The 44,936-nt window shown below is 70.7% G+C and carries 28 protein-coding genes and 2 pseudogenes; 18 read left to right on the top strand and 12 right to left on the bottom strand.

Annotation, left to right across the window (positions count from 1 at the left end):
- Positions 1-720: 720 nt before the first annotated feature.
- From ltrA to ACWD5Q_RS29000, 3 genes are all read left to right on the top strand, one after another.
- Positions 721-2,148, top strand: coding sequence for a group II intron reverse transcriptase/maturase (gene ltrA / locus ACWD5Q_RS29010; RefSeq protein ID WP_451430022.1), 1,428 nt, complete (start codon positions 721-723; stop codon positions 2,146-2,148).
- 138 nt (positions 2,149-2,286) lie between these two features.
- Positions 2,287-3,219 (top strand): IS3 family transposase, encoded by a 933-nt coding sequence (locus tag ACWD5Q_RS29005; RefSeq protein WP_451430021.1) that lies wholly within the window; start codon positions 2,287-2,289, stop codon positions 3,217-3,219.
- 903 nt (positions 3,220-4,122) lie between these two features.
- Positions 4,123-5,160: a LacI family DNA-binding transcriptional regulator gene (locus tag ACWD5Q_RS29000; RefSeq protein ID WP_451430020.1), complete on the top strand. Its 1,038-nt coding sequence runs from the start codon at positions 4,123-4,125 to the stop codon at positions 5,158-5,160.
- Between the two features lie 431 nt (positions 5,161-5,591).
- On the opposite strand, the gene ACWD5Q_RS28995 is transcribed toward ACWD5Q_RS29000, so the two are convergent.
- The 7 genes from ACWD5Q_RS28995 to ACWD5Q_RS28965 form a co-directional block, all read right to left on the bottom strand.
- Entirely contained in the window at positions 5,592-6,074 is a 483-nt protein-coding gene (locus ACWD5Q_RS28995; RefSeq protein WP_451430019.1) for a hypothetical protein, read from the bottom strand.
- Positions 6,075-6,106: 32 nt separating this feature from the next.
- On the bottom strand, positions 6,107-8,863 hold the full coding sequence (locus tag ACWD5Q_RS28990; protein ID WP_451430018.1) for a CHAT domain-containing protein: 2,757 nt from the start codon (positions 8,861-8,863) through the stop codon (positions 6,107-6,109).
- Positions 8,860-9,291, bottom strand: coding sequence for a hypothetical protein (locus ACWD5Q_RS28985; RefSeq protein ID WP_451430017.1), 432 nt, complete (start codon positions 9,289-9,291; stop codon positions 8,860-8,862). The genes ACWD5Q_RS28990 and ACWD5Q_RS28985 overlap by 4 nt, the downstream gene beginning before the upstream one ends.
- A 443-nt stretch (positions 9,292-9,734) precedes the next feature.
- Positions 9,735-10,256: a hypothetical protein gene (locus tag ACWD5Q_RS28980; protein ID WP_451430016.1), complete on the bottom strand. Its 522-nt coding sequence runs from the start codon at positions 10,254-10,256 to the stop codon at positions 9,735-9,737.
- Positions 10,257-10,445: 189 nt separating this feature from the next.
- Positions 10,446-11,249, bottom strand: coding sequence for an ABC transporter permease (locus ACWD5Q_RS28975; RefSeq protein WP_451430015.1), 804 nt, complete (start codon positions 11,247-11,249; stop codon positions 10,446-10,448).
- The gene (locus tag ACWD5Q_RS28970; RefSeq protein WP_451430014.1) at positions 11,246-11,860 is read right to left on the bottom strand and encodes an ABC transporter ATP-binding protein; all 615 of its coding nucleotides are present in this window, start codon (positions 11,858-11,860) and stop codon (positions 11,246-11,248) included. The genes ACWD5Q_RS28975 and ACWD5Q_RS28970 overlap by 4 nt, the downstream gene beginning before the upstream one ends.
- A 191-nt stretch (positions 11,861-12,051) precedes the next feature.
- Complete coding sequence (locus tag ACWD5Q_RS28965; protein ID WP_451430013.1) at positions 12,052-13,368, bottom strand: wax ester/triacylglycerol synthase domain-containing protein; 1,317 nt, start codon at positions 13,366-13,368, stop codon at positions 12,052-12,054.
- A 760-nt stretch (positions 13,369-14,128) separates the two neighbouring features.
- Between ACWD5Q_RS28965 and ACWD5Q_RS28960 the strand changes: the two genes are divergently transcribed.
- The 6 genes from ACWD5Q_RS28960 to ACWD5Q_RS28935 all read left to right on the top strand — a co-directional run bounded on the left by ACWD5Q_RS28960 (position 14,129) and on the right by ACWD5Q_RS28935 (position 30,185).
- Positions 14,129-15,316: an SDR family oxidoreductase gene (locus tag ACWD5Q_RS28960; protein ID WP_451430012.1), complete on the top strand. Its 1,188-nt coding sequence runs from the start codon at positions 14,129-14,131 to the stop codon at positions 15,314-15,316.
- Between the two features lie 33 nt (positions 15,317-15,349).
- Positions 15,350-16,933 carry a PfaD family polyunsaturated fatty acid/polyketide biosynthesis protein gene (locus ACWD5Q_RS28955; protein ID WP_451430011.1) on the top strand — a complete coding sequence of 528 codons (1,584 nt, stop codon included), beginning with the start codon at positions 15,350-15,352 and terminating at the stop codon, positions 16,931-16,933.
- Between the two features lie 56 nt (positions 16,934-16,989).
- A complete protein-coding gene (locus tag ACWD5Q_RS28950) occupies positions 16,990-23,064 on the top strand; it encodes an SDR family NAD(P)-dependent oxidoreductase (RefSeq protein WP_451430010.1) in 6,075 nt (2,024 codons plus the stop codon).
- Between the two features lie 50 nt (positions 23,065-23,114).
- Positions 23,115-29,795 carry a beta-ketoacyl synthase N-terminal-like domain-containing protein gene (locus ACWD5Q_RS28945; RefSeq protein ID WP_451430009.1) on the top strand — a complete coding sequence of 2,227 codons (6,681 nt, stop codon included), beginning with the start codon at positions 23,115-23,117 and terminating at the stop codon, positions 29,793-29,795.
- A 64-nt stretch (positions 29,796-29,859) separates the two neighbouring features.
- Positions 29,860-30,075 carry an alpha-hydroxy-acid oxidizing protein gene (locus tag ACWD5Q_RS28940; RefSeq protein WP_451430008.1) on the top strand — a complete coding sequence of 72 codons (216 nt, stop codon included), beginning with the start codon at positions 29,860-29,862 and terminating at the stop codon, positions 30,073-30,075.
- The gene (locus ACWD5Q_RS28935; protein WP_451430007.1) at positions 30,060-30,185 is read left to right on the top strand and encodes a hypothetical protein; all 126 of its coding nucleotides are present in this window, start codon (positions 30,060-30,062) and stop codon (positions 30,183-30,185) included. The genes ACWD5Q_RS28940 and ACWD5Q_RS28935 overlap by 16 nt, the downstream gene beginning before the upstream one ends.
- 109 nt (positions 30,186-30,294) lie before the next feature.
- On the opposite strand, the gene ACWD5Q_RS28930 is transcribed toward ACWD5Q_RS28935, so the two are convergent.
- Positions 30,295-30,993 (bottom strand): SDR family oxidoreductase, encoded by a 699-nt coding sequence (locus ACWD5Q_RS28930; protein ID WP_451430006.1) that lies wholly within the window; start codon positions 30,991-30,993, stop codon positions 30,295-30,297.
- Positions 30,994-31,378: 385 nt separating this feature from the next.
- Between ACWD5Q_RS28930 and ACWD5Q_RS28925 the strand changes: the two are divergent.
- Positions 31,379-31,924 (top strand): annotated as a pseudogene (locus tag ACWD5Q_RS28925) (transposase family protein); the annotation flags it as partial.
- A gap of 283 nt (positions 31,925-32,207) precedes the next feature.
- Positions 32,208-32,915: a transposase gene (locus ACWD5Q_RS28920; protein ID WP_451430005.1), complete on the top strand. Its 708-nt coding sequence runs from the start codon at positions 32,208-32,210 to the stop codon at positions 32,913-32,915.
- A 135-nt stretch (positions 32,916-33,050) separates the two neighbouring features.
- On the opposite strand, the gene ACWD5Q_RS28915 is transcribed toward ACWD5Q_RS28920, so the two are convergent.
- Positions 33,051-33,254, bottom strand: coding sequence for a DUF5372 family protein (locus ACWD5Q_RS28915; protein WP_451430004.1), 204 nt, complete (start codon positions 33,252-33,254; stop codon positions 33,051-33,053).
- Between the two features lie 108 nt (positions 33,255-33,362).
- Entirely contained in the window at positions 33,363-33,833 is a 471-nt protein-coding gene (locus ACWD5Q_RS28910; protein ID WP_451430003.1) for a MarR family winged helix-turn-helix transcriptional regulator, read from the bottom strand.
- A 158-nt stretch (positions 33,834-33,991) separates the two neighbouring features.
- Between ACWD5Q_RS28910 and ACWD5Q_RS28905 the strand changes: the two genes are divergently transcribed.
- The 5 genes from ACWD5Q_RS28905 to ACWD5Q_RS28885 all read left to right on the top strand — a co-directional run bounded on the left by ACWD5Q_RS28905 (position 33,992) and on the right by ACWD5Q_RS28885 (position 38,596).
- Positions 33,992-35,206: an MFS transporter gene (locus ACWD5Q_RS28905; protein WP_451430002.1), complete on the top strand. Its 1,215-nt coding sequence runs from the start codon at positions 33,992-33,994 to the stop codon at positions 35,204-35,206.
- 57 nt (positions 35,207-35,263) lie between these two features.
- Positions 35,264-35,686 carry a GlcG/HbpS family heme-binding protein gene (locus ACWD5Q_RS28900; RefSeq protein WP_451430001.1) on the top strand — a complete coding sequence of 141 codons (423 nt, stop codon included), beginning with the start codon at positions 35,264-35,266 and terminating at the stop codon, positions 35,684-35,686.
- A gap of 72 nt (positions 35,687-35,758) precedes the next feature.
- Complete coding sequence (locus ACWD5Q_RS28895; RefSeq protein ID WP_451430000.1) at positions 35,759-36,586, top strand: aldo/keto reductase; 828 nt, start codon at positions 35,759-35,761, stop codon at positions 36,584-36,586.
- Positions 36,587-36,694: 108 nt separating this feature from the next.
- Positions 36,695-37,732: an LLM class oxidoreductase gene (locus ACWD5Q_RS28890; protein ID WP_451429999.1), complete on the top strand. Its 1,038-nt coding sequence runs from the start codon at positions 36,695-36,697 to the stop codon at positions 37,730-37,732.
- Between the two features lie 435 nt (positions 37,733-38,167).
- Positions 38,168-38,596 carry a universal stress protein gene (locus ACWD5Q_RS28885; RefSeq protein WP_451429998.1) on the top strand — a complete coding sequence of 143 codons (429 nt, stop codon included), beginning with the start codon at positions 38,168-38,170 and terminating at the stop codon, positions 38,594-38,596.
- A 316-nt stretch (positions 38,597-38,912) separates the two neighbouring features.
- Here ACWD5Q_RS28885 and ACWD5Q_RS28880 read toward each other — a convergent pair whose 3' ends face one another.
- Positions 38,913-40,220, bottom strand: coding sequence for a hypothetical protein (locus tag ACWD5Q_RS28880; protein ID WP_451429997.1), 1,308 nt, complete (start codon positions 40,218-40,220; stop codon positions 38,913-38,915).
- A gap of 293 nt (positions 40,221-40,513) precedes the next feature.
- Between ACWD5Q_RS28880 and ACWD5Q_RS28875 the strand changes: the two genes are divergently transcribed.
- Positions 40,514-41,554 carry a LacI family DNA-binding transcriptional regulator gene (locus ACWD5Q_RS28875; RefSeq protein ID WP_451429996.1) on the top strand — a complete coding sequence of 347 codons (1,041 nt, stop codon included), beginning with the start codon at positions 40,514-40,516 and terminating at the stop codon, positions 41,552-41,554.
- A 151-nt stretch (positions 41,555-41,705) separates the two neighbouring features.
- Positions 41,706-44,522: a protein kinase domain-containing protein gene (locus ACWD5Q_RS28870; RefSeq protein ID WP_451429995.1), complete on the top strand. Its 2,817-nt coding sequence runs from the start codon at positions 41,706-41,708 to the stop codon at positions 44,520-44,522.
- Between the two features lie 214 nt (positions 44,523-44,736).
- On the opposite strand, the pseudogene ACWD5Q_RS28865 reads toward ACWD5Q_RS28870, so the two are convergent.
- Positions 44,737-44,840, bottom strand: a pseudogene (locus tag ACWD5Q_RS28865) (M15 family metallopeptidase); the annotation flags it as partial.
- Positions 44,841-44,936 lie beyond the last annotated feature (96 nt).

Below are 44,936 nucleotides of genomic sequence, written 5' to 3'. Positions count from 1 at the left end.
ACCCGCTGGCTGCCCCAGGCCGACCACCCCCACACCGCAACCACCCGAAAGCCGCAGATCATCGAGCTACAGCGCGGTTCACCACCACGCTCTGATGTCCTCAAGCGATGCATGGGTGCGCCACGAAGCTCTGTGTGACCGAGTGGTGGTGCAAGACCGCCACCGCCGGGCCGTCGCAGCGGTCCGGTAGAAGCTGGGGGCAGTCCGATCCGGGGGACGCCGGGGAGGGCGGGAAGCAGCCCCGACAACGACGGGACGCGCCGGTACTGCCAGACGGTGCGGGTCCGGCAAGCGAGGCCAGAAGGTGTACGTGAGGAACCTGCGGTTAAAGCTCCGTAAGCGTTGTACCGGCTCCAACCTGGTGGATCTGGGCCGGGATGCAGTACGCGGCTGCCCTACATGCGGGCCGCCGACTCCGGACTCCGAGAAGTCTTCGGGTTCGGTGGCCGTGCCGAAGGACTGCGGCGTAGGCACGGCGAGGCTGTCGGGGCAAAGCAGGGCATCCATCCTGGCCGATCGGCACACAGGGAACGTGGGAACCATCCGAGACCGCCCCTTCACCGGCCTTCCAGGTCGGGAGTGGGGGCAGGCCCGTCGCCGGCCGGCGGTCTCGTGGTGGGGCGGAGGACCCGTAGTAGTCCGAGCGCGCGAGAGGCGCGTGCATGGCGAAGGGGTCCAGCAAGTCGGCAGTGCGGAAGCTGGAATGCCAGGAGGTCGTTGGTGAATACCGACGAGCTGGAGGAGGTCGCGTATGCGGCCGAACGCCGGGTACTGAAGATCCAGGCCAAGCTGCACCGTTGGGCGGCGGAGGATCCTCTCCGCCAGTTTGATGACCTGCACAATCTCGTCTGCGACCCGGCCTTCCTGCTTGCAGGGTGGATGCGGGTGCGGAGCAACAAGGGTGCGCGCACGGCCGGAGTGGACGGCGTGACCGCCCATTACATCGAGGACGTGCGCGGACTGGAGGGCTTCCTTGCGGAGTTGCGGGCCGAGTTGAAGACCCGCACCTTCCGGCCCTTGCCGGTGCGGCAGCGTGGGATCCCCAAGGCGGGCGGCAAGGTCCGCTACCTGGGCATCAACACGATCCGCGACCGGGTGGTCCAGGCTTCCTTGAAGCTGGTCCTGGAGCCGATCTTCGAGGCGGACTTCCTCCCGTGTTCCTACGGGTTCCGCCCCAAGCGCCGAGCTCATGACGCGATCGCCGAGAGTCACCATCTGGCCTCCCGCTCCTACGAGTGGGTGGTTGAGGGCGACATCGAGGCGTGTTTCGACAACATCGGGCATGCACCCGTTCTGCAACGGATGCGGGCCCGAGTCGGAGACAAACGCGTCATGGACTTGGTGAAGGCGTTCCTCAAGGCCGGGATCCTCACCGAGGACTCCGGGCTGAAGGAGTCGAGGGCCGGTGCACCGCAAGGCGGGATCTTGTCACCCGTGATCTCCAACATCGCCCTGTCCGTACTTGACGAGGCGATCGCGGCGGGACCGGGAGGACCAGCAGCCACCCGCAGTCGCAGGGCCCACCGGCGGGCAACGGGCAAGCCCAACTACCGGATCTGCCGGTACGCGGACGACTTTCTCGTGCTCGTCGCCGGGACCCGCGAGGATGCGATCAGCATCCGTGACTGGACGGCCGAGGTCCTCTCCCCGATGGGCCTGCACCTGTCACCGGAGAAGACGAAGATCACGCACATCGACGAGGGCCTGGACTTCCTCGGCTGGCGCCTCCAGCGCCACCGGAAGAAGGGCACCAATCGGCACTACGTCTACACCTACCCGTCCAAGAAGGCGCTCGCGTCGGTCAAGGACAAGGTGCGCAACGTGTGCCGACAGGACACCAATCTGCCGCTGGAAGTCCTGCTGCACCGCCTCAACCGGGTGCTGCGGGGCTGGACCGCCTACTTCCGTTTCGGCGTCTCGCACGCCACCTTCCGATACCTGCGCCATTTCGTCTGGCAGCGGGTCATCAAGTGGCTGCGAAGGAAGTTCCGCCGGAGCACCTGGAAGGAACTGCGCCGCCGCTACTGCGGCGGACGCTGGTGGCCCGTCACAGATGAGGTGCGGTTGTTCGACCCCGCGAGGGTGAAGACCGTCCGCTACCTCTACCGAGGGATGAAGATCCCCTCTCCGTGGCCCAGCACCGGCTGAAGAGCACCGTCCAACCGGGGCTTGTGGAGCGCCCGTTGCTCGGGAACGGGCACGGCGGGTGCGGAGGGCGGTCCGGGGAAACGGGCTGGCCGCAAGGTCAGCACCGCGCCTCGGGCCGACCCTACTCCTCTGGGTGAAGTGACCGAGAACGCTCCGGAGGCGCTGGTCGCCTTCATCGGTAACCAGAGGGCCGAGTACGGCGTCCCGCACCGGGTGGCCTGCCGGGTGGCCCGGGTGAGCGAGGCGTGGTTCTACAAATGGCGCCGTCGGCCGGACGAGCCGACGAACCGTGAGGTCAGACGCGCCAGGCTGGAGGAGAGGATCGTGTACTTCTTCCGGGAGTCGGGCGAAACCCACGGCTCGCCGCGGATCACGCTCGATCTGTGGGCGGAGGGCTGGCAGGTCTCGGAGAACACGGTCGCCAAGATCATGGCCGAGCTCGGGCTCCAGGGCCGCAAGCCCCCGCGCCGGCGGCGGTCGTTGACCCGGCAGGGCAAGCGGAAGGCCGCCCCTGACCTGGTGCACCGCCGGTTCGAAGCGGTGGCGCCGGATGTGCTGTGGTACGGCGATATGACGGAGATCGAGACCGGTGAGGGCAAGGTCTACCTGGCCACGGTCCTGGACGCGTTCTCGCGCCGCTGCCTCGGGTACGCGATGGGCGAGCACCACGATGCGGCCCTGGTCAGCGCATCCTTGCAGATGGCCGCAGCGACGCGGGGCGGTCGCAGGGACGGGACGATCTTCCACAGCGATCGCGGGGCGGAATATACGTCCGAGGCGTACAACGACCTGTGCGACCGGTTGGGCGTGGTGCAATCTATGGGGCGGGTGGGGTCGGCGCTGGACAACGCCGCCGCGGAGTCGTTCAACTCGCTGATCAAGGTGGAGTACATCCACCGGCATCGCTTCGCGACCCGCACCGAGGCGCGGCTGAGGATCGCGACCTGGATCACCGGGTTCTACAACCCCAGGCGCAGGCACAGCGCGGCCGACGGCCTGCCGCCGGAAGAGTTCGAACGGATCATCATCGAAGCACGCAACCAGAGCGGCCAGAGGTGCCAGGCCGCATAGAGCAGGTCTCTACAAAACGAGGGGATTGACAACCCCAACTTCCCCTGCAATCACGGGCTCCACGCTACGAGGGGAGGGTCAGTCTCTACCGTGATCACGCCGAGGTCGAGGACCGCGTCAAAGCGATCAAACGGATCGGCCTCGGACTTCTGCCCTCGAAGTCCTGGCAGCTGAATGCCGCCTGGGTGCTGGCTGCCACGATCGCCACCGACCTCGACGCATGGACCCGATTCCCCGATCGCGGGCCGTGACAGAGACGATCGCTCGCCGCCCCCACCGACAGATGCGGGGATGGTGACAGAAGGGGCGTGAGCGTGCGGTGCGGATGTACCGCGCCTCCCACCCCCGCAGATCGAGAAGCTCGCTGTCGACCTCGGCGAGCAGGATGTCCGGCCGACCACCGACGAGCGCGCCGAGCTGGTGGCCCTGCGCAAAGAGAACGCCCAGCTCGAGCGGGCGAGGCGGGCGTCGGTTCGCCGTTCCCGGGCGTCAGCTCCGACCATCCGCACTGGGAGCAGGACAGCCCCGGGGACGCGCCGTGGAGCGACTGAGCGAAGATTCACCGCTGCTCGGCTTCTGCAGCCGAACTCTCAGTTGGTGCCACCAAGGCCGCGGATCATCGGGCTCCATAGGTGCGTCCGGCAGCGCCGAAAAGACGCCGGCCTTTGCCTGCCAGCTGCTGAACACGCCGCGGAACGTCGGGTGGGGTTCGTGCGGTAGAGGGCCCCTCAGAGAAGCCACTGCGATCTCCTTCGCTTGGTCCGTTACCGTTAACGTTACCGTTAACGGAATTCTTGCGCAGGGAAGCTGATCCCGTCAACGCCCGCCGCCGGACGGCTCACGGCGCGGCAGACCGGCGAACCTGATTGACTTGGGCACAGGGCGGCACAGGAACAGAAGTGAGTGGGCAGCGTGGCCGGACAGCGGGAAACGGAAGAGCAGCGGGCGCGGGGTGTGAGAACCGTCAAGCGCGTCACGCTCCGCGACGTCGCTCAGGCGGCAGGCGTGTCCCATCAGACCGTCTCCCGGGCGATCAACGGCAAGGGGGAGATCGACCCGGGGACTCAGCAACGCGTGCTCGATGTCGCAAGGCAGTTGCGGTACCGGCCCAGCCGGTTCGGCCGGGGGCTGGTCCGCCCGGACGTCGTATCCGTCGGGCTCATCGTCCCCGACGTGGTCAACCCCTTCTTCCCGGAGTTCGTGGCAGGAGTGATCGCGGCCGCGGACGAACGCGACTGGCAGGTGCTCGTGGCCAGCACCGAGAACGACCGGTCCCGGGAGCTGGCCCTGGTCCGCTCACTCGGCCAGCAGGTTGACGCTCTGGTCGGCTACATCAGCCATACCGATGCGCAGCTCGAGCCGTACGTGGGCGCCGTGCCGCTGGTTCTGGTAGATCGCGGGCTGGACTCGTCGAACCACGCATTGGTCCACATCGACACCGCGGCCGGGATCCGGGCCGGGCTGCAGCACCTCGTCGACCGGGGGCACCGCCGGATCGGCATGATCGACTGCGAGTGCTTGAGCGCTCCGATGGTCCGGCGCCGCACCTTCCTCGAAGTCGTCGGCGAACATGCGCTGCCCGTTGACGAGGGCTGGATCGTCATGGGTGAGCAGTCCCCGGCCGGGGGCACCGCCGCGTTCGAGTCGCTGTACGCCGCGCGCCCGGACCTCACCGCCGTGGTCGCCTTCAACGACCTGGTTGCGATCGGCGCGCTCCGGGCCGCCCGCCGGCTCGGCGTCCACGTACCGGACGACTGCGCATTGGTCGGCTACGACGGGCTGAGCGTCGCCGATCTGGTCGACCCGCCACTGACCACCCTCCACCTCGACAAGCGACGGCTGGGCGAGCTGGCCATCCACCAAGTCGACCGACTCCTCTCAGGCGAACTGCCACCCCCTATCGTCCTGACACCGAGCTTGACTGTCCGCGGCACGACGTGACCCACCTTCCGGCCGTCGCGTGACGCCGGGCTTGGACGGGACCCTTTGTTTATCTCGTCACGGTTTCAACGAGCCGCTGATCGATGGCCCGGCCCGCGCCGGAACCGGGAAGCTTCTCCTTTGGAATCACGCAAGGGCCGCGTACAACTTGCGTTTCCCCAAAACGAATTGGGCGCCGATCCTCTGAAGTGAGGGTGGGGATCAGGCGGTGAGGCTGTAGTTCCGCTGGTCGGGACATGGGTAAAGGCGTTGATGTGCGCGGGCCGCGTGAAAGTTCCAGTAGTCCTCGAAGTCGCCGTTCGTGATCAGTGCGCGGAGTTGGTGGGAGCGCTGCTGGCTCCCGATGGAGCTCTCAGTGCGTGGGTCGAGCGCAATCACGTCGACGCCCCGGGCCTGGAGACCCGAAGCGGGCCGGCCACGGCCCGGCGGCGTCACTCTGGAGAGCCGCTGAGGATGCGGGAGACCAGGCGAGCCAGATCGCGGAGCAGACTGGCGGATGTCGCCTGCTTGGTCACCCGGAAGCGGAACTCCGATTTCCCCTCGGTGCGCTTGATCTCGATGTCTATCTTCGTCTGAAGCCAGGACACCAGGGCGCCCAACAGTACTGCGGAGACGACGGCGTGCTCCACGCTCATCTGCTCGTCCGCGGGCGGATCGGCCAGGACGGCAGCCGTGAGCTGCGCTGTCTCGGCGTCATGGGACAGCTCGGCAAGGAGCCGACGCGCGGCAGCATGGTCGTGCACGCCCTCCAGCGCCGCGGCCACGGCCTCGGGCGATCGGCCACCCGCACGGAGCAGGGCCTCGATCAAAGCTTGGGCCTCGGAGGCATCCAGGGGTGTCTGGACCGGGTCGAAACCGCCGAGGTCCTCGGTGATCTCCTGGAGGGAGAGCTGCACCGAACGGTCGGTCAACATGCCGAATTCCTCGGGTGGTTCGAGCGGAGTGGTCACAGTCGGCTCCAATCGCCGGAGAGGGAAAGCGCAGCCCAGTGGTAGGGGTGGGCCTGCCAGTCGTGGTCTGGCCGCGCGAGCATGTTGCGTTGTGCCTGCCAAAAGGCGCGCCAGACCGGCTTGTGCGGGTCGGCGGCGAGACGCTGGTAGAAGTCCGCGAGGAAGCGTCGGGAGCTCGTCTCGTCGACGTTCCACAGCGCGGCCACCACGCTGCCGACGCCCGACCCCAGCAGCGCCTCCACCAGGTCTTCGACGTCGCCGGCGGCGAACTCGTCGTATCCGGTAGCGCAGGCACGCAGAGTGAGGAGGTCCAAGTCCAGTACGTAGCGGGCAAAGTCTCGGACCGTGATCAGGTGGTCGAGACGCGCACGGACCGAAAGATGGCCGGGAGCCTTGCTCGGGAGCTTCCCGTCATGGGAGACCAGGAGTCCGGAGTCCAGAGGCTCGCGCCGGTCGAAGTATCCGTGGCAGGTGAGGTGGGCGATCTGGGCTGTGGCCAGGCGCCGGAGGACCGCATGCCGGTCCGCAGCCGTTCCGGTCAGCCGGTCCACCGACCAGGAGGAGACGGTCAGCAGGTCGGCGTCATTCTCGAAGCGCTCCGGGGCGGGGTCCTCCCGCGCAGCCACGCCCGCGCAGAACACCGGCCGGGTTCCATCTGTCGTGAATCGGGGCCTGCCACCGGCGACCAGAGCTTGGGGGTGTGGCACCCGGACAACGGCGTGGGCGGCGGCGAGCGGTCGGCCGTCCGGCATCGGGACAGCATGCAGTGGGATTCTCCGCATCGGCCCTTCCCCGGCGACGAGCAGGAGTTCCTGGTCGCGCACGTGCGGTAGGAAGGCCGCGATCAGAGGCGTGAGCGAGTCAAGGAATGGGGTAGGGCGACGCCATGGCCGGCGCGGATGCAGTGGTGGCAGCGGCGGGAAGGTCTGCGGGTCGCCGTCGAAGGCGCGGTGTAGATCGGTGACCGCGTCAGTGAGCTGCTTGTGTCCGATGGGCACCCGGTTCACGCGGAGCGTGTCGGTGGCCGGGACGTACGTGAAGACCGTGGTCTGGTCCTCTCCGGGGAAAAATGCCAAAAACGCGCATTGCTCGGCCGAATGCTCACTCCGCAGACGCTCGCGAACGGACACGAACCCGGTGCGGCGTCCGGGTTGCGCGACCTCCTCGTGGATGTCGAAGGCCAGTTCTTCCGGGGATCGGGCGCTGGGCACGTGCAGTTCCCGCCCGTGGTCGAGCAGCAGGTCTGCGAGGAGATGGTGGAGGGCCCGGTGCTGCTGGACGGCCGCCCGTATGCTCTGCGGGTCCGCGACGCCGGTGTCCGCGTCCGCCTCTGAGGCGAGGCGGCGCAGGAGTGCTGTACGCGACTGCCACAGCAGATCGACGGCGAGTTGGCGCTCTGTGTGCGAACCGGCTGCCAGCGTCTCGACCAGGTCGGCCGTCACTGCGTGGTACTGAAACTGCTCCGGATCCTCCTGCGTCTGCTGGCGAAGACGGCTGAGCAGTGTCGCTGCTTCCCGACGTCGCCCCTGTCGACGGTGCTGGAGGGCCAGGGCGCGGTCAAAGAGCAGCGAGACGCGCCGGTACCCGGGAGAGGAGGGTTCTTTCGGGCCGGCGAAGCCGTCGAAAAAGATCTCAGCGAGCGAGATCAGCAGGTCTGTCTCCGGGACGTCTTGGGTCAGCCGAGAGGCGAGCCGACTCAGGCCAGTGCCGAGCGGCTGCAGATCGGGAGTGAGCGTAGCGATGAAGCCCTGGAAGAGGTTCTCCACCATCTCCTCCCCGCTGCCGGACTCCAGGGCCGCGTCGCTCAGCCCGAACCGGGCCGCCGACTCGACGAGAGCCCAGCCGTCTTGGCCACCCACCAGCTCCAGCGCGCGCTGGTGGCAGGAGCGGGCCCCCGCTGCGTCGCCGGCCAAGCGCAGAGCCTCACCGAGGTGGTTCAGCGCGTGAGCCAGCGCCCCGTCCTCATCGGGACGCCGGGTCTGGATGAGGTTGATGACCCGGCGGTGTTCGCGCACTGCGTCGCGGTGCCTGCCCACTGCGGAGTAGGCATCGGCCAGCCCCGTCCGAGCGAGTGCCTCCACCAGATCGTCGCTGATCGACTCGGCCAGTTGGCAGGCACTCGCGAAGGCGTGCCGCGCGCGGCCGTGCAGTCCAAGGCTCTGGTACAACGATCCGCGCTTGAGGTGGAGATGACCGGCGGCAAGGTAGGCCGGGCCGCCGTGCGGCAGCAGGTCCGGGCCCTCCGGGTCGGCGTCGACTAACTCCAAGATATCCAGCGCCTCGCGGTTGCGGTGCACACGTTGCAGCGCATAGGCGAGATGCACCCGCACCTCAGCGATGCGGGCCTGCTCGTCCCGGTCCGTGCAGGGCAGGGCGTCTGTTTTCCGGGCACTGGCGAGCGCGGCCTCGAGGTCACCGCGGTCGAGGTGTTCCAGCACTATCTGTTCCAGGACCATGCGCGGTTTCGTGGGCGCGACGGGGAAGACCGCGTCGATCCGGGAGCGCTGCCTGCGCCGGTGCGCGAGGAGTTCCCAGCTGCCCCGGCTCTCCTCCACCAGGCGCACTACCTGGAGGGCGGCCTGCTCGGCGGCTGGGCGCCCGGCCGCACGGAACCGGTCCCTGCGGAGCAGGAGCGCCCCCCAGAGTTTGTCCCACGCGCACACGCCGGCGTTGTCGAAGAGCAGGGACTCCGCCTGGAGGAGCGACGAGGCGGCGAGGAGTTCGTCGACCAGGCGCTCGGCGGGGTCTTTCATGCACCGCGCTCCCCGCGCCGCGGGCGATTGTCTTCCAGCAGTGACTGAAGATCACTCCGTGCCCGGCGGACCAGGTCCAGAACGGGTGCGTCTGGCGCCCGCACCTCCAACTCCCGTGTAGCTGCGTCCAATTCAGCGTCCCACCGGGAGTCCCCGGCCCTCACCCGTGCCACACAGAGCGCCCCGACCAGGACCTCCAGCGGCTTCGGATCGCTGGGGTCGGCGGCGTGCGCCCAGCGCACGGTCTCGAGCAACTCCTCGTCGGTGACCGGGCTCAGCACCATTGACTTGAGCTCGTACATGGCCGTCGCCAGGCGGCCCGCATCGCCAGGCTCCGCCCGGCCCTGCTCGATCGCCTCACGCAGCGCCTCGATCCTGCGCTCGACGAACCTACGCTCCTGAGCCAACCGCATCTCGATATCGGACACTGCTCCCCCATCTCAGATCACCCAGCGGCCAATCGGGTCTGCTGACTCGGACGCGTCCAGGTAGGAAAGGGTTGCAGGACGGCGCGAAGGAGGCAGTGGAGGCTGCCCGAACCCAGCAACTTGGATCGCCACTGCGGGAGTTACAAGTCATCGACGATGACCTCCGTGCCGCACACCGGGCCGAGGACGGGGAAGCTCCCTGCGTAGACCATGACGATCAAGCCCTCGTGGAGGGTTTGTCGGCGTCGGGAACATGGCTGGTCCACCACAGGCGCAGGCAGGGGGTGGTGGCGAGCGCCGTCCCCGCCTCGGGATGTTGGAAAGACCAACCATCATCAATGGGGTGTCGGTAAGCCCATGTCGATGCGGCCGACTGAGGCCGTCGGGTCGGACGACGGACGAAACGTCAGGCGGCGGGCGGGGGCGGCATCCGCCGGATCTCGCTACCAGCCGGCCTTGACCCCGTCGTAGGCCTTACGGCAGTCGGCGTTGGTGGCATCCACGGCGAGCTTCTGCATGGCGCTGCGCCAGACCTTCTTGGCCACCTTCTCCAACTCCCTCGTCTGAGCGGGGATGTTCGGGGCGTACTTCTTGATCGTTCCGATGGCGGAGGTGGTGAACTTGCTGCACGCGGGTCCGGCGGCGTTCCGGTAGCGGGTGTCCAGGTCCGTGGCCACCGCTTGGCCGTTCTTGGTGGCCCAGGTGTTCCAGGCCGCGCACGCCACCTGGGTGAAGGCCGCCTGGTCGGCCTCGCTCAGGTTCGCGACCTCGCTCAGCATGGCGTTCTGGACCTTGTCGGGGACCGTGAAGTCCGTGACGGGGAACTTGTGGAGGGTTTGGAGCAGCGCCTCCTGACACGCGGGCGGCAGCGGGGCCGCCTGCGCGGCGGCGGGGAAGGCCAGAGCGGAGGCGGACAGGAGGGCCGCGGTGAGGACCGTGCGCTGGACGGTGCGGGACAGGGTCATGGGGTGATGCTCCTTGCGTGAACAATGTGTTGGGCCGGGCACGAATCAGCGCCCGCTTACAGAACGATCACCGGCTCACGCCGGTCACGGCGGCTGTCCGGTCACCTGACCGGCAGCCCGTCGGTCAGGTGGGTCGCGCGCGCCGTGCGGCTGCTCCGGGCGTCGTTGTGTGCGCGGGCGTGTCCGCGTTCACGCCGGGCCCGGAGCATTCTGGGGGCGTCGCCTCCGTTCCGGTGGGAGCGCGTCGCGGGTACGCCGGCGGAAGACCGTGAACGCGGCCAGCGCCGCCCCCAGGAACCAGAGCAACTGGACAGCGAGGCCCTGGGCCACGGGCGCGGTGGAGAAGGCCGCGGACATGCTGGCCTGCACGGCTCCGTACGACGGCAGAAAGCGCACGATGGCGCTGTCCGACCCGGAACTCGACAGGGGGTTCTGCAGGGCGACGTCGATGATGCTGATCATCAGGATGGCGAACATGCCCTCCACCTCACGGCGGAGCACCGAGCCGAAGACCACTCCGAGCGCGCCGTAGGTCAGGGCCGCGCAGAACAGCGCGGCAGCGAGCATGAGGGGCTGTCGGGGGGACCAGGCGAAGCCGGCGGCGGCCGTGGCGTAGACGGCGATGGCGGCGCAGACCAGGGTGAGCGCGCAGAGCTTGGCGAGGACCAGATGGTGACGTGGATACCCCGCCATGGCCAGGCGCCGGTCGAAGGCACCGCCTGCGAAGGTGGCGGCGAACATCATGAACCCGGCGATCAGGGTGACCGCGTTCAGCGCGCCGGTGATCTGGGTGAGGTGATTGCCGGGTGGGGTCAGGATCTCGTCCGTGGCCCGCAGCCGGAACGGCGCCGGCCGGTCGGGAATGGTCACGTAGGCCAAGGCGATCCATACGGGGATGTACACCACCACCAGCAGCATCGCGAACCGGTTGCGTGCGTGACCGATCAGCGCGTACCGGGAGGCCGTGGTGAACAGGGACCAGTGCCGCCTCATGCCGCCGCCTGCGAGCACCGGTCCTGGCGGTGCAGGCGCCCGCCCTCCAGACACCACAGCTGGTCCAACCGCTTGATGTCGTACGCCAGATGTGAGACGACCAGCACCGAGCGTCCGGCGTCGCGCAGCTCGGTCGCCAGCTTCCAGAAGCGCTGATACATCTCCCAGTCGAAGCCCTGGTAGGGCTCGTCCAGCAGCAGCACGTCCGGGTCGTGCATGAGCGCGAGGGTCAGGTTCAGCTTCTGCCGTGAGCCCCCGCTGAGCAGACCCGCACGCTGGTCGAGGTACTCGGTGAAGGACAGGGTCTCCATCACCTCCTCGGCTCGCCGCAGGTCCGCGAGCCCGAAGGCGTGCCGGAAGAAGTCCAGGTGCTGGCGGACGGTGAAGGAGTCGTCCAGGACCACCGACTGCGGGCAGTAGCCGAACCTGCCGCTGTGGTGCACCGAGCCCCGGTCCGGCCTGAGTTCACCGGAGAGGATCCTCAGCAGGGTCGTCTTGCCGGCGCCGTTCTCCCCGACGACGCCGGCGAGGACCCCGGGTCGCAGGTGGAGGTCGACGCCCCGTAGAACGGCGTGCTGCCGGTAGGAGTGGTGCACATCTGTGACGTCCATCGCGCTGCTCCGTCGTGCCAGGTCTTCCGGATGGCCACGGAACCGGTCCACGTCTTCCGATCGGTGGCGGATCAGGTCCCGCTCGACCCCAACGAGCAAGGAGCGCAACGGAAACGGCGCCAGGAGCGGTTCCGGTCCGCGGCGTCAATCCGGCGCACACCGCGTCACGCGTGCGGCGGCCTCACCGGCGTTCACACCGGCGCCGAGGTGTGCTCCAGTTCGCCCACGGCCTGCTCCCACAGTCCCGGAAGCAGTTCCCCGAACGGAAGGGCGCGGTCGGTCACGAAGGACACCTCGGCCCAGTTGCCGAAGAACGACAGGCCCATTCCGAAGAGGTGCCCGGGAACGAGCAGGGGGAGCAGGGCAACGCCCGTCACCTGGCTGTCGCCCAGGCTGCCCTTGTCGGCGACCGGCATGGACGTGGCCACGATGTCGGTGACGCGCGGGGAGAGCATCCTTCGCAGATACCACTCGGTCGGGCGGTCCGGCATGTAGCGGACCATGTCCTGAATGGCCTGCCGCCATGCCTCGCCCCGCAGCTTCCGGGTCGTCGCCATGATGTGCTCCAGTCGCCACAGGGGCGGGTGGCCGTCCCGAGGCCCGGTCCCGCGCTCCGCAGCGGCCCGCACGGGCAGCTCCAACGGCAGGGCGAAACAGCGGTTGCCCCAGGTCTGTTCCTCGTCCGGGCGGCGTGCGTCAACGGGCAGCAGTGCCGTCACCCGAGGAAGCGGTACGCCGGACCGGGCCGACCAGGCAGACAACGCCCCGGCGAGCGCGGCCAGATGGGCGTCGTGGGCCGATCCGCCCTGCGCCGTACCGATCCGGCGGAGGGTGTCCGCCGGTACGCGGCCCCGCCACAGCCGCCGTTCTCCCGTGGGGACGAAGGGAACGGCCGGGCGGTGGTCACGAACGGCGAGAGAGCGGGCCATGAACATCGAGGCCAGCCCGACGGCCGTGCCCAACCGTCGCGGCAGCCCGGCCAGACGGCCCTTCCTCGGGACCGGGCGGGCCGAGGGCTCCCCCTCGCCCAGCATGGCCCGGAACGTGATCGCGGCAGCCGAACCGTCCTGGCAGGCGTGATGGAAGCGGTAACACACGGCGTACTCGTCAGGCGCATGGCCGTGGACCAGCCAGATCCCCCAGTAGGTGCCGGGCGTGAACGGCGCGTTGAGCGCGGTGTGCAGGGCGGCGTCCCACCCCTCGGGGCCCTCCGCGACCACCTCGTGGACGTGCCGGTCGACGGTGAAGTCCGCGTCCGGTCGCCACCGGGGGCGCCGCGTGCCGCCCTCGATCCGGCTCGTGAGCAGGGGCAGTCGGCCCAGGCGGAAGCCCACGTACGCGCGCAGGTCCCCCAGGCTCGGGGGCGGACCGCTCAGGTACGCGACGCCGCCGGTGTCCCAGCGGACGCCGGGGTGGCGGCGTTCCATGCTGAGGAACGCGCGGTCGACCGCGTGGGTGGGATGGCTGGGGGAGGGAAAGGACCGGGCTGACGGAACGGACACGGGCATCGCTGAACTCCAGTTCATGCGGGCGGACGGGCAGGCGGGGCACGGCCGGGCGCTCGGCCGACCCGACCGACCGGGATCGGCCACCGATCAGAAGGGCCGCCGACCAGTCCCCAGTGACGCCGAACGCGTCGCCTCGGCCTGAATCGGTACGGTTTATATCCGGTCGCGCTGAACGGCCGTACGCGCCCACAGCCCCCGCCGTACGCGACTCCCCTCCTGCCCCACCGGGCTCGGCACCCCGCACCGCCCGCCGGCGGGGACGCGGTGCCTTTCGGGTGATCTCCCGGCCACCGCCCGCGAGACCACCCGAAAGGAGGACGGCCCTCCGGGCGGTCCGCTCGGTCTCGACCACTTCCGTTGTCGCGTCGCGTACGGCCGGACGTCCCCGGCTCGCGGCGGGGCTCCGAGGGGCCGTCCGGGACACACACGGAGCGCGGCGCGGATACCCCGTTCGGGTGAGCGGGGGTGGGCTCCGGGCTCCACCATCGTCCGCCGTCTGACACTGTGTGCGTTGCGCCAGCGGTCATCAAGCCCACGAGAGGGCCTGAGGAGCCCTCGGCGGGGCCGGAGGAACCGGAGGACCGGCGGACGCCCGTTGTATCGGACCGGCCGGACGAGCCAGGCCGCGACCACCGGTGTCCACCGCGCCGTGGGACGGCCGGATGCATCGCGCTCTCCGGCCGCCGCAAGGGCCCCTGCCTTCCTCGCTCTCGCATGCGGTCGTGGTCCTGTCCCTTTCGGAGCCCTTGGAGCCAAGGTCATGCACGTCGCCCTCACCGGTGCCACCGGATTCCTCGGACTGCGCCTGCTGCGCCGTCTGCTCGACACGCACCGGTCGGTGACGGTCCTGGCACACGCGCGGTCAGGTGACACGCTGCACCGCATCACCCGGTTCTTCGCACTGACCGGCGCGCCCGAGCCGTTCCTCGCCGAACTCCCCGACCGGCTGCGGGTGGTGGAGACCCAGGTGGAGCGACCCCGGCTGGGACTGTCCAGCCGCGCGTTCCAGGAGGTGGCCGATGGCCTCGGCGCGATCTGGCACAGTGCGGGCAGCATCAACCTGGAGGGAGACCTTCCCGAGCTGCGCCGGACCAACGTCGAAGGGACCCGGCACGTACTGGAGTTGGCGGCCGCCGGACGCAGGAGACCCGTGGTCCACCACGTGAGCACCGCCTTCGTGGCCGGGAGTCGGCGTGCGGGGGTGGCGTACGAGGACGAGCTGGACGGCACGTACGGCTTCGAGAACGCCTACGAACGCTCCAAGTACGAGGCGGAGATGCTGGTCCACGCGTGGTCGCGGGAGCACCGCCGTCCGGTCGTGGTGCTGCGGCCGAGCATCCTGGTCACGGACCTGCCGCCGCACCCGGAACTGCCCTCGCATCCGCTTCAGGTCATCGAGCGGATCCTGCGCGACGCGCGACGCACCGCCGGTCCCCGGAGCCCGGTCCACGACGGCGCCGGGCCCGACGGCCCCCGCGGCGCAGAACCGGGCGGCCGTCCCCGCATCCGGATGGTGGGTCATCCGCACGGCCGGCTGAACCTGATGCAGGTGGACCACGCGGCCGAGGTCATGGTGCGCCTGGCCGGCCGGACGCCCTCGGGCGGAGTCGACACGTACCACGTCGTCCATGACCGCGACGTGCCGGTGCCGACGATCGTGACCCTGCTGGAACGACTGGTTCAGCTGTCGATCGACCTGGTCGCCACGAAGCCGGACGACCCGTCGGCACTGGAGGCGCTGGTGGACTGCTACCCGGGTATGACGCCCTACCTGAACCACCGACGGCGCTTCGACGACACCAGGGTCCGGACCCTGCTCGGTCCGTCGGCGGCCTCCGGCCGGGTGGACCTCGACTACCTGTGGTCCGGCCTGGTCCCGAGGGACCGGGTTCCCGCCGGGCCGTCACCCACGCCCATCGCCGCCGCCCCGTCCGCCCGGTACGCCTGACCCGCAGACCTCCTTTCCCGCTGGAGCCCCTCCGTGCCCGTCCTCTCCGCCCCTGACGCCCCCGCCGCGTCCCCGCCGGCCTTCTCCCTCGATGAGATCGCCGCCCGTGCCCGACGGATCCGGGAACCCGTCCACATCGTCAGCGGGCCGACCGGCCGTGAGCTGGGCCTCGCGACCGGTCCCGTACCCGACGGCCCGGTGCTCGGTACGCTGCCGCCGCTGTACCCGGAGTGGCTCGGCGGGCGCACCTTCTGCGAGGCGCACGGCGTCCGTTTCCCTTATGTGGCGGGCGAGATGGCGAACGGCATCGCGACCACCCGGATGGTGTCCGCGATGGCCCGGGCGGAGATGCTCGGGTTCTTCGGTGCCGGCGGCCTGGCCTATGCCGAGGTGGAACGGGCCGTGCACGTGCTGGCCCGGGAGCTGCGGTCCCGTCCGAACTGGGGCGTGAACCTCATCCACTCACCGGCCGAACCCGCGCTGGAGTTCCGCGTCGCCGAGTTGCTGCTGCGCTGCGGTGTGCCCCGGATCTCGGCGTCGGCGTTCATGGAGCTGACCCCGGCCGTGGTGCTGTGCTCGGCCCGGGGACTGCGCCGGGGCGCCGACGGCGGGATCGTCCGGCGCACGCGGATACTCGCCAAGGTCTCCCGGCCCGAGGTGGCCGAGAGATTCCTCTCGCCCGCCCCGGCCGGGCTGCTGGACCGGCTCGTCGCCGAGCGGAAACTGAGCCCGGAGGAGGCCGGCCTGGCGGCCCTGGTGCCGGTGGCCGAGGACATCACCGTGGAGGCCGACAGCGGGGGTCACACCGACAACCGGCCGTTGTCGGCCCTGCTGCCGAGGATCGTCCTGCTGCGCGACGCGCTGTGCCGGCGCTTCGGCTACCCCCGGCCGGTCAGGATCGGCGCGGCCGGCGGGCTGGGCACACCGGACGCGGTGGCCGCCGCCTTCGCCCTCGGCGCCTCCTACGTGGTCGTCGGATCGGTGAACCAGACGGCCGTCGAGGCGGGCCTGTCCGAAGAGGCCAAGGCGATGCTCTGCGAGGCGGATGTCGCCGATGTGGCCATGGCGCCGGCAGCGGACATGTTCGAGCTGGGTGTCACGCTGCAAGTGCTGTCCCGGGGGACGATGTTCGCCCAACGGGCCGACAGGCTCCACACGGCGTACCGGGCGCACGGCTCGCTGGAGGAGATCCCGCCAGCGATGCGCGCCACGATCGAACGGGACGTGCTGCGCGCCTCGTTCGACGAGGTCTGGCAGCGCACGCGCGCGTTCTGGGAGCGGCGCGATCCCTCGGAGATCACGCGCGCGGAGGCCGATCCGAAGCACCGGATGGCGTTGGTCTTCCGTTGGTACCTGGGCAGTTCCAGTCGGTGGGCGATCAGCGGCGAGGCGGCCCGGCGTACCGACTACCAGATCTGGTGCGGGCCCGCGATGGGCGCGTTCAACCGCTGGGTCGCGGGCACGTTCCTGGCCGAACCGGCGAACCGGTCCGTGGTGCAGATCGCGCTCAACCTGCTCGAAGGTGCCGCGGTACTCACCCGCGCCCATCAACTACGCACCTATGGAGTGCCGTTGCCATCCGAGGCATGCGCCTACACCCCGTGCGGGCTGGCATGAGCGGCCCCAGCGCCCCGGAGGCGTCAGCAGCAGCCGTCCGGCTCCGAGGAGACACCGTGTCCGCCTCCCCTTCCGGGCAGGTGCCCGTCGCCGTGGTCGGTGTCGGCGCCCTGGTGCCCGGCGCGACGGACGCGGCCGGCTACTGGCGGATCGTGACCGGCGGCCGGGACCTGATCACTGAAGTTCCCGCCTCCCGCTGGCTGGTGACGGACCACTACGACCCGGACCCGGCCGCCCCCGACAAGACGTACGCCCGCCGGGGCGCCTTCCTGCCGGAGGTGGACTTCGACCCGTTGGCCTATGGTGTGCCGCCCGCCAACCTGTCGGCGACGGACACCTCCCAACTGCTCGCCCTGATGGTCGCCGACCAAGTGCTGACCGATGCCGGCGGTCTGTCGGGCGTGGACCGGGACCGGGTCGGCGTCGTCCTCGGCGCGGCCGCGCTGGAACTGCTCCCGCACATGTACGGGCGCACCCATCGCCCGGTGTGGCTGAAGGCGTTGCGGGAGAGCGGTCTCGCCGAGGCCGAGGCGCAGACCGTGTGCGACCGCATCACGGCGCACTTCAGTCCCTGGCAGGAGTCGACCTTCCCGGGCCTGCTCGGCAATGTCGTCGCGGGCCGGATCGCCAACCGGTTCGACCTGCACGGCATCAACCACACCACCGACGCCGCCTGTGCCAGCTCCCTGGCGGCCCTGTCCACGGCGGTCGGTGAACTGGCGCTCGGCCGGGCCGACCTGGTGATCAGCGGCGGTGTGGACACCGGGAACGACATCGGCATGTTTCTGTGCTTCTCCAAGACGCCCGCGCTCTCCCGCACCGGTGACTGCCGACCGTTCTCGGATGCGGCGGACGGCACCCTGCTCGGCGAAGCGGTCGTCATGTACGCACTGAAGCGGCTGTCCGACGCCGAGCGGGACGGCGACCGGATCCACGCGGTGATCCGGGGCATCGGCACCTCGTCCGACGGCAGGAGTACGGCGATCTACGCGCCGCTTCCCGACGGTCAGGCACGGGCTCTGCGGCGCGCCTACGAGCAGGCGGGCTACGGTCCTCAGACCGTGGAGCTGGTCGAGGCACACGGGACCGGCACGAAGGCCGGGGACGCCGCCGAACTGACGGCGCTGCGCGAGGTGTTCGAGGCATCGGGGCGCACGGACGGGCAGTGGTGCGCGATCGGCTCGGTCAAGTCCCAGATCGGGCACACCAAGTGCGCGGCGGGGGCGGCGGGGCTGCTCAAGGCGGTCATGGCCCTGCATCACAAGGTGCTGCCGCCGACCATCAAGGTCGGCCGGCCGATGCCGACGGCCGCCGCCCCGGACGGCCCGTTCTACGTCAACACCGAGACCCGGCCGTGGGTGCGGCCCGCCGGTCATCCGCGCCGGGCGTCGGTGTCGAGCTTCGGCTTCGGGGGCAGCAACTTCCACGTCACGCTGGAGGAGTACGTGCCTTCAGGCCCCGGGCCGCGGGTGCCGCCGCGCCATCGCTCCGGGCCGAGCGAACTCGTCCTGTTCAGCGGCGCGTCGCCGTCCGACCTGGCGCCACCGGAGACGGACGGCGACCGTCCGCTGGCCGCGCTCGCCCGAATGAGCCACAGCGCGTTCTCTCCCACCGACCCGGTACGGCTGGCCGTCGTCGCCACCGACACCGAGGACCTGCGGGAGAAGTACGCGCAGGCGCTCACGCTGATCCGGCAGCGGCCCGGCACCGCGTTCACGACACCGAACGGCGTCCGGTACGCCCCTGGGGACCCCACGCCCGGCCGTCTCGCCTTCCTGTTTCCGGGGCAGGGATCCCAGTACGTCGGGATGGGCGCCGACCTCGCGATGCTGGCACCGGCCGCCCAGGCCGTGTGGGACCGGCTGGGCGGCACCAGGTTCGACGGGCGGCCCCTGCACCGGGTGGTGTTCCCACCGCCCGCCTTCGCCGACGAGGAACGCGCGGCCCACACGGCGCGTCTGGCCGCCACCGAGTGGGCGCAGCCCGCGCTCGCGGTGCACGCGCTGGCGCTGCTGGACGTACTGCGAGGTCTGGGACTGCGACCGGACTGCGTGGCGGGCCACAGTTTCGGTGAGCTGGTGGCGCTGCACTGCGCGGGTGTCCTGGACGCCGACGCGCTGGTCGGTCTGGCCCGCAGGCGCGGTGAGCTGATGCGGGACGCGGCCGTCGTACCGGGCGCGATGCTGGCCGTGGCGGCGGACCGTGCGCACGTGGCGGCGGTGCTGGCCGGTGACACGTGCGGCGACATCTGGCCGGCCAATCACAACTCCCCGCGTCAGGTGGTGCTTTCGGGTACGACGGAGGCCGTTGCGCGGGCCGAGAAGGCGTTCGCGGCCGAGGGTGTCGGCACGCGCCGGCTGGCCACGTCGACCGCCTTCCACAGCCCGCTGGTCGCCCCGGCCGGTGAGCCGCTCGCCGCGTTCCTGCGCACGGTCCCGTTCACGGAGCCCCGGATCGAGGTGTACGGCAACGCGGACGCGGCACCGTACCCGTCGTCGCCCGACGAGGTACGCCGCCGGATCGCCGGCCACCTGGCCGCACCGGTGCTCTTCCAGGATCAGATCGAGGCGATGTACGCGGCGGGGGTGCGGACCTTCGTCGAGGTCGGCGCGGGGACCGCGCTGACCGGCCTGGTCGGACAGATCCTCGGTGACCGCGAGCACGCGGCCGTCCCCCTGGACCGGCCGGACCGGTCCGGGGTCAGCACCCTGCACACCGCGCTCGGCGCGCTCGCCGTGCGCGGTATTCCTCTCGACTTCGATTCCCTCTGGGCGCCGTACGCCTCGCCCGGATCCTCAGTGAAGGAGCACGCGCCCCGGATGACCGTGAAGATCAGCGGAGCCAACTACGGTCAGCTCTACCCGCCTCGCACCGAAGCCGCCGAACCACTGCCGCCGGCACCCGCGTTGGAGCGTAGACCGGAACACCCCCACCCGTATCCCGCACCCGCGTCCGACATCCCGGCGGTTCCCATGTCCTCCTACACCCCCGCTCCCGCCCAGGAACCGGAGCCCGCGTACGAGGCCGAGCCGTCGCCCGGCCTCCTGTCCGCGTACGACGCCGTGTCCGTCTACGGTGCCAAGCCCGCGTACGACCCCGTGCCCGCGTACGACGCCGAGCCCGGGGCCACCCTCGGCACCGATTGGTACGCCGCGGTGGAGAGCGTCCAGCGGCAGACCGCTCAGGCCCACGCGGCCTGTCAACGCATGCTGACCGACAGCCACATGGCCTTTCTGCGGATGACCGAGACCACCCTGGCCGCGATGCTCGGCGTGCAGGACGCCGGCGGTGTGCCCGACGCCGCGGCTCCCCCGGCACCGCTGCCGCTCCCCCGTCCTTCGGAACCCCGGCGGGCCCCGGCACCCGTGGCATCGGCCCCGGCGGCGGCCGGTGTTCCCGGGACCACGCCCGCCCGCGTACCCGCCGAGTCCGGTGAGACGCCCTGGCCCGCACCGGTCGCCGCCGAGGAGCGGACCTCCGCCCCGGCGGAACCCCCGGCCCCGGCCGCCGATGCGGCGCCTGTGCCGGCGCCCGACCTGGAGGAACTGCTGCTCTCGGTGGTGGCCCGGCTCACCGGCTACCCGGCGGAGATGCTCAACGTGGACATGGAGTTGGAGGCGGATCTGGGAGTCGACTCGATCAAGCGCGTCGAGATCCTCTCGGCCGTACGCCGCAGCGTGGGTGACGTGGCGACGGGAGACGCCGGAGAGCTCGGTAAGCTCCGCACACTGCGCGAGATCGTCGAGGCGCTCACCGTGGCCGGCCGACCGCCCGGGGCCCCGGCGCCGGATTCCCCGGCCGTGACCGGGCCCCCCGCCGTCCCGGAGATCCCGGTCGTGCGCACCGGGTCAGGGCAGGAGAAGGCGCTGACGAGGCTGGTGCCGCGCGCGGTGGAGTCACCGGCGTCCGGCCTGGCGACGGCGGGGCTCCTGGACGGGCCGCTCGTGGTGACGGACGGGGGCGCCCGCTCCGACGGCGCCGCGATCACCGACCTCGTAGCGCTGAAGCTGGCGAAGCGCGGCGTGCCCGCCACCGCCGTGGCGGAGGTGCCTGAGGACGCCCGCGGTGTCGTGCACCTGGGCGGGCTGACCGGGGGCAGCGCGCCGGACGATGCGCGGGAGGTCCACCGGTCGGTGTTCCGCGCGGCGCGCACGGTGGCGGCACACGCGGCCGAGCGGGGCGGGCTGTTCGTGACCGTGCAGGACACCGGAGGTGACTTCGGGCTCGGCGGCCACGCACCCGACCGGGCGTGGCTGGGCGGCGTCGCCGGTCTGGCCAGGACCGCGGCGAAGGAGTGGCCGGGTGCCTCGGTCAAGGCCGTCGACTGCGAGCGAGGCACCCGGAGCGACGAGGAGGTCGCCGAGGCGATCGTGCGGGAGCTGCTCGAAGGCGGCCCTGACCTTCAGGTGGGTCTCCGGGCGGACGGTACCCGCACCACCCTGTGGGCGGTACCCGCGCCGGTGGTTCCCGATGGCACCCGGCGGATCACCCCGGAGTCGGTGATCGTGGCCACCGGAGGGGCCCGCGGGGTGACCGCCGCCGCGCTGCTGGACCTGGCACGGACTCACCGTCCGCGGATCGTGCTGCTCGGCAGGACGGCGCCGGCTCCGGAGCCCGAAGGGCTCGCGTCGGCCACCGACGAACCGGCCCTCACCCGTCTGCTCGCCGAGCGTTCCACCGAGGACGCGGCGAACTCCTCGCCCGCCCGGATCGCGGCGCGGGCCCGGGAGATCCTGGCCGCGCGCGAGGTGCGCGCGACGCTGGCGGCGCTGGAGGAGGCGGGGTCCCCCGTCCGGTACGTCCAGGTGGACGTCCGCGACGGCGACGCCGTCGCGGCCGCACTGCGCGCCGTGCGTGACGCGTGGGGGCCGGTCACCGGCATCGTGCACGGTGCGGGAGTGCTGGCCGACAAGCGGATCGCCGACAAGACCGAGGAGCAGGTCGAACAGGTGATGTCCACCAAGGTGGACGGTCTGCGCGCGCTGCTGGCCGCGACGGCGGACGATCCGCTGGACGTGATCTGCCTGTTCTCCTCGGTGGCCGCCGTGTTCGGCAACGCGGGGCAGAGCGACTACGCCATGGCCAACGAGATCCTGGGGCAGGTGGCGTCCGCCGAGCAGGCCCGCCGCCCCGGCTGCCTGGTGCGGTGCGTCGCCTGGGGTCCGTGGCGCGGCGGCATGGTCACGCCCGCTCTGGCCGGGCATTTCGGCCGGTCCGGGGTTCCGCTGATCCCTCTGGAGCAGGGGGCGGCCGCTTTCACGGCCGAGCTGGACGGCACAGCCGGTGAGGCCCGCGTCGTCCTGGTGGCCGGGGACGATCCCGCGGCCCTGTCCCCGGCCGGCGATCCGCGTCCGGCGCAGCTGCTGGTCCACGCGGACAGCGCGCCGCAGCTGGCCGACCATGCGATCAACGGGGTTCCCGTGCTGCCCGTGGCACTGGTCCTGAACTGGCTCGCGGGGGCGGCCACCGCCTGGCTGCCAGGTGCCGGCCCCCTCGTCCTGCGCGACCTGCGGGTGTACAAGAAGTACGCCCTGCCCGAACTGGCCGGTCCAGGCCATCGGCTCACCGTGCACGGCAGCCGGGGCGCGGCCGGTTCGCCGTCGGGGCTGGAGGCGGAAGTGCGGGGGGAAAGCGGTGTGGCGCACTTCCGGGCCGTGCTGGACACCGGGGCCGAAGACCCGGACCCGGCCGCGTGGGGCAGTCCGGACGGCCTCAAGCCGCTGGGCCGCACCGAGTGGTACGACGGGGAGAGTCTCTTCCACGGCCCCCGGTTCCACTCCGTCCGCTCGCTGCGCGGTGTTTCGGAGCACGGAGCCGAGGCGATCGTCGCGGGCGTGCGCGTCCTGGAATGGCCGGGTGAGCACTGGCCGCTCGACCCGGCCGCCGTGGACGGCGCTCTCCAGCTCGCCCTGGTCTGGGCGCAGGAGGAACTCGGTGCGGCGACGCTGCCGATGGCCGTCGCGGAGTGCAGGGTGCACCGGGGCGGCCCGGTGGACGGCACCGTGCGGTGTGTGCTGCGGGGCCGGAAGAGTCACAGCACAGGGGCACGCTGCGATGCGGCTCTGATCGACGCCGACGGCTCCGTCCGTCTGGAACTGCTCGGCGTGGAACTCGTCCGCCGTCCCTCTTGAGCGCCGGCCCCCGCGTACCAGCCCCCGCCCTGCCGTGAAGTGAGACCTGCATGGAATTCGAACCGATCGCCGTCGTCGGCCGGGGCTGTGTGCTGCCCGACGCGCTCGATCCGGACACGTTCTGGGACAACGTCGCCGCGGGCCGCGTCAGTTTGTCGGCCGCCCCGGAAGACCGATGGCGGCTGCCGCGCCACTGGGCCATGGGCTCGGTGGACGACCACCAAGACCGCACCTGGACCGATGTCGGCGGGTACGTACGGGGTTTCGAGTCCGTCTTCGACCCGAGCGGCTTCCGGATCGCCCCGGAGCACATCCTGTCACTGGACCCGCTCTTCCACTGGGTCATGTACGGCGTCCGGCAGGCGCTGACGGAAGCCGGCCGCGGAGGGCCTCTGCCGCGCGCGGGGCTGGTGCTGGGAAACCTGTCCTATCCCACGCCCACCGGGGCGGCTTTCGCCGAGCACGTCTGGCTGTCCGCCCAGCGGCCCCCGCTCCGTGACGCCCTGCTGACGGGAGAGCGCCGGGAGCGGCCCGACGCCCGGAATCGCTTCTCGTCCGGGCTGCCCGCCCGGCTCGCGGCCCGAGCCCTCGGGCTGGGCGCGGGCGCGTGGTCCCTCGACGCCGCCTGCGCTTCGTCGCTGTACGCGGTCAAGCTGGCCTGCGACCGGCTGCACGACGGCACGGCGGACCTGATGGTGGCCGGCGCGGTCAGCCGGGCGGACCCCCTCTATCTGCACGTGGGGTTCTGCGGGCTGTCCGCGACGAGCCGCTCGGGGCGCAGCCGGCCCTTCCACCAGGGCGCGGACGGGCTGGTGCACGGCGAGGGCGCCGGGTTCGTCGCCCTGATGCGGCTGTCCGATGCCCGTACCGCCCAACTGCCCGTGCTCGGCGCGATCCGCGGTGTCGGATTGTCCAACGACGGGCGCGGCGCTGGGCTGATCAGTCCGTCGGAGGAGGGTCAGGTCCGGGCCATGCGCCTGGCGTACGAAGCGGCGGGCGTCGCGCCCGAGACCGTGTCGCTCGTCGAGTGCCATGCGACGGGGACACCGGTCGGAGACGCGGTGGAGGCGCGCGGCATGGCCCGGATCTTCGGGGCCGGCGACGATGTGCCCATCGGTTCGGTGAAGTCGAACGTCGGGCACCTGCTGGCCTCGGCGGGTGCGGCCGGGCTGCTGAAGGTGCTCGGCGCGCTGCGTGCGGGGGTCCGCCCGGCGACGCTCGGCGCGGAGCGGCCCCTGGAGGCGCTGGCGGGCACGCCGTTGCGGGTGCTGACCGCGCCGGAACCGTGGTCGGGTCCGCGCCGGGCGGCGGTGAGTGCGTTCGGGTTCGGCGGGACCAACGCCCATCTGGTGGTGGACCTTCCGGACGACGGCCCGGTGTCCACCGTACCGCGACCGATCCGCCCGGCCGCCGCCGTGCCCGCCCCGGCCCGGGTGCGGGATTCGCCGGGCGGCCGCACTCCGGTGGCGATCGTCGCCCTCGGCGCCCGAGTCGGCGACGGGACCTGTACCGAGGACTTCCGGCGGGCGGTGCTGTGCGGTGAGCGGCGTGGCCCCGCCACGGAGATCGCCGTGGACTTGAGGGACCTGTGTTTCCCGCCCCTGGCGCTGCAGCGAACGGTGCGCCATCAGCTCCTGGTGCTGGAAGCCGCCCGGGAGGCCGTACGGTCGGTGTCCCTGCCGCGGGAGCGGACCATGGTGGTCATCGGCATGGGAGTGGACCCCGAGGTGGCCCGAGCGGGCGCCCGCTGGCGGGTTCCCCACTGGCTGGAGCAGGCCCAGCTTCCGGCCGCGGCAGCGTCGGCGGGCCTCGCCCGGGACGCGTTCGTGCCGCCCATGACAGCGGACGGGGTGGTGGGCACTCTGCCGAACCTCGTGGCGAACCGGATCAGTACCCAACTCGACCTGGCGGGCCCAGGGTTCGCGGTGTCCGCGGAGGAGGCGTCCGGCCTGGTGGCACTGGAACTCGCGGCCCGTGCCGTCCGGTCGGGTGAGGTCGACGCCGCGCTCGTCGGTGCCACCGACCTGTCCTGTGAGGCGGTGCATCGGGCCGCCCAGCGGGAACTCGGACACGAGGACGAACCCGGGGACGCCGCCGTCGTCCTGGTCCTCAAGTCCCTGGACACCGCGCGCAGGGACGGCGACACCGTCGTCGCCCTGCTCGACGAGGAGGGCGCCGGCGCACCCGACATGGTCGTCGGGGACGGCCCTGACGCGGTGTTCGATCCGGCGTCGGCCTTCGGGCGCGCGCACGCCGCGTACGGGCTGGTCTCCGTAGCGGTCGCGGCGCTCTCGCTCCAGCACCGCGCGGTGCCGCGTCCAGGCGGTCCCGCGGACACCGCGTCCGTCGCGCATACCGCGAAGGCGGCGGTGACACCGATGGAGGGGCCCGTCGCGAGTGTCCGGCTGCGCGCGGGGGACGCCCGGCCATGGCTGCGAGGAGCTGCTCCGCGCCTGCACGTCTTTTCCGGGGCCGACCGCCGAGAGGTGCTGGCCGCGCTGGAGTCCGGTGCGGAGTCCGACGCCGGACCGGCCCGGCTGGCCCTCGTGGCCGACGACGACGCGTGGCCGGGCCGCAAGGAGGCCGCCCGCCGCTGGCTGGCCGAGGGCGGGACCCGTCCGGCCGATGTGCTGTACCGGGACAAGCCGGTCACGGGGCAGACCGCGTTCGTGTACACCAACGGCTCGGCCACGTATCCGGGTATGGGCCACGAGCTGATGCTCGCGCTGCCGTCGCTCGGCGAGGCCGTCCGTGCCAGGCACGGCGCGATCGGTACACGCCTGCGGTCGCGGGCGGAGCGCGGAGTGCTCGACCAGATCTGGGCTGCCGCCGAACTCGCTGTCGTCCACACCGTGTTCACCCGGGAGGTGCTCCGGCTTCGGCCGGACGCCGCTCTCGGGTACTCCTCGGGCGAGTCGGCCGCCCTGGTGGCGCTGGGTGCCTGGCCGGACGCCGCAGGGCTGTACGACGCCACCCGGGACAGCGGTCTGTTCACGACCGAACTCACCGGTGAACTCCGGGCGGTCCGGCGCCACTGGGAGCGTCTGGGCGTCCAGGGCCGCCGCTGGTCGAGCTACCTGGTCAGTGCGCCCCTGGAGGCGATCCGTTCCGAGCTCGCCGCCGAGGTCGCGGTCCATCTGATGGCGGTGAACGCGCCCGGGGTCTGCGTCATCGGCGGCGAGTCCCGCGCGTGCGCGGCCGTCGTGGCCAGGATCGGCGCCGACCGCGCGATCGAGCTCGACTACGACATGGCCGCCCACGCACCGGAGTTGGCGGAGATCAAAGAGGTATGGCGTGAGGCCCACCGCCATCCCACTGTCGACGTGCCCGGTGTGCGGTTCTACAGCGGGGCCTCCGGCCAGTCGTACCGGCCGACGGCCGAGCGGGCAGCCGAGGCACTCACCGCGCAGGGGCTCAACACGATCGACTTCGCGGCCATGGTCGAGCAGGCGTGGGCTGACGGTGTCCGGGTCTTCGTGGAGCACGGGCCGCGCAAGCTGTGCACCGGTTGGATCAAGCGCGTACTCGGCGACCGGGACCATGTGGCCGTCGCCCTGGACGCCCCCGGCGACACCGGGCTGCGGCAGCCCTGCCTGGCGGTGGCCGAACTCGTCGTCGCGGGAGTGCCGGTGCACGCCGACGAGCTGTTCGCCCGACTCGCGAGAGCCGCCGCCCAAGTCCCGCGTCCCGGGCCCACCATCACCGTGCCCGTACCCGCACCTCCGTGTCTGCCTCCGCTGGAGCCGGCCCTGGCGACCCTGCCTCGGGCCCCCGAGTTGGCGCCGGTGCCGGACCGAGAGGCCGGCTCGTCCGACTCACCGGCCGGCGTTGCCGTGCCCCGCCCCGGTGCCGTAGAGCTGCACTCCGGTGCCGTAGAGCTGCACTCCGGTGCCGTAGAGCTGCACCCGGGTGCCGTAGAGCTGCGCCCCTTGCCGGATGTCCCGCCGACGGAATCAGCCGGGCAGGAGCCGCGGGCGGCGGGCGCCCGTGCCGCAGTCCTCCGGCAGAGCCTGCGGGTCGCCGCGCTGCACCAAGAGATCATCGCCGGGCACGCCGAGGCCCACCAGCGGTTCCTGCGGACGTCCGCTCTCGCCGTCAGGGCGCTGAGGAGCACCGTGTCCCCTCGCGTACGGCCACCGGGCCTCCCGGCACCGCGTCCGGCCGCCGGGTCACCGTCGGCCCACGTACCCCCCACGCCCCGCTCGGCGTCCCTGCCCGCTCCCCCGCCAAAGGCGGCCACACCACCCCTGAGGCCGGGGCCGAAGTTCGACCGCGCCGAGCTGGTGCACCTTGCCTCCCGGGAGATCTCCACACTGTTCGGCCCTCGGTTCGCCGAGCAGGACGCGTACGCGGTGCAGACCCGGATGCCCGAGCCGCCCATGCTGCTCGCGGACCGGGTCACCGGCATCGACGCCGTGCCCGCTGCGCTCGCCGCGCCCGGCCCGGTGCGCACCGACGGAACGATCTGGACGGAGACCGACGTCCTGCCCGACAGCTGGTACCTGGACTCCACCGGACGTATGCCCCCCGGGCTGATGATCGAGGCGGGCCAGGGGGATCTGCTCCTGCTGAGCTGGCTGGGCGTCGACCTCCTCAACCGGGGTGAGCGCGCCTACCGGTTGCTCGGCTGCGAAGTGACCTACCACGGCGGCCCGCCGGAAGCGGGTGACACCCTGCGCTATGAGATCCACGTCGACGGCCACGCGGAGCACGAGGGCGTCCGGCTGTCCTTCTTCCACTACGACTGCTACGTGGACGGCGAACTCCGGCTCAGCGTGCGCGAGGGCCAGGCCGGGTTCTTCACCCAGGAGGAGCTCGCGGGCAGCGGCGGTGTGCGGTGGGATCCCGCCGAGCGACCGCCCGGCGACGACCTGCCGCTCGATCCGCCGGCCGTGCGCTGCGGGCGGACCCGCTTCGACAGGGACCGGGTGCGGGCACTGGCACAGGGGCGGCCGGCGGACTGCTTCGGCCCCGGCTGGGAGGCGACAGCGGCCCACGTCCGCTCACCGGGGCTCGACGACGGCAGGCTGCGGCTGGTGCACGAGGTGACCGCGTTCGACCCGGCCGGAGGGCCGTGGGGCCGCGGCTACCTGCGGGCGGAGACCCCGCTGTCGCCGGACGACTGGTTCTTCGCGGGGCACTTCAAGAACGACCCCTGTATGCCGGGCACGCTGATGCTCCAGGGCGGTCTCCAGGCGATGGCGTTCTACCTGGCGGCCATGGGCTTCACCGTGGACCGGGACGGCTGGCGTTTCGAGCCCGTAGACGGCCATGCCTGCAAGACGATGTGCCGAGGCCAGGCGACTCCGGCCGGCCGACAGGTCGTCTACGAGGTGTTCGTGCGGGGTGTCTCGGCCGGGCCGGTGCCGACGCTGTACGCCGATGTGCTGGGCTCGGTGGACGGAATGCATGCGTTCCTGGGCCGGGATGTGGCGCTGCGGCTGGTGCCCGACTGGCCGCTGTCGCACTGGCGACGCTCGGGCCCGCCCCTCGTGCAGGGCAGCGGTACACCGGTACCGCTCCCCTTGCTCGGCGGGCTGGCCGGGCACCGGGAGGCGAAGCCGGTGGCGACGGCGGCCGACGGATTCCCCTTCGACTACGGCTCGTTGCTGGCGTGTGCCTGGGGCAGACCCAGTGAGGCGTTCGGTACCGCGTACGAGCCCTTCGACGGCACCCGTAAGGTCGCCCGGCTCCCCGGTCCCCCCTACCACTTCATGAGCCGGATCGTCTCGGTGGACGGTCCGCAGGGCGGCATGCGGGAGGGCAGCAGTGTCGTCGCGGAGTACGACGTGCCCGCACGGGCCTGGTACTTCGAGCAGAGCGGCGGCCGTACGATGCCGTTCGGCGTCCTGATGGAGATCGCGCTGCAACCCTGCGGGTGGCTGGCCTCGTACGTGGGCAGCGCGTTGACCACCGACAAGGATCTGCTGTTCCGCAACCTCGACGGGTCGGGGACGGTCACCGGCGAGATCACTCCGGCGACGCATACGGTCCGCACCCGTGCCGAACTGACTCGTGTCTCCCACAGCGGGGACATGATCATCGAGTCGTTCCGGGTGAGGTGCACGGCCGACGGCGTGCCGCTGTTCGAACTCTCCACGGCCTTCGGCTACTTCCCGCCGTCGGCCTTCGATCACCAGCAGGGCCTCACGGTGTCGGCGCAGGACCGGGCCCGTCTCGACGAGCCCTGCGCCCGTAGGGTCGATCTGACCACCCGGCCCGCTCGTTACTGCGCCGGGGAACCGCGGTTGCCGGGCCCGATGCTGCTGATGCTCGACCGGATCACCGGTTCCTGGCCGGACGGGGGCAGCAGGGGGCTCGGGCGGCTGCGGTCGGAGAAGGACGTCGTCCCGGACGAGTGGTTCTTCCGGGCGCATTTCTTCCAGGACCCCGTGCAGCCCGGGTCGTTGGGCGTCGAGGCCATGTGCCAGCTGCTCCAGTACCACCTGCTCGAGCGTGGCGCGGCGGACGGCATCCCACGCCCCCGGTTCGAGCCGGTGCTGCCCGGCCGCGAGACGACCTGGACGTACCGCGGCCAGATCACCCCGGCCAACCGGCTGATCCGGGTGGACATGGACATCGTGGAGAGCGGCACGGACGCGCGGGGGCCCTATGCGACGGCGGACGCGTCGCTGTGGGGCGACGACACGTGTATCTACCGTGTGCGCGGGCTGGGCATGCGTGTGGTATCGGACGCGGCCCCCGCAGAGGCCCCGGCACCACCTCCGTGAGGCGGTTGCCACGCGCTCGACGGTCACAGAATTCGGCTCTGGCGCTGATCTTGTGACGCGGTAGGTGTCAGTGGACATCGCCGCCGCGGCCACCGGCCTGCTGTGGATGCAGTTGTATTGGCTCAAGCGCCGTGACCTGATCCGCCGGGCCGAGGCCGCCAGTTTCCGCGCGCTGGTCCTCACCGTCGACGCACCCAGGGTGGCGTTCCGTCCGCGGGACGCCGCCAACGGGTTCGCGGTGCCCCGGGCATCCGGGCGGTCAACGTGGCGCACGACGTGATGGCCGCCTCGCACGGCAGCCGGGACGGGGAGCCGGCCATCGCTCGGCAATCCAAGGAGCAGTTCGACGCCTCGATCACCCGGGAGGATCTCGCCTGCTGCGCGAAGTGACCTCCCTGCCCCTGGTACTTAAGGGCCTGCTCACCCGCCTTCGGCCTGCACCGCGTGGTACGCGGCGGGGCCGAAGGCGCCTTATCGTACGGTCATTGGGAGCGCGGCGTCAGCCGACCTGTCCGGTCGGCCGCATGGTGATGTGGTTGATGTCCACGCCCGCGGGCTGATTGACGGCGAAGAAGATCGTGTCCGCGACCTGCTCGGCGGTCATCACCGGCGCCGCCTCGGGGGTGCCGCCGCGCTCGTCCCAGAACGGGGTGTCCACCACCCCGGGGGCGACGACCGTCACGCCGACCCCGTCCTTGCCGACCAGCAGCCGTGTGTTCTCGGCCAGTGCGTGCGCGGCCCACTTGGTGACCGAGTACAGGTTGCCAGGCGTGTTGCGCACCCCGGCGACCGAACCGATGATCACGATCCGGCCCTTGGACTCCCGCAGGTGTGGCAGGGTCTCCCGCACCAGCAGGGCCGGGCCCAGGACGTTGGTGAGGACCATGGCGCGCATGTCCTCGGGGGCGTGGCTCTCCAGGTTGCCGGGCAGTGAGAAACCGGCATTGGCGATGACGTTGTCCAGTCGGCCCCACGCCTCCACCACGCGGCGCACGGCGGAGGCGACGTCGTGCGCGTCGCTGGTGTCGCCGGTGATCGTCAGCAGCCGCTCGCCCGCTGCGGCCGAAGCAGCGAAGGCGGCCAGCTTGTCCGCGTCACGTCCGGTGACGGCCACGCGGTGGCCCTGCTTGAGCAGGGCGCGGGCGGCGGCGGCGCCGATTCCGGTCGAGCCACCGGTGATCAGCGTGACGGGTTCCATGGGACGGCCTCCTCAGCGATGTGGTCATCGGGGCTCCGCCAGGGCCCCGGATGTCGATGAACACGAGGTGGCGCGTGAGGTCGACCGACTCCAGGTCGCCGGTTCCCCGAAACGCCTGCACTATACCCAGCGATCTACCCGCTAAGCCGGTACGCCATCGCTGACCGGCCATGATGCCGCACGAATGGGGCCGAACCCGCGCTGCTGGCCCCCCCTGTTGGGACCTGCGCGGCGCGCAGGTCCCAGGCTGCGCTCACGCTGTCGGTGTCAGCGGTGGCTGTGATCATGGCTCGCGTGTTCTTCGCGGAGTTTCGAGACGTTGTTCCCTCATCTGGCCGGTGTCGTGGTGGAGTTGGTCGAGCGGGCGGTGGCTGGAGTGGTCACGATGCATGCGCGGGCCCGCTCGGCGGGCTCGGACTGCCCGCACTGCGGTAGTGCGTCGGTCCGGGTGTACGGCCGGTACATGCGACGGCTCGCGGACGCCGCGGTCGGTGGGGCCAGAGTGGTGATCGAGCTGCTGGTGCGCCGGTTCAAGTGCCCGAACCCGGCGTGCCCGGCAGTGACGTTCGCCGAGCAGATCTCGGGACTGACGAGCCCGCATGCCCGCTACACGCCACTCGTGCGTGAGCAATTGACCTCGATCGCTCTCGCACTGGCCGGCCGCGCGGGAGCCCGCCTGGCCGGGGTGCTGGGCCTGCGTGTCGCCAAGGACACCTTGTTACGTCTCGTCCGCGCCGCGCCGGAAGAACCAGTCGGACAGATCCGCGTGCTCGGCGTCGACGATTTCGCGCTGCGGAAGGGCGACTCGTACGCCACGATCCTGGTGGATCTGGAGAGACGGCGTCCGGTGGACGTGCTGCCCGGCCGGGATGCCGAACCGCTGGCCGCCTGGCTGAAGCGCCATCCGGAAGTAGAGATCATCTGCCGGGACCGTGCCGGGGCTTATGCCGAGGGCGCCCGCAGCGGTGCTCCGCAAGCGGTGCAGATCGCAACGCCTGGCATCTGTGGCACAACCTCGGCGAGGCTGTCGAAAAGACCTTCTCCGCCCACCACACCTGCGTCCGACCACGTTCGAGAACACCGTACCGGTCGCACCGCCGACCAGCGACGACATCTGGCAGACGCCACCGCCGCCAGCACCGGCGGCCGGGATGCTCGATGTCTGCGGACGAGAGCGCCGCCTGGTGACCCGGACCAGGGAACGCTATACCACCGTGCAACAGCTCCTGGAGGCCGGCAACACGCTGGAGAACATCTGCCGGACACTGCGGCTGGACCGGTCCACCGTGCGCCGCTTCGCCCGCGCCACCAGCATCGACGAACTGCTGGCCAAAGCGACGAACCGCTCCACCATCCTGGACGAGTACAAGCCCCACCTCCACCAGCGGTGGAACGAGGGCTGTCACAACAGCGCCCAGCTCCACCAGGAAATCGTCGCCTTGGGCTTTGCCGGAAGCATCCAGACCGTCCAGCGTTGCCTCCGCCCGTTCAAGGCCGCCACCACCGCGCCACCCGTGCGCCGCCCAGCCCCACAGCCCCGCCGCATCGTCCGCTGGATCATGACCGACCCCGGAAAACTGACAGCCGATGACGCCGCCGACCTCAAGGAGATCCGGACCAGCTGCCCCGAACTCGACGCCGTCACCCACCACGTCCGCGAATTCGCCACCATGATGGGCGACCTGCGGGGCGATCAACTGCCCGCCTGGATGAAGCGCGTCATCGCCGACGACCTGCCCGCCCTGCACTCCCTGATCAACGGACTGAGCCGCGACATCGACGCCGTCACCGCTGGGCTCTCCACCCCCTGGAGCTCCGGCCAGGTCGAAGGGCAGGTCACAAGGACGAAACTCCTCAAAAGACAAGGATATGGCCGAGCCAACCTCGACTTCCTCCGCAAGCGCGTCCTCCTCACGCCCTGACCCGACAGCGTCACAAGATCAGCACCAGAGCCCAGAATTCCCCAGTTCTGAGGGGTTGAGCGTCACGGAATTCGTCACCCTCACGGTCACCGGTCCCCATCGGAGCGGTGATCGTGGGGAATGGAGGGACTCCCGTTATGGGTTCATAGGGAACCTTGGAGCCGGCGCTGTTGTCTCTGGCCGGTGTCGCACTCGGCGCTGGCAGGTCTGTCTTCGGCCAGTACCTTGTGTCGCGGGCGTCCACTCCGTCGGGTTCCCCGACCGGATGCCCGCCTCGTCGAAGTAGTACACCCGGTCCCCGCGCCAGCACTGCCGACGCTCGATGAACTCCAACTCCACTCCGGATAGGGGACGGAACGGGTGCGTCACCTGGCGGCGTAGGCGCGTGGCGCCACCTTGGCCGGGTGGCACCTCCGGCCAAGGCCTTCACGCACGGATGCGCTCCTTTCAGGCGGCGACGGCGACCCGGGTGGGCAGCGACCGCAGCGCCCGGACCAGCGGTTCGAGCCTGGCAACCTGGGCCGCCTCCGCGAGTGCCTCCCGCAGGGCGGTGTCGTGGGCGGGACGGGCCGCCTCAAGCAGCTCCATACCGGCGTCGCTGACGTCGGTATAGATCCCCCGGCGGTCGGTGGGGCACAGGTAGCGGGACAGCAGTCCGCGGTCCTCAAGGCGGGTGACCAGGCGGGTGGTAGCGCTCTGGCTGAGGACGACGGCGTCGGCGACCTGCTTCATCTGCAGGTGCCCTCCGTCTCCGTCGTGCTGTCGGCTGAGCACGTCGAGCAGTGAGTACTCACGGGCGCTCAGGCCGTGATCGGTTTCCAGAACGCGTTCGAGGTGCGCCTCGATCTTGCCGTGCAGCAGGGAGAGGGCGCACCAGCCCTGCGCCAGGGCGGAGAGCGCTGGGTCGGTGACCGTCACAGGAGCCTCCTTCGTCGGCGGACCTACCCCGGGCCATCAATACTTGCACACGAAGGCAAATCCAATCTACGCCATCCCTCGCTTGCCCATAGCCCGCGTTTGCAACTATTGTGGCCGACCGTAAACGGCTAACGCAATCGCTTGGAAGGTATCCCACCATGCCTCTCGCGCTCCTGGCCCTGGCCATCGGGGCCTTCGGGATCGGCACCACCGAATTCGTGATCATGGGCGTGCTGCCCCAGGTCGCAAACGACTTCGGCGTCAGCATCCCCACCGCCGGCTGGCTGGTGTCCGGCTACGCCCTCGGCGTCGTCATCGGTGCCCCGCTGCTCACCGCGCTCGGCACCAAGGTGTCCCGCAAGAAGATGCTCATGTTCCTCATGGGCCTGTTCGTCGTGGGCAATGCCCTGTCGGCCGTCGCGCCCAGCTTCGGCGTCATGCTGATCGGCCGGATCATCGCCTCGCTCGCCCACGGCGCGTTCTTCGGCATCGGCTCCGTCGTCGCCGCCGACCTGGTGGCTCCCGAGAAGAAGGCCTCCGCCATCTCCCTGATGTTCATGGGCCTGACGGTGGCCAACGTCGTCGGCGTCCCCGGCGGCACCTACATCGGGCAGGTCGCCGGCTGGCGCATCACCTTCGGCATCGTCGCCTCCCTCGGCATCATCGGCCTCCTCGGCCTCGCCAAGCTCGTCCCCGAGCAGGGCAGGCCCGAGACCGGAAACCTCCGCACCGAATTCGCCGCCTTCAAGAACGTGCAGGTCTGGCTCGCCATGGCGATGACCGTCCTCGGCTACGGCGGTGTCTTCGCGGCGATCACCTACATCACGCCGATGATGACCCGGGTGGCCGGCTACCCCGAGGGCGCTGTGACCTGGCTGCTTGTCCTGTTCGGCATCGGCATGTTCCTCGGCAACCTGCTCGGCGGCAAGTTCGCCGACCGCGCCCTGATGCCGATGCTCTTCACCACCCTGGCGGCCCTGGCCGCAGTACTGCTGCTGTTCACCGCGACCGCCCACAACAAGGTCCTCGCCGCGATCACCCTCACCCTGATCGGCGCACTCGGTTTCGCCACGGTGCCGCCGCTGCAGAAGCGGGTCCTCGACCAGGCCTCGGCCGCCCCGACCCTGGCCTCCGCCGCCAACATCGGCGCCTTCAACCTCGGCAACGCACTGGCCGCCTGGCTCGGTGGCGTGGTGATCTCGGCAGGGCTCGGCTACACCTCGCCGAACTGGGTCGGCGCCCTGCTCTCCGGCAGCGCCCTGCTGCTGTCCTTCCTCGCCGCGCTCCTCGACCGCCGCACACGCCCGACCTCCGGCGACGTCGTGGCCGACTCCACGCAGGTTCAGCAGACCAGCGTCCCGATCGGCCACTGACCCCGGGCGGACCGCCCGGCCGGACCAGAACACCACGAACCAAGTGAGCACCACACCATGAGCACCCCCACCACCGTCGCCCCAATGACCACCCAGGACGCGGAGGTCCTGATCACCGCCGCCCGTCGTGCCGCAGAGGCGGCCGGAGTCACCGTCAGCGTCACCGTTCTCGACGCCGGCGGCCACCTCCTCGCCTTCCGCCGCGACGACCGCGCCGTGCTGATCTCCGGCGAGACCAGCACCCGCAAGGCGTACACCGCGCTCCAGCTGAACGCCCCGACCGCCGACCTCGTCGACCTGGTCAAGCCCGACGGCCCGTTCCACAGCCTGCCCACCGCCCTCGACCGGCCGCTGCTGTTCATCGCCGGTGGCCTGCCCGTCCACCGCGACGGCCGCCTCATCGGGGCCATCGGTGTCGGCGGCGGAACCCCCGAGCAGGACCACGGCTTCGCCACCACGGCACTCGGCACCCTCGCCTGAGGACCATCGCAGCCGGCACGGCCCGCGCTGCGGCAGTTCACCCCACCACCACTACACGAGGATCTTGCGCGCATGAACACCTCTGTCCCCACCGTCACACTCAACAACGGCGTCGAGATCCCCCAGCTCGGCTTCGGCGTCTTCCAGGTCCCCGACGCCGAGACGGCCGCTGCCGTCACGGCCGCCCTCGAAGCCGGCTACCGCTCCGTCGACACCGCCGCGATCTACGGCAACGAATCGGGTGTCGGCAAGGTCCTCGCCGGCTCCGGCATCGCTCGCGACGAGCTGTTCATCACCACCAAGCTGTGGAACGCCGACCAGGGGTACGACGCCACCCTCAAGGCCTTCGACGCCAGCCTGGAGAAGCTGGGCCTGGACTACGTCGACCTCTACCTGATCCACTGGCCGACCCCGGCCCGTGACCTGTACCGGGAGTCGTGGAAGGCCATCGAGAAGCTGGCCGCCGACGGGCGGATCAGGGCCGCGGGCGTGTCCAACTTCCAGCCGGCGCATCTTCGGCGCCTGCTGGAAGGCGCTGACCTGGTACCGGTCGTCAACCAGATCGAGCTGCACCCCGGCCTCCAGCAGAACGAGCTGCGCGCCCTGCACGCAGACCTCAACATCGCCACGGAGGCGTGGAGTCCGCTCGCGCAGGGCGCCGTTCTGGGCGATGAAGCGATCACCACCATCGCCGCGCAGCACGGCAAGTCGCCCGCGCAGGTCGTCCTGCGCTGGCACCTGCAGCTCGGCAACATCGTCATCCCCAAGTCCGTCACACCCGCCCGCATTCGCGAGAACCTCGACGTCTTCGACTTCGCTCTGTCGGACGACGAGATGGCCGCCATCGCCGCCCTCGACCGCGGCCTGCGCACCGGTCCGGACCCGGACACCCTCAACTAGCCCCTCCGATCGCCCCGTGCGGGACGGATCGGCACCGTCCCGCGTGGTCCACCTGCCGTGTCACACCACCGGCCCTGCGTCGTACCGACGTCGAAAGGTGTCTCTCCGATGTCTCCCACTCCCACTGCCCTGGAGCAGCTCGTGAACCCCGCGGGTCTGCCGACTCTGGGCCTTGAGCTCCCCCTCGACAATGACTGGGGCAACGCGCGTCTGCGTGCCGACCGGGCTGCCGGCCGCCCTTTCGGTGTCCCTGACCTGACCCGTCATGTCGAACTGGCTTGTCTCGCCGACACCTTGGGCTTTGCGGCCCTGTGGATCCGAGATGTTCCCCTGTACGATCCCGAGCAGTTCGGCGACGCCGGCTCCGTCTTCGAGGCGTTCACGCATCTGGGGCATCTCGCTGCTGTCACCGAGCGGGCCGTGCTCGGGACTGGCGCCATCGTGCTGCCGCTGAGGCAGCCGCTGCTCGTCGCGAAGGCGGCGGCCACCGTCGATGTCCTCTCCGGCGGCCGGTTCGTTCTCGGGCTGGCCAGCGGGGACCGGCCGGTGGAATATCCCCTGTTCGGCGCGGACTTCGAGGCGCGCGGTGCCACGTTCCGCAAGAGCGTGGAGATCCTTCGCGCGGCCTGGGCCACCCGTGCGAGCGGGCAGGGCATCAGCCTGCCCGACATCGGTCTCAGCGCCGAGCGCAATCTCGAAGTGCTGCCCAAGCCGACGGGTCCGTCCATCCCCATCGCTATCGCCGGGCACGCCCAGCAGTCCGCGGAGTGGATCTCGCGGAACGCCGACGCGTCCCTCAACTACCCCCGCCCGTTGGCGGCGTTGCGGCTGAAGACCCGCGAGTGGCAGCAGCTCACCGCCGGGACCCCCAAGCCGTACCTCACCCCCATGCAACTGGACCTCACCGAGGATCCGACCGCCGCCGCGACCCCGATCCGGCTCGGCCTGCGCACCGGGCGCGAGGCTTTGGTCGACCACCTGCGGGAGATGGGCAGACTCGGTGTCAGCCACGTCTCCTTCAACCTGCGCCCCAGCGACCGTCCCGCAGATGAGATTCTCCAGGAACTCGCCGAAACGGTATTGCCTCACTTCCCATCCTCTGGGGTGCCGACCGCAACCGGTTCGGAGGCTGCCGCCACGGTTTGACCGCACCGGGCATCAGCCCAGAAGCCTCACGTCTCGACGCTCCGAATCGAGAACGCGCCGCGGCCGCGACTCCCGCGCCGGAACAGCGGTCGGATCGATGACCACGCCATAGCCTCGTGACCATCGGGCCGACATGGTCGACCTCGCCCCCGACGGCATTGCTCGGGCCATCCGGAGGCGCCGTCGTGACAGGACACGCCGTCGACGACCACGAACTGCCTGTGGTCGATGAGGATGACGTACTGCTGGAGGCACCCGGCCCCCTTCGGTCTTTCTGCACTCCCCGTTCCATGGCGGCCCAATGCCGCTCGAATGATCTGACGGACAGCAGGCAGCCGAACCCGCCGCAGGGGCGCGACGTCGGCGCACACGAGGAAGCCTGCCGTCGCAGCCCCTTGTCCCATACGAAAGATTCAGCCTTCAAAGGAGTGACTCATGTTCCAGAACATCCTGGTTGCCATCGATTCCAGCGCAGGCGGTGCTGTTGCCCTGCGCACAGCGACTCGCCTGGCACAGGGCTCAGGCAGCGTCGTGCACGTTCTCCACATAGCCGTCACGGACATCGAGCTCCACACCGCCGTACGTTTGGAGGACACCGGCGCGGCGCAGCAGGTGCTCGACACCGCCGTCAAGTCGGTTGTCGACGTCGGCCTCCGCTCCGAAGGCCACCTCGCGGCGGGCACGGTCAGTGAGGTACCGGGCATCATCACCAAGACGGTTCGGGAGCTTGCGGCGGACCTGCTGGTGATAGCCCCCCATAAGCGGAACGGATTCACCGCTTGGTTCACACCGCGGGTGAGCGACGCAGTGACACACACAAGCGACATTCCTGTTCTCCTGGTGCCCGACGGCGTCAAGGAGTAGCGGGCGGTAGGGCGCCGGGGCACTGAGCATGGTACGGCTCACGGTCCGAACCACCGCTCGCGGTGGCCGCAGGACAGCCACGGCGCCCCTGTACCGGCTCCGGTGCCAAGGGTGCCGAAGACGCCACACGATCCGCACGTTCTTCGCCCGCCACCTGGCCGACCGCTGATCTGAAAGCACCGGCCTGGCCGAGGTCGCCCAGGTCGGTGCCCAACAGGTGACACAGCTGCATCATCCGGGCGGGGCTGGGCTGACGTCACACGTTGTCTCTCCGCCTACTGCGAGCACGCTTCCCCCTCCCCTTCCCGGACGTATGTCAGCGACGCCGAAGAAAGACGAGCAATACGCCGGGGCCATCCGCCGACGGGGAGAAGGCGCCGACCCCATGAAGGGAAAGGAAGGGCGGTTGCTGTCCGTGCGGCAACGGCGCCGGATGCCCTGTGCTCATCGGCACCGACACGGGCGCACCGGCTGCGGTGTCGTCGCCCTGGGCGATGCCGTACGCCTGTCCGTCGTCGTCGACCGACAGCATCTGGATCTGACGACTGGTGCCGCTTCCCGCGAAGCAGTAACCCTTGCCCGACGTGAGGTCGAACGCGAGCGGTCCGGCCAGCAGGTAACGGCCGTTCATCGACAAGGCTTTGGGAGTGTCCCATTCCGGCAGATCGGTTACCGAGCACCTGGTCGAAGCCTCGACCTTGCCGGTCTCGGCGTTGTGCACGGCCCATATGTCGTCCCCGCTGTCCGCGGACCAGGAGGCGATGAGATGGCCGGAGACGGCGAAGCGGGCCGTGCTCTCGTACTGCGCGTAGTCGTGCGTCGAGGCACCGGGCGGAACGACTCGGCTGGAATTCCAGAGACCGGGGACACCGAACCCGCCGACAGAGTTGGCCAGCACCGGGCCGTGCTGCGTGAGCGCCTTGACCTTACTGGTGACGCAGCCGATCGCCCCACACGTGGGCTCGCCCAGTTTCGTGGTGTCGGGGTAGTGCTTCAGGTGCCCGGTCCGCATGTCGACGGAGACGGACTCGTCTCCACGGTCCGTGCTGATCAGCAGCCCCGCTCCGCCGTCGCGCGCCCGCGCCACGCCCGAGTATCGGTCGACCGTCACCTTCACCACGTGTGCGGGGACGGCGGTGGCACCGGAGGTGTCGACGGGGTAGATGTCGACCTCGACCACTTGCTGGGGCTTGTCGAGCGCGTCGCCGCTGTCAGTGCCCTGCGCCCAGACGGCCAAGTACTCCCGGCCGTCCTGCCTGACGGCCTCCACACCTGGGGTCTCCTCGATGGCTTGTCCCGTGCTCTCCTGCGGCTTCGGCGGCTGCCAGGGCTTGCTACCGAACCGCAGCGCGCCAGTTGCCTCGTCGCGGGCCTCCAGGATGTACGAGCTCCCCTGCTTCTTGAGGAGAGCGACGATCCCGGCTCCAGGCGCAGTGGCATAGGGCCGGCCGGTGGCATCCTCCGGGACCCACGGGAGAGCCTCCTGCCAGCCCTTGGTGTTGTCGAACGCCCGCGGGACCGGCACCTTCACCTTCAACGCCTGCTGACTCCCGCCGGGGCTCGTCGCCTTCGGGCGTGCGCCCTTGCCTCCACCACCGTCCCCGCTCGCGCTGCAGGCCGTCATTGCCACCATCCCCACAAGCGCCGCCACAACCAACGACGCCCCTGTGCTTCTCACGAACGATCACCTCTCAGTCGCACGGCAGGCCCGGTCGACCGACTGCCCCCGTCAAGTCCGTACGAGGTCAGGACTTTACCGGTGTCGCGTGGTCCAACCAACGGGTAACCGTGTGGCGCGAGAGCGGCGCCGTTCGGTGAGTGGGTGGGCGTACTGGACCGAGTTGTCCTCCGGCTCCGCCGAGGTGTGCCATTGGGGAGAATGGCGGTGGTTCGGAAACGGCGAGGTGGGAGACAGGTATGGCGGGCGATGGCGGTCCGGTGACACTGCGCGGGATCGCGGAACGGCTCGGGCTGCACGTCTCGACGGTCTCCCGCGTCCTCAACGGCCCGTCCGGGGAGCAGGGCCGCGCGGCATCGGGCGAGACAGCGCGACGGATCCGCGAGCTGGCCGATGAACTCGGCTACCGGCCCAACCCGCACGCCACCAGTCTGCGCACCCGGCGCAGCAACCTGGTCGGGGTGCTCTTCCCCCGGCTGTCGGAGATCGTGGTGGCCACCATTTACGAGGGTGTGGAGGAGGAGGCGACCGTGCGGGGGCTCTCCACCTTCGTCACCAACACCCACGACGACCCCGCCATCCAGCGCGAGCGGATCGGAATGGTCCTGGGGCGCCGGGTGGACGGCCTCATCATCGGCGACGCACATCTGGACGGCGCTGCGCTGGCCGGCCCGGCCCTGGACGGCACGCCCTTCGTCCTCGTCAACCGCCGCACCGATACCGGTCACCCGGCGGTCACGTGCGACGACCACCTGGGCGGGCGACTCGTGGCCGAGCACTTCCTGGCCCTGGGCCACCGCCAAGTGGCCGTCATCGCCGGTGAATCCTTCGCCAGCACCGGCGCCGACCGCACCACCGGCTTCACCGACCGCTACCGCGAGGCGGGCCTCCCCCTGTCCGCCCACCGGGTGCGGCACTGCCGCTTCGACACGGCCGGCGGGCACCGGGCCGCCGTCGAGTTGCTGAGCGGGTCCGACCGGCCGACCGCGATCTTCGCCGTCAACGACCTCGCGGCGATCGGCACCATCGGCGCCGCCCGCGATCTGGGCCTGCGTCTGGGTGAAGACCTCGCGCTCGCCGGGTTCAACGACACCCCCCTCGCCGCCGAACTGCCCGTCCCGCTCACCAGCGTCCACTCGCCCATGGCCGAGCAGGGCAGACGCGCCGTACGGCTGTTGCTCCGCCGCATCGCGGGCGAGCCCGTCGCCTCGGAGGCGCTCAGGCCCGATCTCGTGGTGCGGGCCTCCACGGGCACGCCGATCGGGCCGAGTCTGCGGTGAGCGGGAAAACGTAGAGCAGCCCCGATCACTCGTCAGTTCCGTGCTGTCCGAGTCCAGTAGGCAACCGTTGCCCAAACGATTGGCGCAAACGATTGGGTAGAGCATACTGGCCACTCGACACACGTCCGGCTATGGCAATGGGGGTGGCCTGGTGAGACGGTTCGGCAGGCGACGCGAGGCGACATCGGATCCCAGCGGAACTCTGCGCGAGGAGTTCCTCGCATCGCTGCGGGAGGGCAGCAGGACGGCGGAACTGGCGGGTCGTGAGGGCGGCGCGGAGGAGGCCGCCGAACGCTACACAGAACTGGTCACGCAAGCGGAACGCGTCTTGGGGCCGCAGGACACCAACACATTGGCACTGCGGCACCAACTGGCCTACTGGATTGGTGAGTCCGGCCAACCGGAAGACGCGGTGCACCTGTTCGCCCGGCTGATGGCCGACCGGGAGCGGTTACAGGGACCGCGCCATCAGGACACCGAACTGGCCCGGCATCAACTGGCCCACTGGCACGGCCGGTCGGGCCGGCCCGAGGAGGCCGTTCGCCGCTACGAAAGCATGCGCCGGTCCGCCGAGCGGGAAAACCGTACCGAAACGGCGCTCACCCTGCTGTGCGAGGTGGGTTACTGGCAGCAGCAAAGCGGCGACAACGCGGCCGCGCTGCGCGCGTTCTCCCAGATGTTGCAGACCGCCCGACAGGAGCTCGGCCCCGGCCACCAGCTCGTCAAGATCGCTCGTCAGCGCTACGCCGAGGTCGCCGGCGGGCTGCCGTTCGGCAACGAGGGCGGTCACGACGGGCTGCAGGACCTCCGCGCGACGGCCGCCGCGGTCGAAGCCGCAGGAGACTTCCAGCGCGCGGGCCGGATGTACGGGCAGATAGCCGCGCGGTGCGAGCAACTCTACGGGGCGGGCAGCTCCCAGACCCTCTCCGCGCGCGTCGCGCAGGCGAAGGCGGCGGTGAGCGCGGAGGACTACGCGACCGCTGTCGACTGTTTCGGGAAGGTGCTCGCCTGCATGGAGCTTCAGGGCCAGGGGCCGGGTTCGCCGGAGTACGACATCCTTCGCGGGCAGCGCGACGAGCTTGCCCGGACGGCCCGGCGCACGGTGCTCCGCATCGCGGAACAGACCGCGACACTGTTGGGCGAGGCGGTGCAGGCAGCGGCGGAGACGGCATGCGCAGTGCTGGCACGCGAGGCCGACGCATCTCACGCGACCTGCCTCGCGGTGGTGAACGACGGTGCGGACGACCTGACATGGCGCGAATGGACCGCGGAGCAGTGGGCGGCCGTGCTCCGGGACCTGTCTCGGCAGGGGTATGACGCGACCGCCCTCTGCTTCGCCCGCGACAACCTGCGGCCGGCACCCGAAGAGGTGGCCCTGTGCGAGCGGTTGGGGCTGCCGGGCATCTACGTATCCCGCCTGGGTGACGAGAACGTGCGCATCGAGGCGTACGTCTTCCGGGACGGCGAACCAGAGACGGCACAGGTCGTCGTGGTGAAGGACGAACAGCCCGAGACGGGTGAAGAAGACGCGCGAAAGCGGATGCCTGTGAGGGCTATGGGCGGCCGGATCGCGCTGCACGCGCAGGCCGAGGCCATTGGCACCTGGCGGGAGATGAAGCGGGCCCGGCCCACCGCCGGGGTGGATCAGCCACCGGCCTTCGGTGCGTTCGAGGTGCTGGAGTGCGTCGGCGAGGGCGGCTTCGGGCGTGTCTACCTGTGCCAGGATCCCGACGGGCTGATGATCGCGGTCAAGACGCTGCACGCGCACCTCGCGGCGGCTCCCCCGATCAAGCGGGGCTTCGCCCACGAAGTGCGGGCGGCCCAGCGGGTCGGCGGGCGGTTCACCGTGCCGGTGATCGCTGCAAACCCCGACGGTTCGCCCCCGTGGATGGCGGTGCCGTACGTGGCAGCCCCCTCGTTGCAGGAACTCGTCGAGCGCTGCGGACGGCTGGACGTCGACTTGGTGCGCACGCTGGGGGCAGGCATCGCCGTCGCCCTGAGCGCTATCCACGCCGAGGGCATCGTGCACCTCGATCTCAAGCCGGCCAACGTGCTGCTGACCGAGGACGGCCCGCGCGTCATCGACTTCGGCATCGCCCAGATCGAACGCCTCACCGAGCCGCGGCGCGGCTTCGCCGGCACCTATGCGTACGCCTCTCCCGAGCAACTACGCGAGCAGCGCACGTTCACACCTGCCAGCGATGTGTTCTCCCTGGGCACCGTCCTCGCCCGCCTTGCTCTGGGGCGCAGCCCCTGGGGCCAGGACACGCCGTCCGTGGTCGCCAACATCCGGGCCGGTACACCCGATCTCGCCGGGCTGCCCGGAGACTTCGTGGAGGTGGTCCGGTCGTGCCTTCTCCCCGATCCGGATCAGCGGCCGACGGCCGGTGACGTTGCCGAGGCACTGGTTCCCGGAGCCGGTGAGGGCCGGATCGATCCGCCTCCGCTGTCAGAGCAGGCGCGGGCTCTCGTCGCGGAGCACGCCACCGTGCCTGCCACACGTCATTACGAGACGCTCGCCTACACCCGAGCCCATGCCGCCGAAGACACCACATGGGCTGTGCCGCAGGCTTCCCGTGCTGCCGACGCCGCAATCCCCACGCCCTCACGCGAGCCGGACCCGCACGGTGGTGCCGCTCCCCTCACAGGGACGCTCGACGAAGCGGCCGAGGAACTGGCGGCTCGGGTCCGTCGCTGGGAGCGCGGACAGGAGGGGAGACCCATGGCGCAGACACGTCGTGGATGCGGTTCCTTCCTCAGTGAGGCTCAAGCGCTGCTGGGCGCGCGCCACCCGCTGACACTGCGTCTGCGCGTGTCACACGCCATGCTCGGATGCGACCAGCCCGGCGGAGTGTCACACGCCGAGCAGGTGGTGAACGACGCTGCTGTCCATCTCGGCGAGGGACACCCCACCGTGCGGGACGCCCGTACGCTGCTGGCGGTGCTGAAGTCGGCAGGCGCGAGCTGAGCGTGGGCGCAGACGGGCGGGGTGTGGTCACGGCGCTTTTACCCCCGGCCGTCCACGAGCGGCAAACGGCTCGACCACAGGCTGCGCGCGGGCTGCTGCCCGCAGTCATGCACATTCGACGCGGGACGACCAGCGCAGCTCGCATGGAGTTCATCCTCCGGGAGGGTCCAGGACAGCGCCGAGCCGTGCGATGGATCGAGGTCTCACTCGCAGCTCAATCGAGTTCTCGCGCCCCGTACAGCGCGGTGTCGGCTCCAACGGCCAGGCCCAATAGCGATCGCCGAAGGACCAGTGCCACCACTCGGTGGGGTAGTTCACCGGGTCTTCGAACTTGATGGGGGTGCGGCGGTGACGGGCAGGCTTGCCGGTCACGCTGCGTGAGGCAGTGGGGGTACGGGCGCCCCGGACGTAAGT

This window comes from Streptomyces sp. NPDC002513 (assembly GCF_053595355.1).
This window is presented reverse-complemented; position numbering and strand designations above follow the sequence as displayed.

Coding starts and splice junctions, on each gene's coding strand:
- ACWD5Q_RS28995 (WP_451430019.1), bottom strand. CDS start 6,074: ATGTTGACCGACCGTTCGGTGCAGCTCTCCCTCCAGGAGATCACCGAG.
- ACWD5Q_RS28990 (WP_451430018.1), bottom strand. CDS start 8,863: ATGAAAGACCCCGCCGAGCGCCTGGTCGACGAACTCCTCGCCGCCTCG.
- ACWD5Q_RS28980 (WP_451430016.1), bottom strand. CDS start 10,256: ATGACCCTGTCCCGCACCGTCCAGCGCACGGTCCTCACCGCGGCCCTC.
- ACWD5Q_RS28975 (WP_451430015.1), bottom strand. CDS start 11,249: ATGAGGCGGCACTGGTCCCTGTTCACCACGGCCTCCCGGTACGCGCTG.
- ACWD5Q_RS28970 (WP_451430014.1), bottom strand. CDS start 11,860: ATGGACGTCACAGATGTGCACCACTCCTACCGGCAGCACGCCGTTCTA.
- ACWD5Q_RS28965 (WP_451430013.1), bottom strand. CDS start 13,368: ATGCCCGTGTCCGTTCCGTCAGCCCGGTCCTTTCCCTCCCCCAGCCAT.
- ACWD5Q_RS28960 (WP_451430012.1), top strand. CDS start 14,129: ATGCACGTCGCCCTCACCGGTGCCACCGGATTCCTCGGACTGCGCCTG.
- ACWD5Q_RS28945 (WP_451430009.1), top strand. CDS start 23,115: ATGGAATTCGAACCGATCGCCGTCGTCGGCCGGGGCTGTGTGCTGCCC.
- ACWD5Q_RS28930 (WP_451430006.1), bottom strand. CDS start 30,993: ATGGAACCCGTCACGCTGATCACCGGTGGCTCGACCGGAATCGGCGCC.
- ACWD5Q_RS28905 (WP_451430002.1), top strand. CDS start 33,992: ATGCCTCTCGCGCTCCTGGCCCTGGCCATCGGGGCCTTCGGGATCGGC.
- ACWD5Q_RS28900 (WP_451430001.1), top strand. CDS start 35,264: ATGAGCACCCCCACCACCGTCGCCCCAATGACCACCCAGGACGCGGAG.
- ACWD5Q_RS28895 (WP_451430000.1), top strand. CDS start 35,759: ATGAACACCTCTGTCCCCACCGTCACACTCAACAACGGCGTCGAGATC.
- ACWD5Q_RS28890 (WP_451429999.1), top strand. CDS start 36,695: ATGTCTCCCACTCCCACTGCCCTGGAGCAGCTCGTGAACCCCGCGGGT.
- ACWD5Q_RS28885 (WP_451429998.1), top strand. CDS start 38,168: ATGTTCCAGAACATCCTGGTTGCCATCGATTCCAGCGCAGGCGGTGCT.
- ACWD5Q_RS28880 (WP_451429997.1), bottom strand. CDS start 40,220: ATGACGGCCTGCAGCGCGAGCGGGGACGGTGGTGGAGGCAAGGGCGCA.
- ACWD5Q_RS28875 (WP_451429996.1), top strand. CDS start 40,514: ATGGCGGGCGATGGCGGTCCGGTGACACTGCGCGGGATCGCGGAACGG.